Source organism: Lactobacillus sp. (assembly GCF_014803895.1).
The window spans coordinates 1-56587 of the sequence record NZ_JAAVAU010000032.1 but is presented as its reverse complement, the minus strand read 5'-3'; the positions used below and the strand labels follow the sequence as shown (position 1 = coordinate 56587).

The 56587-nt window shown below is 33.0% G+C and carries 65 protein-coding genes, 2 pseudogenes and 1 other annotated feature (1 of these 68 cut by a window edge); of the genes and pseudogenes, 56 read left to right on the top strand and 11 right to left on the bottom strand.

The features are described from left to right. From HDR40_RS09320 to HDR40_RS09960, 6 genes and pseudogenes are all read left to right on the top strand, one after another. Positions 1-301, top strand: the end of a protein-coding gene (locus HDR40_RS09320) for an NAD-dependent epimerase/dehydratase family protein (protein ID WP_290628473.1). It extends 779 nt beyond the left edge of the window; only the last 301 of its 1080 coding nucleotides appear in the window; its start codon lies off the left edge, out of view; the stop codon is at positions 299-301. Between the two features lie 71 nt (positions 302-372). After that, positions 373-1830, top strand: coding sequence for a flippase (locus tag HDR40_RS09315; protein ID WP_290628471.1), 1458 nt, complete (start codon positions 373-375; stop codon positions 1828-1830). 391 nt (positions 1831-2221) lie between these two features. Next, positions 2222-2560, top strand: coding sequence for a hypothetical protein (locus HDR40_RS09310; RefSeq protein WP_290628469.1), 339 nt, complete (start codon positions 2222-2224; stop codon positions 2558-2560). A 93-nt stretch (positions 2561-2653) separates the two neighbouring features. After that, a pseudogene (locus HDR40_RS09965) lies at positions 2654-2746 on the top strand (hypothetical protein); the annotation flags it as partial. Between the two features lie 91 nt (positions 2747-2837). Then, positions 2838-3047: a transposase gene (locus HDR40_RS09305; protein WP_290628513.1), complete on the top strand. Its 210-nt coding sequence runs from the start codon at positions 2838-2840 to the stop codon at positions 3045-3047. 159 nt (positions 3048-3206) lie between these two features. Then, a complete protein-coding gene (locus HDR40_RS09960) occupies positions 3207-3428 on the top strand; it encodes a hypothetical protein (protein WP_365936802.1) in 222 nt (73 codons plus the stop codon). Between the two features lie 746 nt (positions 3429-4174). Here the strand turns inward: HDR40_RS09960 and HDR40_RS09300 are convergent. Beyond that, positions 4175-4420, bottom strand: coding sequence for an SIS domain-containing protein (locus HDR40_RS09300; RefSeq protein ID WP_290628512.1), 246 nt, complete (start codon positions 4418-4420; stop codon positions 4175-4177). Between the two features lie 29 nt (positions 4421-4449). On the opposite strand from HDR40_RS09300, the pseudogene HDR40_RS09295 reads away from it, so the two are divergent. From HDR40_RS09295 to HDR40_RS09230, 14 genes and pseudogenes are all read left to right on the top strand, one after another. Then, positions 4450-5365 (top strand): annotated as a pseudogene (locus HDR40_RS09295) (PTS transporter subunit EIIC); the annotation flags it as partial. 151 nt (positions 5366-5516) lie between these two features. Beyond that, positions 5517-6116: a hypothetical protein gene (locus tag HDR40_RS09290; RefSeq protein WP_290628467.1), complete on the top strand. Its 600-nt coding sequence runs from the start codon at positions 5517-5519 to the stop codon at positions 6114-6116. Between the two features lie 194 nt (positions 6117-6310). Beyond that, entirely contained in the window at positions 6311-7051 is a 741-nt protein-coding gene (locus tag HDR40_RS09285; RefSeq protein WP_290628465.1) for a type II toxin-antitoxin system RelB/DinJ family antitoxin, read from the top strand. A gap of 106 nt (positions 7052-7157) precedes the next feature. After that, the gene (locus HDR40_RS09280; RefSeq protein WP_290628463.1) at positions 7158-7739 is read left to right on the top strand and encodes a hypothetical protein; all 582 of its coding nucleotides are present in this window, start codon (positions 7158-7160) and stop codon (positions 7737-7739) included. Then, on the top strand, positions 7729-7977 hold the full coding sequence (locus HDR40_RS09275; protein ID WP_290628461.1) for a hypothetical protein: 249 nt from the start codon (positions 7729-7731) through the stop codon (positions 7975-7977). The genes HDR40_RS09280 and HDR40_RS09275 overlap by 11 nt, the downstream gene beginning before the upstream one ends. Then, on the top strand, positions 7974-8375 hold the full coding sequence (locus tag HDR40_RS09270; RefSeq protein ID WP_290628459.1) for a protein-export chaperone SecB: 402 nt from the start codon (positions 7974-7976) through the stop codon (positions 8373-8375). The genes HDR40_RS09275 and HDR40_RS09270 overlap by 4 nt, the downstream gene beginning before the upstream one ends. Positions 8376-8474: 99 nt before the next feature. Next, positions 8475-9650, top strand: a complete 1176-nt coding sequence (locus HDR40_RS09265) for a methyltransferase domain-containing protein (RefSeq protein WP_290628457.1) — start codon at positions 8475-8477, stop codon at positions 9648-9650. Between the two features lie 82 nt (positions 9651-9732). Then, complete coding sequence (gene rfbB, locus HDR40_RS09260; protein ID WP_290628455.1) at positions 9733-10770, top strand: dTDP-glucose 4,6-dehydratase; 1038 nt, start codon at positions 9733-9735, stop codon at positions 10768-10770. A gap of 4 nt (positions 10771-10774) precedes the next feature. Next, complete coding sequence (gene rfbA, locus HDR40_RS09255; RefSeq protein ID WP_290628453.1) at positions 10775-11659, top strand: glucose-1-phosphate thymidylyltransferase RfbA; 885 nt, start codon at positions 10775-10777, stop codon at positions 11657-11659. 25 nt (positions 11660-11684) lie between these two features. Beyond that, positions 11685-12293 (top strand): dTDP-4-dehydrorhamnose 3,5-epimerase, encoded by a 609-nt coding sequence (gene rfbC / locus HDR40_RS09250; protein WP_290628452.1) that lies wholly within the window; start codon positions 11685-11687, stop codon positions 12291-12293. A gap of 16 nt (positions 12294-12309) precedes the next feature. Further along, the gene (gene rfbD, locus HDR40_RS09245; RefSeq protein ID WP_290628451.1) at positions 12310-13296 is read left to right on the top strand and encodes a dTDP-4-dehydrorhamnose reductase; all 987 of its coding nucleotides are present in this window, start codon (positions 12310-12312) and stop codon (positions 13294-13296) included. Between the two features lie 342 nt (positions 13297-13638). Further along, positions 13639-14112, top strand: a complete 474-nt coding sequence (locus HDR40_RS09240; protein WP_290628449.1) for an SLAP domain-containing protein — start codon at positions 13639-13641, stop codon at positions 14110-14112. 101 nt (positions 14113-14213) lie between these two features. After that, a complete protein-coding gene (locus tag HDR40_RS09235; protein ID WP_290628447.1) occupies positions 14214-14786 on the top strand; it encodes a hypothetical protein in 573 nt (190 codons plus the stop codon). A 117-nt stretch (positions 14787-14903) separates the two neighbouring features. Next, on the top strand, positions 14904-16355 hold the full coding sequence (locus HDR40_RS09230; protein ID WP_290628446.1) for a flippase: 1452 nt from the start codon (positions 14904-14906) through the stop codon (positions 16353-16355). Positions 16356-16388: 33 nt separating this feature from the next. Here HDR40_RS09230 and HDR40_RS09225 read toward each other — a convergent pair whose 3' ends face one another. Further along, positions 16389-16946 carry a cation-transporting P-type ATPase gene (locus HDR40_RS09225; RefSeq protein WP_290628444.1) on the bottom strand — a complete coding sequence of 186 codons (558 nt, stop codon included), beginning with the start codon at positions 16944-16946 and terminating at the stop codon, positions 16389-16391. Positions 16947-17134: 188 nt separating this feature from the next. On the opposite strand from HDR40_RS09225, the gene HDR40_RS09220 reads away from it, so the two are divergent. Further along, the gene (locus HDR40_RS09220) at positions 17135-17899 is read left to right on the top strand and encodes an exodeoxyribonuclease III (RefSeq protein WP_290628442.1); all 765 of its coding nucleotides are present in this window, start codon (positions 17135-17137) and stop codon (positions 17897-17899) included. A 22-nt stretch (positions 17900-17921) separates the two neighbouring features. On the opposite strand, the gene HDR40_RS09215 is transcribed toward HDR40_RS09220, so the two are convergent. Then, positions 17922-18623, bottom strand: a complete 702-nt coding sequence (locus HDR40_RS09215; RefSeq protein ID WP_290628511.1) for an N-acetylmannosamine-6-phosphate 2-epimerase — start codon at positions 18621-18623, stop codon at positions 17922-17924. Between the two features lie 150 nt (positions 18624-18773). Here HDR40_RS09215 and HDR40_RS09210 point away from each other — a divergent pair, with 150 nt between their 5' ends. The 6 genes from HDR40_RS09210 (at position 18774) to HDR40_RS09185 (ending at position 21965) form a co-directional block, all read left to right on the top strand. Then, positions 18774-18941 carry a hypothetical protein gene (locus HDR40_RS09210; protein ID WP_290628440.1) on the top strand — a complete coding sequence of 56 codons (168 nt, stop codon included), beginning with the start codon at positions 18774-18776 and terminating at the stop codon, positions 18939-18941. A gap of 42 nt (positions 18942-18983) precedes the next feature. Beyond that, positions 18984-19214, top strand: a binding site (T-box leader). Positions 19215-19384: 170 nt separating this feature from the next. Further along, positions 19385-20032, top strand: a complete 648-nt coding sequence (locus tag HDR40_RS09205; protein ID WP_290628438.1) for an amino acid ABC transporter permease — start codon at positions 19385-19387, stop codon at positions 20030-20032. Between the two features lie 12 nt (positions 20033-20044). Beyond that, the gene (locus HDR40_RS09200; protein ID WP_290628435.1) at positions 20045-20674 is read left to right on the top strand and encodes an amino acid ABC transporter ATP-binding protein; all 630 of its coding nucleotides are present in this window, start codon (positions 20045-20047) and stop codon (positions 20672-20674) included. A gap of 2 nt (positions 20675-20676) precedes the next feature. After that, the gene (locus HDR40_RS09195) at positions 20677-21486 is read left to right on the top strand and encodes an amino acid ABC transporter substrate-binding protein (protein WP_290628433.1); all 810 of its coding nucleotides are present in this window, start codon (positions 20677-20679) and stop codon (positions 21484-21486) included. Between the two features lie 42 nt (positions 21487-21528). Then, positions 21529-21741 (top strand): hypothetical protein, encoded by a 213-nt coding sequence (locus tag HDR40_RS09190; protein WP_290628431.1) that lies wholly within the window; start codon positions 21529-21531, stop codon positions 21739-21741. Beyond that, positions 21741-21965, top strand: a complete 225-nt coding sequence (locus HDR40_RS09185; RefSeq protein WP_290628430.1) for a hypothetical protein — start codon at positions 21741-21743, stop codon at positions 21963-21965. Before HDR40_RS09190 ends, HDR40_RS09185 begins: the two co-directional genes overlap by 1 nt. Positions 21966-21994: 29 nt before the next feature. Here HDR40_RS09185 and HDR40_RS09180 read toward each other — a convergent pair whose 3' ends face one another. Then, positions 21995-22675 carry a matrixin family metalloprotease gene (locus HDR40_RS09180; RefSeq protein ID WP_290628429.1) on the bottom strand — a complete coding sequence of 227 codons (681 nt, stop codon included), beginning with the start codon at positions 22673-22675 and terminating at the stop codon, positions 21995-21997. Positions 22676-22844: 169 nt separating this feature from the next. Between HDR40_RS09180 and helD the strand changes: the two genes are divergently transcribed. Further along, positions 22845-25142 (top strand): RNA polymerase recycling motor HelD, encoded by a 2298-nt coding sequence (gene helD, locus HDR40_RS09175; RefSeq protein WP_290628427.1) that lies wholly within the window; start codon positions 22845-22847, stop codon positions 25140-25142. A gap of 35 nt (positions 25143-25177) precedes the next feature. On the opposite strand, the gene HDR40_RS09170 is transcribed toward helD, so the two are convergent. Next, complete coding sequence (locus tag HDR40_RS09170; protein WP_290628425.1) at positions 25178-25738, bottom strand: SGNH/GDSL hydrolase family protein; 561 nt, start codon at positions 25736-25738, stop codon at positions 25178-25180. Between the two features lie 91 nt (positions 25739-25829). On the opposite strand from HDR40_RS09170, the gene coaA reads away from it, so the two are divergent. Both coaA and efp read left to right on the top strand, forming a co-directional pair. Next, complete coding sequence (gene coaA, locus HDR40_RS09165) at positions 25830-26669, top strand: type I pantothenate kinase (RefSeq protein WP_290628423.1); 840 nt, start codon at positions 25830-25832, stop codon at positions 26667-26669. 14 nt (positions 26670-26683) lie between these two features. After that, positions 26684-27253 (top strand): elongation factor P, encoded by a 570-nt coding sequence (efp, locus tag HDR40_RS09160; protein WP_290628421.1) that lies wholly within the window; start codon positions 26684-26686, stop codon positions 27251-27253. 19 nt (positions 27254-27272) lie between these two features. On the opposite strand, the gene mscL is transcribed toward efp, so the two are convergent. Beyond that, complete coding sequence (gene mscL, locus HDR40_RS09155; RefSeq protein ID WP_290628419.1) at positions 27273-27692, bottom strand: large-conductance mechanosensitive channel protein MscL; 420 nt, start codon at positions 27690-27692, stop codon at positions 27273-27275. Between the two features lie 294 nt (positions 27693-27986). On the opposite strand from mscL, the gene pnuC reads away from it, so the two are divergent. The 7 genes from pnuC to HDR40_RS09120 all read left to right on the top strand — a co-directional run bounded on the left by pnuC (position 27987) and on the right by HDR40_RS09120 (position 33562). Then, on the top strand, positions 27987-28757 hold the full coding sequence (gene pnuC, locus HDR40_RS09150) for a nicotinamide riboside transporter PnuC (protein ID WP_290628417.1): 771 nt from the start codon (positions 27987-27989) through the stop codon (positions 28755-28757). 79 nt (positions 28758-28836) lie between these two features. Further along, the gene (locus HDR40_RS09145) at positions 28837-29349 is read left to right on the top strand and encodes a PAS domain-containing protein (protein ID WP_290628415.1); all 513 of its coding nucleotides are present in this window, start codon (positions 28837-28839) and stop codon (positions 29347-29349) included. Between the two features lie 74 nt (positions 29350-29423). After that, positions 29424-30698: a peptidase T gene (pepT, locus tag HDR40_RS09140; protein ID WP_290628413.1), complete on the top strand. Its 1275-nt coding sequence runs from the start codon at positions 29424-29426 to the stop codon at positions 30696-30698. 1 nt (position 30699) lies between these two features. Then, positions 30700-31149, top strand: coding sequence for a DUF3290 domain-containing protein (locus HDR40_RS09135; protein WP_290628411.1), 450 nt, complete (start codon positions 30700-30702; stop codon positions 31147-31149). Positions 31150-31151: 2 nt separating this feature from the next. Further along, positions 31152-31793 carry a DUF421 domain-containing protein gene (locus HDR40_RS09130; RefSeq protein ID WP_290628410.1) on the top strand — a complete coding sequence of 214 codons (642 nt, stop codon included), beginning with the start codon at positions 31152-31154 and terminating at the stop codon, positions 31791-31793. Between the two features lie 4 nt (positions 31794-31797). Next, a complete protein-coding gene (locus HDR40_RS09125; RefSeq protein WP_290628408.1) occupies positions 31798-32598 on the top strand; it encodes a Sir2 family NAD-dependent protein deacetylase in 801 nt (266 codons plus the stop codon). Position 32599: 1 nt separating this feature from the next. Further along, entirely contained in the window at positions 32600-33562 is a 963-nt protein-coding gene (locus HDR40_RS09120; protein WP_290628406.1) for an exonuclease domain-containing protein, read from the top strand. Positions 33563-33604: 42 nt separating this feature from the next. On the opposite strand, the gene HDR40_RS09115 is transcribed toward HDR40_RS09120, so the two are convergent. Beyond that, a complete protein-coding gene (locus HDR40_RS09115; RefSeq protein WP_290628404.1) occupies positions 33605-34429 on the bottom strand; it encodes an aldo/keto reductase in 825 nt (274 codons plus the stop codon). 135 nt (positions 34430-34564) lie between these two features. Between HDR40_RS09115 and HDR40_RS09110 the strand changes: the two genes are divergently transcribed. The 6 genes from HDR40_RS09110 (at position 34565) to HDR40_RS09085 (ending at position 41131) form a co-directional block, all read left to right on the top strand. Continuing rightward, positions 34565-35395 (top strand): DNA/RNA non-specific endonuclease, encoded by an 831-nt coding sequence (locus tag HDR40_RS09110; RefSeq protein ID WP_290628402.1) that lies wholly within the window; start codon positions 34565-34567, stop codon positions 35393-35395. Positions 35396-35718: 323 nt separating this feature from the next. Continuing rightward, positions 35719-36804 carry an ABC transporter ATP-binding protein gene (locus HDR40_RS09105; RefSeq protein WP_290628400.1) on the top strand — a complete coding sequence of 362 codons (1086 nt, stop codon included), beginning with the start codon at positions 35719-35721 and terminating at the stop codon, positions 36802-36804. Continuing rightward, positions 36804-37667: a sugar ABC transporter permease gene (locus tag HDR40_RS09100; protein ID WP_290628398.1), complete on the top strand. Its 864-nt coding sequence runs from the start codon at positions 36804-36806 to the stop codon at positions 37665-37667. Before HDR40_RS09105 ends, HDR40_RS09100 begins: the two co-directional genes overlap by 1 nt. A 1-nt stretch (position 37668) precedes the next feature. Then, positions 37669-38502, top strand: coding sequence for a carbohydrate ABC transporter permease (locus HDR40_RS09095; RefSeq protein ID WP_290628396.1), 834 nt, complete (start codon positions 37669-37671; stop codon positions 38500-38502). Continuing rightward, the gene (locus HDR40_RS09090; RefSeq protein WP_290628394.1) at positions 38486-39778 is read left to right on the top strand and encodes an MBL fold metallo-hydrolase; all 1293 of its coding nucleotides are present in this window, start codon (positions 38486-38488) and stop codon (positions 39776-39778) included. The genes HDR40_RS09095 and HDR40_RS09090 overlap by 17 nt, the downstream gene beginning before the upstream one ends. A 51-nt stretch (positions 39779-39829) precedes the next feature. After that, positions 39830-41131, top strand: a complete 1302-nt coding sequence (locus HDR40_RS09085) for an extracellular solute-binding protein (RefSeq protein ID WP_290628392.1) — start codon at positions 39830-39832, stop codon at positions 41129-41131. Positions 41132-41185: 54 nt separating this feature from the next. On the opposite strand, the gene HDR40_RS09080 is transcribed toward HDR40_RS09085, so the two are convergent. Further along, entirely contained in the window at positions 41186-41557 is a 372-nt protein-coding gene (locus HDR40_RS09080) for a DUF1304 domain-containing protein (RefSeq protein ID WP_290628390.1), read from the bottom strand. A gap of 21 nt (positions 41558-41578) precedes the next feature. Then, positions 41579-42298 carry a hypothetical protein gene (locus HDR40_RS09075; protein ID WP_290628388.1) on the bottom strand — a complete coding sequence of 240 codons (720 nt, stop codon included), beginning with the start codon at positions 42296-42298 and terminating at the stop codon, positions 41579-41581. 129 nt (positions 42299-42427) lie between these two features. Between HDR40_RS09075 and HDR40_RS09070 the strand changes: the two genes are divergently transcribed. Genes HDR40_RS09070 through HDR40_RS09060 form a run of 3 tightly spaced genes read left to right on the top strand, consistent with a single transcriptional unit; the run spans position 42428 to position 43856 of the window. Beyond that, a complete protein-coding gene (locus tag HDR40_RS09070) occupies positions 42428-42883 on the top strand; it encodes a MarR family transcriptional regulator (RefSeq protein WP_290628387.1) in 456 nt (151 codons plus the stop codon). After that, on the top strand, positions 42883-43410 hold the full coding sequence (locus tag HDR40_RS09065; protein WP_290628385.1) for a GNAT family N-acetyltransferase: 528 nt from the start codon (positions 42883-42885) through the stop codon (positions 43408-43410). Before HDR40_RS09070 ends, HDR40_RS09065 begins: the two co-directional genes overlap by 1 nt. 2 nt (positions 43411-43412) lie before the next feature. Then, complete coding sequence (locus tag HDR40_RS09060; RefSeq protein ID WP_290628383.1) at positions 43413-43856, top strand: GNAT family N-acetyltransferase; 444 nt, start codon at positions 43413-43415, stop codon at positions 43854-43856. Between the two features lie 62 nt (positions 43857-43918). Here the strand turns inward: HDR40_RS09060 and HDR40_RS09055 are convergent, their stop codons facing one another. Then, on the bottom strand, positions 43919-44842 hold the full coding sequence (locus HDR40_RS09055; RefSeq protein WP_290628382.1) for a BadF/BadG/BcrA/BcrD ATPase family protein: 924 nt from the start codon (positions 44840-44842) through the stop codon (positions 43919-43921). A 197-nt stretch (positions 44843-45039) separates the two neighbouring features. On the opposite strand from HDR40_RS09055, the gene HDR40_RS09050 reads away from it, so the two are divergent. The 5 genes from HDR40_RS09050 to HDR40_RS09030 all read left to right on the top strand — a co-directional run bounded on the left by HDR40_RS09050 (position 45040) and on the right by HDR40_RS09030 (position 51742). Further along, on the top strand, positions 45040-46014 hold the full coding sequence (locus HDR40_RS09050; protein WP_290628380.1) for a serine hydrolase: 975 nt from the start codon (positions 45040-45042) through the stop codon (positions 46012-46014). 129 nt (positions 46015-46143) lie between these two features. Next, the gene (locus HDR40_RS09045; protein WP_290628510.1) at positions 46144-46740 is read left to right on the top strand and encodes a TetR family transcriptional regulator; all 597 of its coding nucleotides are present in this window, start codon (positions 46144-46146) and stop codon (positions 46738-46740) included. Further along, on the top strand, positions 46737-49895 hold the full coding sequence (locus HDR40_RS09040) for an MMPL family transporter (RefSeq protein ID WP_290628378.1): 3159 nt from the start codon (positions 46737-46739) through the stop codon (positions 49893-49895). The genes HDR40_RS09045 and HDR40_RS09040 overlap by 4 nt, the downstream gene beginning before the upstream one ends. Positions 49896-50024: 129 nt before the next feature. Next, complete coding sequence (locus HDR40_RS09035) at positions 50025-50708, top strand: VTT domain-containing protein (RefSeq protein ID WP_290628376.1); 684 nt, start codon at positions 50025-50027, stop codon at positions 50706-50708. Positions 50709-50731: 23 nt separating this feature from the next. Further along, positions 50732-51742, top strand: coding sequence for a zinc ribbon domain-containing protein (locus tag HDR40_RS09030; RefSeq protein WP_290628374.1), 1011 nt, complete (start codon positions 50732-50734; stop codon positions 51740-51742). 118 nt (positions 51743-51860) lie between these two features. Here the strand turns inward: HDR40_RS09030 and HDR40_RS09025 are convergent, their stop codons facing one another. Next, positions 51861-52667 (bottom strand): alpha/beta hydrolase, encoded by an 807-nt coding sequence (locus tag HDR40_RS09025; protein ID WP_290628372.1) that lies wholly within the window; start codon positions 52665-52667, stop codon positions 51861-51863. A gap of 150 nt (positions 52668-52817) precedes the next feature. On the opposite strand from HDR40_RS09025, the gene HDR40_RS09020 reads away from it, so the two are divergent. The 5 genes from HDR40_RS09020 (at position 52818) to HDR40_RS09000 (ending at position 56454) form a co-directional block, all read left to right on the top strand. Continuing rightward, the gene (locus HDR40_RS09020; protein ID WP_290628370.1) at positions 52818-53417 is read left to right on the top strand and encodes a TVP38/TMEM64 family protein; all 600 of its coding nucleotides are present in this window, start codon (positions 52818-52820) and stop codon (positions 53415-53417) included. Further along, positions 53417-53971, top strand: a complete 555-nt coding sequence (locus tag HDR40_RS09015) for a GNAT family N-acetyltransferase (protein ID WP_290628368.1) — start codon at positions 53417-53419, stop codon at positions 53969-53971. The genes HDR40_RS09020 and HDR40_RS09015 overlap by 1 nt, the downstream gene beginning before the upstream one ends. A gap of 201 nt (positions 53972-54172) precedes the next feature. Then, a complete protein-coding gene (gene serS, locus HDR40_RS09010; RefSeq protein ID WP_290628366.1) occupies positions 54173-55483 on the top strand; it encodes a serine--tRNA ligase in 1311 nt (436 codons plus the stop codon). A gap of 65 nt (positions 55484-55548) precedes the next feature. Then, on the top strand, positions 55549-56106 hold the full coding sequence (gene lepB, locus HDR40_RS09005; RefSeq protein WP_290628364.1) for a signal peptidase I: 558 nt from the start codon (positions 55549-55551) through the stop codon (positions 56104-56106). Between the two features lie 51 nt (positions 56107-56157). Further along, positions 56158-56454, top strand: coding sequence for a hypothetical protein (locus tag HDR40_RS09000; RefSeq protein WP_290628362.1), 297 nt, complete (start codon positions 56158-56160; stop codon positions 56452-56454). Positions 56455-56587: the final 133 nt, after the last annotated feature.

Below are 56587 nucleotides of genomic sequence, written 5' to 3'. Positions count from 1 at the left end.
AGTAGGAGAAGATGGTCTGCCAATCCCACCATATGCTATTTATAATATTGGTGGAGGTACTTCTGAAAACTTGCTTGATTATATTGATACTCTACAAAATGAATTAATTAGAGCTAAAGTTTTACCTAAAGATTATGATTTTGAAAGTCATAAAAAACTAGTGCCTATGCAAGCCGGAGATGTACCCGTAACTTATGCTGATTCTAAACCTTTAGAGAAAGATTATGGTTTTAAACCTTCAATTGGAATTAAAGAAGGATTAAGAAATTTTGCCGAATGGTATAAAGAATACTATAAATAATAAAATCTTTGTTTTTTGAAATATAAAGAAGCTTTTATTAATTTAAACCTTTTTATTTTAGGATGTTGTAGATGAAAAAAAAATCTCTAGGTATTAACGCATTATTAAACGGTCTTAGAAGTGCTCTAAATTTAATATTTCCGTTAATTACATTTCCTTACGTTTCACGTGTACTTTCGGTTGACGGTATGGGAATTTATAACTTTGCTAATACTTATGTAAATTATTTTGTTTTAATTGCTGGACTGGGTATTGCTACTTATGCGGTACGTGAAGGTGCTAAATATCGTGATAATAAAGAAAAGATAGGTACTTTCGCTAGTGAAGTATTCACTATAAATATAGTTTCAACAATAGTAGCATATGTTTTATTGTTGGCAAGTTTGTTAGTCTTTAAAAATTTGCATAATTATGTGTCTACAATTTTAGTATTTTCATTACAAATATTATTTACTACAGTTGGTACTGAGTGGATATATACTATATATGAAGATTATAGTTATATAACTGTTCGTAGTATTATATTCAAAATATTATCAATAATTTTACTTTTTATCTTTGTACGTACCCCTAATGATTATGTATGGTACGCAGGGATTACAGTTTTTGCTGGAGTAGGCTCTAATATTCTTAATTGGATACATGCTAAGTCATTTATTAATATTAGGCTAGTTAAAAAAAATAATTGGCAATACCATTTAAAACCTATCTTAGTCATTTTCGCTTCTACTGTAGCAACTACTATTTATGTATCGTCCGATACTACTATTTTAGGTTTATTAAAAAATGATTATGCTGTAGGAATTTACAGTGTTGCTGTAAAAATTTATGGTATTGCTGCGGGCTTAATAGGTGGTTTGTTAGTAGTTACTGTTCCGAGATTAGCAATGCTTTTCGGAAAAAAGAAATTTAAGGAATATAATAATGTTTTGTCGCAGGTTATTAATATGATTTCTGTTTTAGTTACACCAGCAGCAATTGGACTAATAATGTTGAGTAAAGAAGTTGTTCTCGTTATAGCTGGGAAGAAGTATTTAGATTCTATACTGTCGCTTCAAATTATTACTGTAGCATTTATATTTTCAAATTTTAGTACTATTTTTAATCAGTGTGTGTTAATACCTGCTAAGAGAGAAAACGCTTCGTTACGAAATACTGTTATTACTGGTGTAGTAAACGTCGTGTTGAATTTTTTGTTAATTCCGTTGATGTCTTACGATGGTACCGCATTGAGTACAGTCATTGCAGAATTAATGATAATGTCTTTAAATATTTATTCATCTTGGGATATTGTGAAGCCTATTCTGACTTCTAAAGAAATATTACGAAATCTAATTGATTCTTTAATTGGTTGTTTTGGGATAATAGTTGTTTGTTTACTGCTAAAAGCTGGAATTTCTTCAATGATTTTAAGAACTATCTTGTCTGTGATTCTTTCTGTAGGAATATATGGTGCAATTTTGATATTTCTTAATAATAGTGTTGCAACTGAATTTCTTGGTAAGTTGAAGAGCAGATTAAGAAAATAACTAGTCTAATCAATATAGAGCGTTAAATCCTTTCTTAATTTTTCTAAACTTTTACGCTCATAGTAAAAAAGCCGCGATATAGATTCTGTATCATTTCTTAATTTAATGATATGGGATCTAACTCGAGGCTTTTTCTTTTATGAATTAAGACATCATAAATTAGTAGAAATTTTTAATTTCTTGTATAATAATATTTGGACGTGAAAGCTACTCTTTCCTAATTTATTTTACGTCTGTGCTTTGAGTATTGAAGTTAGTTTTAATTCGTTTTTTCAATACTGATATTTTTATTATCAAGTAAGCCACGCCGTAGGGTGTGGCTTATTTTTACTATATTAAATAAGAGTATAATTATATGGTAATAGTAAGTTAAGTTGGAGCAGTAGCTAATATGTTAAATAATAAAAGAAAAGTAATTTTGATTTTAATACTCACAGTAGTAATTTTTTTGCTGCCCTTGCGTATTCCTTACTCCTCGTTTGCCGATTATTTAAATAATTTATTAAGTGGTAGTGTAGCGATTATTCCAGCTACTTTGATTGTAATTTGGCAAGTAAGAGCTGAGAATAAATCTAAGGATGAGGAAATAGAGAAAAAGCACAATGACGAAATTAAAAATGGTATATATGAATTAACAGCTTGTATAGATTTATTTCCAAGCCTTTTTAATTTGCGATATAGAATTTCAGTTATCACATTGAGCCTACTTAAAGTATCGAGAGTGGACTGAAATGCTTAATAATTTCAAACAGCATGGATTTTAAATAAGTTGAACTTTTCTTATCTGATGGGATGTTAGCATGAAAGGTGGAAAGATGCTTTAGTTAAAACGTATCCTCAAGCTCACTTTCAACGTTGCTGGGTTCATGTTATGCGTAATATAGGTGCGAAAATCATAAAAGATAAGCCCTATTAATGAATTTTATAAGAATTGAGAGGCTGTTTATTATAATATGGTTAAAATAATCAAAGCTGATCTGTTAACTTTTTACGACTAGCCCCAAGCCATTAGAGCATCAATTTATACGATAAATTTAATGGAGTCTTTTAATACTGGTATTAAGCGTAAAGTAAACGCTAAAGCGGAATTTCCAATGGAAGAGTCCTTAGATGCTTTTATTAAAACATTGGTAACAGAATATAATGTTCGTCATTTCACCCAAGCATATAAAGTCTTTAAGCAGGTTGAAGATACCCTAGAATCATACTTTGACTAAAAAAAGATTAAAAATCAATCAACAGAAGAATTTCTATTTACACAAACTATTTGACAGAGTTACAAATTTTATGTACTGTCTAATGTTTATTTATAAATAGTAACTGATAATTTTAAGGTAATTTAATTAAGTTCTTTATAAAAAGATTTAGAAAAGCCTGTGCAATCAAATAGACAAGGGCTAGAGTATATTCCTACTCAGTTTATAAGTAGTCTAATTCAGACTCAATTTGATGGAATAAAATATAGAAGTACTATGGCAACAGATAGTACGGATTTTAATCTGGTGTTGTTTAACGAAAAGTTTATTGAATTTAGTCTTGGAGATTTTGAATATCAAACGGTTACAAGTGTTGATTATAGAACAAGAAACAAAAATTAATATAAACAGCTTAAGTATTTTCTAGTCTTCAGCTGTCATGCACTTGATTTATCACATTGTTCCCATAATATCTAGATTCAATCTTTAGTATCAAAATTTTGACAATTGAATTTAATTTCTTTAAATGAGTTGACCACGAGACGTTGAGTTATATCGTGGGAAAATTGCTTCATGAAAATGATTAATCTGTCTGAATTTGGCGAAGTCTATATCGTCTGCAGTAAGACAGATATGTGAGACAGGGGATTGATTCACTTTTTCTTTTTTGCGGAGCTCAGCGGTACTTCATAAGCGGTAAAAGTCAGTACTAATTGAAGGCTAACGTGTGATGACGAAATTTATATAACTATTGATAATATTAATTATTACATTTATATGATATGAGGAGAAATTAATTATGAATGAACAATTAGTTCAATCCCTGTTAGAAACTAATTCTGGATTAGTTGAACAAAATAAATTATTAATCAACGAAATAGGTAACTATGCCGAAGAATGCACTTGACTTAATGAGCAGATCCTCTACCTGACTAAGCAGCTTTATGGTCAAAATTCTGATAAGAAGTTTTAATTAATTTGTCATTAGCCGTAAGATAACAATCTATTGTGACTAAGCCTACAATTAATAATTCATATTCATAAAGAACATGTTCACGAAAAAATGAACATGTTCTTTTGATACCTAAAAGTATTTATAAATTAATTGAATTCGGCTAATATAAAAAGCGTCAAGAGAAAAGCGCTTACTAGGACATAAAAGTACTCATTAATAATTCAAAATAAATGAGTGTTAGACCAAAAAACAGCTGAGGGTAATGTTTATCAAACGAAGCTGGAGTGCATGTATTGGTGCTAATTGTTAAGGTAGAATTTTTAGCGATTGTAGAATTGCTGTTGCCTACGAAGGAAATAACATCGTGATTATTTTCTTTAGCACCCCTGCATAATTTACTTAATCGTTTGGTTTCACCGGAGTTGCTGATAATGATAATTAAAGTATCTTGATGCTTACGTAGAATTTCTAAATGTGAATTAAAAGTATAATGAATTAAATTACTTGGGTACTAATGGTATGTTTGTTGCCATTATTATTGGTTTACTTTCAGTTGAAGTAACTCGTTTTATTGAAATAAGACATTGGTAATTAAAATTACCAGATTCTATTCCTCCAATGGTCGCAACATTTATTAATTCCCTCATACCGTTGTTGGCTAATATTATTGTATTCTATGGTGCTAATTTAATTGTTGTTGCTTTGACACACAGTGATTTTCTAACTTTTTTTAAAGATTTTAACTCCAGTTACTGCTCTAGCAAATAATTTATGGAGATTTATCTTAAGTGTTACTTTAGGTAACTTGCTCTGGTTAATTGGTATTAGTGGTAGTAATCTAATTTTTCCAATAGTATTCGCTGTAGGTATTGCTGAAAGTGGCGCTAATGCGGCTTTGGTTGCTAAGTGCTTACTACCAACTCATTTGATGAATTTACAAATGTTTACAATCGTTGTTTTAGGTTGTTCGGTTAATACTATCGCATTGATCTCTCTTATTAATGATGCGCAGCAAAGTTGAAAAATTCCGTACTCTAGGCAGGTTAGCTATCATTCCAGGTATTTGTAGTATTAATGAACCGATAATTTTCGGTGTACCAATCTGTTTTAACCCAATCTTAGGTATTCCATTTTCGATTTCTCCGATTGTAAATTTGATTTTAACTTATTTAGCCGAATAATTTTATTTGATTGGAATGGGATATATTGCTGATCCATCGTTTACGCCATATTTTGCTCAAGTATATATGTGTTCGATAGATTGGCGTAATATAATCTTTTGGACTTTGTTGATTATTTTGGTGTATTTATTTACTTGCCATTCTTCAGAGTTGCAGAAAAGAATGAATTAGAAAAAGCTGCTGAATTGGAAGCAGCTAAGTAGGATAATTATTTAAATTGATATCAAGCTGTTAAGTTTGGTATTTTTATTTAATTTCAGGATTTTTTCTTAGTGTATGGTAAAGTGAAAGGAATAGATAAATTAAACTAAAAACTATAATCGTATATTTAATAATTCATTGAAAGGCTATAAGATGAAAATAAAAGTTGTGACATCTGCTGATGTAGAAATTAAAAATTACTCAAATAAAAAAGATACTGATCAATTCCCTCAGTTTTATTCAGACATTGAACTGATGGTAAAAGCTGTGGCTGATTGTGAAAATCAATATGGAGATAAATGCTGGGAATTTTTTACAAAAAGTGATGTTAAAGGTGAAAATGTAAATGGAGTACTAATTACTAAAATTAAATGGCTACGTCAAATAGTTTTGGTATGTGCTGATAATGAAGAAGAATTATCTAAATTTAAAAAGGCTTTTAATCAAGTGGTTGATAAAGAATGGGAGCATGAATATCTGGATGAGAAGATTAAGAATCTCGACATAAAAATTCCTGATAACCATAAGAATTTGAAGAAGTCTACTTTAAGAGATGTTTCTACTTTTGATTTTGGAAATGGTTGGACTCAAATGATAAAGAATCAAGATACAGATAATAATATTTATATTACAGGGAATGAAGGTCCAAGATACTTTGCAATTACAGCTAATAATGTTTTCTGGATGGATCCGGGACTTGATAGTGATCAAAGTGCTGCATTAGTTAAGACATGGGAAAAATATAAAAATTAATTTTTTATGTACATATTGGATGAGAAGATTATTTAGAAGCAAGAGAAGTATCTCTAAACTTGAGCTTTGGATTAAATTCCAAAGCTTTTTTGATATTTCTTTAAATAATCAACCACATTACATGCATATTAATTAAAGATTTAATTAATATGCATGACGATGATATAATAAATTGGAGGAGATGTATAGTATATATGAAAAATATTCAAGTGCGCGTAACCAATAAAATGAAAGAGAAAGCAGACAAACTATTTAATGACTTAGGAACAACTACTAATGAAGCAATTAAGATGTTCCTTCAAGCATCTTTAAATAATAATGGATTTCCTTTTGAAGTTAAAAAGCCAGAACCTGATGATTTACTTCAATCGGTTAAAGAGCATATGTTACCTATTACTGATGAACAATTAAACAATACCTTTATTCATATAGAAAGTAGTAAATCACAATGGGATGATTTTGAGTCCGGAATGTATTTAGAAAATGTTTTGCTTAAAGGTAATCCTTATGAAGATGAAGAAATCTATGAGACCTTGGCCGAGGTAATGTTATGTACAATTAATGGTAAAGAAATAGTTGATGTAGGTGATGCTGCTGATAGTTATTCAGGAGATGTATATTCAGTAGTTAATGGAATGATTAATAGATTAAATATACCATCTAAGAGAAGAATAGCAGTGATGGATGAATATTTTATTTATACTGAAGATGCAACAAGTGAGACGAGAATCAATTTGTTTAAAAAATATATAATCCCATATCTAAAAGATTTAGGAATTCAGTATTTAGGCTTTGTTAATGCGGGAATGTGGCATGCAGAGAGTAGAGATTCGCAGTTAGCGTTGGAAAAAGCAATGGAAAGTTTAAATATAATAAAGGCTCCGGTTTTACCGAAAGAAAAGTGGGATGGTCAACTTAACGTGATAAAATTATAGATTAAGCAAATATCTGTATCTTTATTTGTTTAATGGTCTTTAAAAAGTAATTCTGATAAAATTATTTATAAAAATATAATTTGCCCCTATGTAAAGGTGATATTTCATGTTATATCATGGAACTACTAAAAGTAACGCTGATAGTATAAAAAAAGAAGGCTTTAATATTGAGATACCTAGTATTGTTGAAGTTGAACGCAATCGAAAGTATCAAAATAAGACAATAGGTTCTTTAGGATATGGACTATATACTTTTGAGAATAACTATCAGTTAGCATATGATTTTGCTAAAAAATATGATTCTGTTAATCCTACTGTATTTGAAATTAATGTTGAATTTCCAGATAATTCCTTATTGGATTTAACACAAGATAAAATGAATAATTTGTTTAATAAATTTTGTAGTATTCAAAATAATACTAAGCATGGTGAAATGATTTATAATCAAATTAGAAAGACCAAAAAGGTAAATACTTATGCTGGAATTATGATTGAATTATTTATCTTATTTTTACAAAGAAAGTATAAATTTAAAATCTTGGGAGTAAAGAGATGGGAAGAGACATTTCTTCCAGGAATAAGGTATTCTATAGGTCCGAATGCGATAGAGGTAACTATTAGAGATACTAAACTGGTTTCAAAAAGCAACTTTAAAATTGTAAGAAAGGAGAATTCAGATGAATCTTAATGATATTAATTTTACTGAAAAAGATGTTCAAGATTTTATGGAAGAGTTAGACATAGATGCAATTTTAGAAAATATTAATAACATGCCTGCTGATAATGAATCTGAATTTTCTTATTCTCATAATACTAATTTTTATTTTGCAAAAAATATAGTTAATGACGAATATAAAACATACGATTTAAACGTAAAAGAAAATAATTTTATTTTAAGTGAGTCTGATGGAGAGTTAATAGCATGACAGTTATAAATTTTGTGGGATATTCTGTAAAAGAAATGGTTTTTGAACAAAAAGAATTGTTAAATCAAGATAATATCGAAAAACAAAGAATAAAGCAGAGTTTTCGTACTAAGACTGATATTCAAGGAAATAAAGCTAACGTTCAATTAGAATATCATGTAGCGCCAGAAGCACCCATCAAGTTAGATGTAATAATTGTTGGGCAGTTCATATTTAACTCTGAAGAAGATAAAACAAATACTGGATTTGAAAAATATTTAAAGACTAATGCAGTAGCAATATTATTTCCATATTTACGACAAGTAGTAACCACATTAACCGCAACTAGTAATATTATGCAACCTATTATTTTACCAACAGTTAATATATCTCAGCTTTTATATGGAAAAAATAACTAGTTTTAGATGCGGTAGAAATAGGTTCTAAATTAAAGCTTTGGATTAAATTCCAAGGCTTTTTTATTTACGTTATACTAATTATGAAAGGAGCCTCTAATAATGCCAAAATACTACACAAGTAGCGAATTCGCCGAAAAAGCTCACGTATCAATTAGGACGATTCGCTATTATGATCAAAAGAACTTACTGAAGCCGACTGCATATAGCGTAGGTGGGGCACGGCGTTATACTGACCATGATTTTGCGAAGTTGCAGCAGATTCTCTTATTGAAATATCTTGGTTTTTCTTTAAGTGAAATCAAAGAATTAACTATTGGTTCGGGGGATACTCAATATTTGCTTGATACGCTTCAAATCCAAAAGCGCCTTGCAGAAGAGCGATTGAAAGAGATGGAGAATGTAGTTACAGCAATTGATTCTACTAGTCAAGCTTTAGAAAAAAATCAAGAAGTAGACTGGAGCAAGATGTTAAATCTGATTCATCTGACAGCGATGAATCAATCTTTGAGTACCCAATATAAGAGTGCGACGAATATTTCTGCCCGGATTCGTCTTCATCGTGATTATTCGGTGAATAAGCAAGGTTGGTTCCCATGGCTATTTAGTAAGATTAATTTTAAGCCGGGGATGAAGATTCTTGAATTAGGTGCTGGAAATGGTGCCCTATGGTCGCAGAGTATCGACAAGGTTCCAAATAATGTGACCGTGGTGGTATCTGATATTTCCGAGGGAATACTTGCCGATGCCAAGAAGGAGATTGGTGATCATTCGCAGTTCCAGTATGCGGTTTTTGATGCGCAAAAGATTCCGTTTGCGGATAATACTTTTGATCTAGTGATTGCTAATCATATGCTCTTTTATTGTGACGACATTCCTGAGACTCTACGTGAAATACAGCGTGTGTTGAAGAAAGATGGATTTTTTACTTGCAGTACTTATTCGGCTCGGCATATGCATGAGATTACAGATTTAGTACAAAATTATAATTCTAAGATTGTCCTCTCTTCAACAAATTTATATGAGCGTTTTGGCTTAGAGAATGGGGGAGAGATTTTAAAACCGTATTTCACTAATGTTTCTTGCCATAAGTATCATGATGGGATTGAAATCTCTGAGTCAATGCCAATTATTTCCTATATTTTGTCTTGCCATGGTAATCAGAATTCGATTTTGTTGGATCATTATCAGGATTTTAAACAATATGTGGATCGAAAAGTTGAACCTGGCTTTTACATTACCAAAGATGCGGGCTATTTTATGGGACAAAAAGCTTAAATTTATTATTTTCTCTTGAAGGTGACGTAACGTAATGTTATATACTTCATATGAATACAAGTTTTTTAGTCGGAGGATTCATATGAAAGTTATTGTTACTGGTGGTGCCGGATTTATTGGCTCAAACTTCATTTTCTATATGATGAAGAAGCATCAAGATTATGAAATTATTTGTTTAGATAAATTAACTTATGCGGGTAACTTATCAACTTTGAAGGACGTAATGGACAAGCCTAACTTCAAATTTGTTAAGCTTGATATTTGTGACCGCGAAGGTGTTTACAAGTTATTTGAAGAAGAAAAGCCTGACGTTGTAGTTAACTTTGCTGCTGAAAGTCACGTTGACCGCTCTATTGAAAATCCTGAAATTTTCTTAGAAACTAACATCATTGGTACTTCTGTTTTGATGGATGCTTGCCGTAAGTACGGTATTAAGCGTTTCCACCAAGTATCTACTGATGAAGTTTATGGTGATTTACCACTTGATCGCCCAGATTTATTCTTCCACGAAGACACCCCACTTCATACTTCTAGCCCATACTCATCAAGTAAGGCTAGTGCTGACTTGTTAGTTGGTGCTTATGGTAGAACTTATGGTTTACCTGTAACTATTTCACGTTGCTCTAACAACTATGGTCCTTACCAATTCCCAGAAAAGCTCATTCCTTTGATGATTCAACGAGCTTTGAAGGATGAAAAGTTACCAGTTTATGGTGATGGTAAAAACGTACGTGACTGGCTTTATGTTGAAGACCACTGCAAGGCTATTGATTTAATTCTTGAAAAGGGTAAACCAGGTGAAGTTTACAACATTGGTGGTCACAATGAAATGCACAATATTGACATCGTTAAGTTGATTTGTGACTACTTGGATAAGCCTTACTCATTAATTGAACACGTTACTGACCGCCAAGGTCATGACCGTCGTTACGCTATTGATCCTGAAAAGATCCACAACGAATTAGGTTGGCTTCCAGAAACTATGTTCAAAGATGGTATCAAGAAGACTATTCAATGGTACTTGGACAACAAGGAATGGTGGGAAAACATCATTTCTGGTGATTACCAAAACTACTATGAAGAAATGTACGGTAACAAGAAAGTGTTAAACAAGGGCTAACATAATGAAGGGAATTATTTTAGCGGGCGGTTCAGGTACACGCCTATATCCATTAACTTTGGTAACTAGCAAGCAATTATTGCCTGTTTATGATAAGCCAATGATTTATTATCCATTGTCTACTTTGATGTTAGCTGGTATTAAGGACATCTTGGTGATTTCTACTCCAGCTGATACACCACGTTTTAAGGAATTATTAGGTGATGGTTCACAATTTGGTATCAAGTTGAGCTACATGGTTCAACCTAGTCCAGATGGCTTGGCTCAAGCATTTACTTTAGGTGAAGAATTCATCAATGGTGAACCTTGTGCTATGATTTTGGGCGATAACATTTTCTATGGTAATGGTTTCACTAAGTTACTTGCTCAAGCTAGCCAAGATGCTCAAGATGGTAAGGCTACTGTTTTTGGTTACTATGTCAATGATCCAGAACGTTTTGGGGTAGTTGATTTTGATAAAGATGGCAAAGCTATTTCTATTGAAGAAAAACCTGCAAATCCTAAGAGTAATTATGCCGTTACTGGACTTTACTTCTATCCAGCAGGTGTAAGTGCTAAAGCTGCTCAAGTTAAGCCAAGTGCACGTGGTGAAGTTGAAATTACTAGCTTAAACGATATGTATTTACAAGAAGATAACCTTAGAGTGCAATTATTAGGTCGAGGCTATGCTTGGCTTGATACTGGTACAATGGAAAGCTTGGTTGATGCTGGTAATTTCGTTAAAATGATTGAAGAACGTGAAAGTGTTTCAATTTCTGCTCCAGAAGAAATTGCTTATGTTCATGGATGGATTAGTAAGGATAAGTTACTTGAGGCTGCTGCTAGTTATGGTAAAAGTCCTTATGGTCAACATTTGAAATCTGTTGGTGAAGGTAAGTTGCGTTATTAATTTTTAATAAGAAAGAAGATTAAAAATGGGTCAAATTAAAGTTGAAAAAAATGTTGGTGGCATTGAAGGCTTAGCCGTTATTACCCCAACTGTTCATGGTGATGATCGTGGTTACTTCATGGAAACTTTTAATCAAAGAGACATGATGGATGCCGGTTTTAGCATTAACTTTGTTCAAGACAATCAATCAAGTTCTACTAAGGGTGTACTTCGTGGCCTTCACTTCCAAAAGCACTACCCACAAATCAAGTTAGTTCGTGCTGTTCGCGGTAGCGTATTCGATGTTGCTGTTGACCTTAGAACTGGTTCTAAGACTTATGGTAAGTGGTACGGTGTTGAATTAACTGAAGAAAATAAGAAGCAATTCTTGATTCCTCGTGGTTTTGCACATGGCTACTTGGTATTAAGTGATTTTGCTGAATTTGCTTACAAGGTAGACGACTTCTGGCACCCAAACGATGAAGGTGGTTTGGTTTGGAATGACCCTGAAATTGGTATTGAATGGCCACATGTTAAAGGCGAATACCCAGGTGATGGCTCTGCTGAAGGCTACAGCTTAGAAGACGGTACTAAGTTGAACATTCTTGAACGTGATCAAGAATGGAAAGGCTTAAAGGATACCTTTAAGTTTTAATTAGTGAGGTAGATTAATGAAAGTTTTTGTAACTGGAGTTAATGGTCAACTTGGTCATGACGTCATGAATGAACTTGCTAAACGTGGGTATGAAGGTGTTGGTTCTGATATTGCACCTGAATATGCTGGCGTAGCAGATGGTAGTTATGTAACTACAGCACCTTATGTAAGTTTGGATATTACCGATGCTGATGCAGTTGATAAGGTAATTACTGAAGTAAATCCTGATGTAATTATTCACTGTGCTGCTTGGACTGCTGTTGATATGGCAGAAGACGACGATAAAGTTGAAGCAGTTAAAAATGTGAACGTTGGTGGTACGCAAAATATTGCCAATGTTGCTAAAAAGCTTGATGTACCAATGGTGTATATTTCAACTGACTATGTTTTTGATGGTCAAGGTACTACTCCATGGGAACCTGATTTCAAAGGCTACAAGCCAATGAATGTCTATGGTGAAACTAAGCTTGGCGGTGAAGAAGCTGTTGCTAATACTCTTGATAAGTACTTCATTGTACGTATTGCTTGGGTATTTGGTGTAAATGGTTCTAACTTTATCAAGACTATGCTTAAGGTAGGTTCTAATCACGATGAAGTTAAGGTTGTTGATGACCAAATTGGTACGCCAACTTATACCTTTGACTTAGCACGTTTGCTTGTTGATATGATTGAAAGTGACAAGTATGGTTACTACCACGCAACTAATGCTGAATTACCTACTAGTGAAGGTAACCATGATGTTAATGGTACCAAGACTGGTTATATTTCTTGGTATGATTTCACTAAGGAAATTTATCGTCAAGCCGGTTATGACACTAAGGTAATGCCTGTAACGACTGAAGAATATGGTTTATCTAAGGCAGTTCGTCCATTCAATTCAAGATTGGACAAGAGTAAGCTTGAGAAAAATGGTTTTAAACCACTTCCAACTTGGCCAGATGCTATTAGTCGTTATTTAGAAATTTTGAAGAAGCAAGGTTTCTTTGATGACCTAAATAAGTAATTAAAAAACGAGGATTTATTTGAATCCTCGTTTTTAGTTTGTTATAGGAATAAAAATTAAAAATTGACTTTAGATATTTTAATTGTAAAATAGAGGGATGAAAAGTGGCGGTGGACTCTAAGTGAGGCCGTTGCGGAAAAACACTTCTGTTTGTAATAGAGGTGTTTTTTTGTGAAAAAATTTAAAACCATTGATTTAATACTTATAATCCAGATAGAGTTCTTTTGGCAGGACGTATTATTAGTGATTTATCTAGATTATCAATTTTCATTAATTACATCTGTTGTTTGGTGTCTAATTATAATAGAATAAAGTTAGATGTTGTGGATAGAGGAGAATATTATGAAAAAGTTTGTAAAAATTTTTGCAGCAGCTGGTTTATTTACTGGCTTAGCAGCAACTTTGAATACTAATGTTGTTAGTGCAGCTCCTAAGAGAGTCAAAGTTCAACAAAGCGTTAAGACTTATGACACTGAAGGAAATTTTATTAAAAATACTAAAAATATTAAGAGTGTAAAATATACTGGCTTTAGATTAATTAATGGTCAAAAAGCTTATCGTATAGGTAAAAATGCTTATGTTTTAGCAGGAGATTCTAAGGCTTGGGATAAGGAATATTTGTTCAAGGTAATGCCTAAAAATAATAGTAATGTTGTTGCTATTAAAGGAGATAAAAAATTAACTTTAACTAATAATAAAATCTATAAAGTTATTAAAGTTAAGATTAGTCAAAAAACTGGTAAGCAATTATACCAACTTGGTAATCACTATTGGGTAAAAGCTAGTCAAGTTAGTGTGGTTGGAGATAAATTTTAAAATGAGTGCGCTAAGGCGCACTTTTTTTGTGGAAAATTAATTATTTTGTTATTGTATTTTTTATATGATTCAGCAAAATAATATATAAAGTGGGTGATAAAATGGTGCGAAGCCGTCTTGAAAAATATGATAAAAAAAGAAGGAAAAATAAGCTCTTTACAATCACAATTGTTTTATTAGCGGCAGTTTTAGCAATAGGTGGAATCGTTATTGGGGTGCATCAAACTAGTTTAAGTCAGTCTAATGAAAGTAGCAGTATTAAAAGTGTAAACTCTTTAACAATGAAGGATGTTTCTGCTTTAGTTATCGTATATGCTCATCAGAATTATTCTACTAATAAGGATTGGAAATTTATTTATCAAACCGCCAATTCTCAAAAATTACGCGTTGAAAAATATAAAATTTATCAATTTGATGATTATGAGGCTCGTTCTGTTAAAGATCATCCCCTCTACGTAATGAAGAAACGAGCTATTTTTGCTATTTCGACTACTAAACCAGCCGCTAATTCTAAAATTACAATAGGTGATAGTCACAAACAATTAACTACAAAATCTTTAGCTGATATTTATCAAGCCGTCATCAGTAATAAAGCAGCGAAGAAAGAGTATGTGATGATTTTGGATAATATAGTTGTAGATAAAAATATTTCGGTTTCAGTGGTAGATAGGTAATAAATTATCGTTATAAAAGATATTTCTTGGGGAATATCTTTTTAATTTTTCTTACTGTACAGCTAAGTATGAATAACATAAAATAAAGATTATTGTTTATTTTAGGTGGTGCCGTTATTGAAGCAAAAATCAATGAGCATTAATGCTTTTTTGAATGGGATAAGAAGTATTTTAAATTTACTCTTTCCGTTGATTACTTTTCCATATGTTTCGCGCGTTTTACAAGTTCGTGGGATAGGTATTTATAATTTTTCTCAATCAATTAATAGTTATTTCTTATTAATTGCAGAATTAGGTGTTACGGCATATGCAGTGCGTGAAGGTGCCAAATATCGTGATGATCCTGAAAAGATGAGTAAATTTGGTAGTGAAGTTTTTACTATTAATATTATCTCTACTTTGATTGCTTATGTGCTGTTAGTATTCACCCTAATCTTCTTTTCTAATTTACATGCTTATATCACCTGTATTTTGGTTTTTAGTTTGCAGATGTTCTTTGTAACGATGGGGACAGAGTGGCTCTATACAATATATGAACAATATACTTTTATTACCATTAGAAGTATTATCTTTAATGCTATTTCAATAGTATTGCTTTTTGTTTTTGTTAAAAATAGAAATGACTATTTAAATTATGCTGCCATCACAGTTTTTGCAACAGCTGGTTCTAATATTATTAACTATTTTGCCGCTAAGAAAATTTGTCGAATTCATCTTACGCGTCATATTAATTGGAAGAGACATATTGGACCAATCATGATTATTTTTGCTTCGAATGTGGCCAACTTAATTTATGTTAATTCTGATGTTACCTTATTAGGCTTAATGAAAAATAATTATACTGTTGGTATTTATAGTGTGTCCGCCAAAGTTTATACAATGGTTAAATCATTGATTTCTTCAGTATTAATTGTCACTGTCCCACGTCTTTCGATGCTTTTTGGTAAGAAAAAATTTCAATCTTATCGTATTGTGTTGTCTAAAGTAACTAATACTTTAGTACTGGTTACTTTACCTGCGATGGTTGGTTTATTTATGATGAGTCGGAACGTCGTTTTAATTTTATCAGGCGCACAATATCTCCAAGCACAAAGTTCATTACAAATTTTAAGCTGTGCATATTTATTTTCTATTCTAGCCTGGATTATTACCTATTGTGTATTATTACCAGCTAAAAAAGAAAAATATATGTTAATAAGTATGTCTATTAGTGCTATTTTGAATATTATTTTAAACTTGCTTTTAATTCCACTTTGGTCAGAAAATGCAGCTGCTTTGGCAACGGTAATTGCTGAATTTAGTTTATTGGTAGTTAATTTTTATTACGCTAAAGATATTGTTGGCAAAATTTTTATTTCTAAAGAAGTAGGAAAAAATTTACTTGATGCAATCATTGGTAGTTTTGGAATTTGGGAAACTTGCTTTATTATTAGACACTTTTTCCCACATTTAATAGTTAATACTTTATTCTCAGTAATTTTGTCAGTAATTATTTACGGAGTAATCTTGTTAGTATTAGGCAATGAAGTTGCTTGGTCTTATATAAATCGCTATTTGAAGAAAAATTAAAAAGGAGAGTCAATTGACTCTCCTTGTTTGATTCTAAATTATTGAAATGTTGTAGTCTTCGGCGGGATTACTAACTGATGCCGCTTCTTCGTCTAGACTAGTGGCAGTAACGATACCAGTACCACTACCTTTTTTAACAATAGCAGAGCTATATGCCATATTAATCTGTTCATCGATAGAACTGTTTGCAGGAAGAATGGCATCTGCATCTTTTTTGATTGCATCCCTTTTAATGAAGTTGTCATTTTGAATGACTAAATTCTTCGTTTTCATTAAACGAATTTCAGCTGGAACAATGTCACCTTTATGTAAATGAACTAAATCACCGATGACTAATTGGTCAGCTGGAATTTTTTTAGTCTTACCATCGCGTGTTACCTTAATCATTGCAATCGTATTATTTACACGACGACCAAAAAGGCGGTTAACAAAGTTTTTAGCTTTAGTAGAAACTGCTAATTCATTAGGTCCATTTAAAGCTAAGCGTCGCTGAGCTTCCTGGGTAGTTAGACCGTTACTACTTGTACGTAAATTTTGTAAAATTCCGGCACTATCTTGAGTGTAGGCCGGAGGGCGTTTGTGAGTATCCATTATGGATATACCACTCCTTTCCAAAATATAAAAGTTTATAGTTAACAATAGGATACAGAAGATTGAAACCGTAGTCAATTATTTGTGTTATATGAATAATTAATTCAAATTGTTTAACGATTATCAGTTAGATTTGTATAATAAGAGTATAAATTATAATTTTTATTTTTTAGAAAGAAGTAAAGAAAATGAAGTTTATTTCTTGGAATGTAAATGGTTTTCGTTCATGCTTACGTCATGGTTTTTTAGATAGTTTTAAGGCCATGGATCCTGATATTTTTGGGATGCAAGATGTTAGACTGTCTCCTAATGAGGTAACAATTGATTTACCAGGATACTATCAATACTGGAACTATTCTCAAGAACACAGTTATGATGGTGCTGGCGTTTTTACTAAAGTTAAGCCGATGACAGTTGCTAATGGTATTGGTGTTCCTGAATTTGACCGTGAAGGAAGAACCATTACTTTAGAATTTCCCAACTTCTATTATATCAATACTTATGCACCATTTTCTGGTGAACAGTTACAACGCTTGGACTTTAGAGTAATGTGGGCTCAAGCATTTAGAAACTATGTCACTAAGTTGGCTAACAATAAACCAGTAATTATTGGTGGTGATATGAGTGTAGCTCGCCAAGATATTGACTTAGCTGAACCAGAGAAGAATAAACATCATGCTGGAGTTACTGGAGATGAAAGAAAAGAATTTTCTGAATTGTTGAACGCTGGTTTCATTGATACATTCAGAGAATTACATCCTCAAGAAACTGGAGCTTATACTTACTGGAGCAGTCGTGGGGATGAACGCGCCAAGAATATTGGCTGGAGATTAGACTACTTCTTGGTTTCTAATAGCCTTGAAAATAAAATTGAAAAGTCAGAAATTTTAACTGATGTTATGGGTTCTGATCATGCACCGATTGAACTTGTAGCAGATATTAAACCTGAATAAAAAGAAAAAAGTGACGGTTAGGTCACTTTTTTTGATGCTTAAAAACTTGAGTAAATGTTTCTGCAATTTGGCGGGGGCGGGTAATGGCTCCACCAACTACAATACCGGTGGGATGAAGATTAATGACCTGCTGGAGCTGTGCGGGAGTATGGATTTTACCTTCAGCAATTACATCTATATTGGCATCAACTAATGATTTAATTAGTTCAAAATCGGGAAGATCTGATTTTGAACTTTCTTCAGTGTAGCCTGAAAGAGTTGTTCCTACAAAGTCAGCTCCTGCAGCGTAAGCATTTTTAGCTTCTGCAAAGTTTGAGCAGTCTGCCATTAATAATTGGTCTGGATATTTAGTTTTTATTTCTTTAATAAATTCTGTGACAGTTTTTCCATCGTTACGTGGACGTAGTGTGGCGTCAATAGCAATAACTGCAACACCTGTGGAAACAAGTTCATCAACTTCTTTCATCGTTGGTGTAATATAAGGCTGTTGAGGAGGATAATTGCGTTTGATAATTCCAATTATTGGCAAATCAACAACTTCTTTAATTTGTTCAATGTCACGTACTGTATTAGCTCGAATGCCAACAGCACCAGCTTCTTGAGCTGCTTTAGCCATGAGAGGCATCACGCCACCTTTAGATGTATAAAGTGGTTCACCAGGTAAAGCTTGGCATGAGACAATTAGACCATTGTGGATATGATTAATAAATTCTTGTTTTTTCATCATGTTTTCTCCAAAATATATTTGAAGCTTTCCTTAAGTAATATATTAGGGACTTATTTGAATTAATGCAATCGTTTATGTTTACTCTACGTAATAAATAATTGGATAAAGATATTAAATAATCTAACTATTTTTGTAAGGGGGAAGATAATGAAAAAGCAAAATTCTTTCACAGTAGGGATGTGTACTTTGATTGGTCTAATTGTTGGGTTAATCATAAAGAATATTATGGTATGGACTTTTGTAGGGCTGGCAATAGGTTACATTATTACTTTTTGGATACCGTATTTTCAGCGGCAAAGGAAGAATAAAAAATAATTGACACTTTAGGCTTCATCCTTTAATATTAAAAACAAATAAAAAGAGACTTTGAACAGACCAAGTAACTAGTTATTTTCCATAGAGAGCTCTGGATGGTGGAAACAGAGTGAAATGATTATGTGAACACACATCTGTGAGTTATTTTCTTGAATCAAGTAGGGAAAATCGTGATGAGCACGTTACAGCTCAAAGGTTTAATTAAACTTATTGAGGCAACCTATGTGAGTAGGTTGTGAATTTGAGGTGGAACCGCGATTATTCGCCCTCTTAGACTTTGGTCTAGGAGGGTTTTTCTTTTTTATAAAATGCGGTAATTTAATTAAACTTGTTGAGGCAACTTATGTGAGTAGGTTGTGAATTTGGGGTGGAACCACGATTATTCGTCCTCTTAGGCTGTTGTCTAAGGGGACTTTTTATTTAGTAAGAAAGCAGGTAATGTAATGTCATTAAATTATATTGGAGAAATTCTTCCTTCACTACTGAGTGGACTATTAATGACTTTGAGAATATTTTTTGAAACTATAATTTTTTCTCTTCCCTTGGGAATTATTGTAGGGCTAGGTTTAACTTCTAAGTTAAAGATTATTTCTAAATTTTTATCATTTTATGTTTGGGTGATGCGAGGTACTCCCTTACTCCTACAATTAATTTTTGTGTTTTATGGTTTTCCAATTTTGGGAATTACTTTCCCACGCTTTGAGGCAGCTTTACTGGCTTTTGTGTTGAATTATGCAGCCTATTTTGCAGAAATTTTTCGCGGTGGTATCCAAGCAATTGATCCAGGTCAGTATGAAGCAGCTAAAGTATTGCAATTAACACATTTTCAAACTTTAAGAAAAATCATTATTCCCCAGGTAATAAAAATTGTTTTACCGTCCATTGGTAATGAAGTGATCAACTTATTTAAAGATTCATCATTGGTATATGTAATTGGACTTGGTGACTTGCTTCGTGCAGGAAATGTGGCAATGTCGAGGGATGTAACTTTAGTACCATTAATTTTAGTCGCAATTATTTATTTAGCATTGATTGGAATTTGTACGATTATTTTGAAAAAGATTGAAGAGCATTTTTCTTACTATAGATAGGCGGTACAGCAAATGTTAGAAGCAAAAAATTTAGGTAAAAGTTTTAATGGTAGAAAAATTTTAGATGATATTAATTTTAAGTTACATGATGGAGAAATTTTAACTGTTGTAGGGCCATCAGGTGCTGGTAAGACGACGCTTTTACGAATTGTTGCAGGTTTAGAGACTAAAGATAAAGGTCAATTAATATTAGATGGTAAAGAATATGATCCTACAGTTGAGCAAAAGATCGGGGTAGTTTTCCAGGATTATAACTTATTTCCTAATCTTAGTGTTTTAGAAAATATTACTTTAGCACCGAAGATGGTATTAAAGCAGACTAAAGATGAAGCTGAAAAAAACGCCCGTAAATTATTAGCAGATTTGGATATGATTGGAAGAGAAAATCAGTATCCATTTCAACTTTCTGGTGGTCAAAAGCAGCGTGTTGCAATTGCTCGGGCATTGGCAATGAAGCCAGAAATTTTATGTTATGATGAGCCAACTTCTGCTCTAGATCCAAGTACGCGTAATCAAGTTACTCAAATGATTTTGGATTTAAAAAAGGCTGGATATACTCAATTTATCATTACTCACGACATGGATTTTGCTAAAAAAGTTTCAGATCAGGTACTACGTGTTGAGCCGTTAAGCGAGGCATAATTATGAAGAAATTAAGTGCACTTATATTGTTATTGGCGATTTTCCTTACCAGTAGTGGTTGTCAAAATTTGCAAAAAAAAGCTAATACTCAAGATACTTGGTCCCAAATTGAAAAGAAAAAGACGGTTGTAATTGGACTAGATGATTCATTTGTCCCAATGGGATTTGAGACAAAGTCGGGTAAATTAGTAGGTTATGACATTGATTTGGCTAAAGCAGTTTTTAAATTATATGGTATTAAAGTAGATTTTCAAACAATTGATTGGTCAATGAAGGAAACAGAGTTAAGAAATGGAACAATTGATTTAATTTGGAATGGGTATAGTGAAACTCCTGAACGTGCTAAGAAAGTGGCGTTCTCTAACCCTTATTTAAAAAATCGCCAAGTATTAGTGGTAAAGAAAAGTAGCGGGATTAAGAATTTTGCAGGGATGAAGAATAAAGAATTAGGCTTGCAGACAGGATCAACAGCAGAGACTTGGTATGAAAGTAATCAAAAGATTTTAAAAGCTAAGTCCACGGTTTTATATGATACGATTCCAAATGAATTTTTGGACCTAAATGCGGGTCGGATTCAGGGAATCTTGTTAGATGAAGTTTATGCTAATTACTATATTCCTAAGCAAAAGAACAGCTCTGCTTATCGCATAATTCAAAATAATAAAGTTCCCGCAGATTATTTTGTTGTTGGAATGAGAAAGGGCGATAAAACTTTAAGAAAGAAAATTAATGAGGCTTTTGTTAAGTTAAAGAAAAATGGTGAACTAGCAAGAATTAATAAAAAATGGTTTGGGAAGACTAATGTGGAATAGTAGAATAAGAATTGGAAATTAGTTTAGATGTAGGAAGAAAAGATGGATAAAAGAATAAAAACAACTCTTGTTAGCTTCATTAGTATCTTTATTTTATTTGCGGGAATTGCTGGATACTATGTGATTAATACGGTTAATGATATTGTTAATCATAAACAATGGTGGTATGACTTATTGGTTATTGGGATTGTTTTATGGGAAGTTGCCTATAGTAGTATGCATATTTGGCGAATCAATCAAGGAGAAGATAAATAATGGGTGGCAAAGAAAAAGCTCTTGTCAGTTGGTTAATTGTTGCTGGTATTTGTGCGTTATTAGCGGGGCTATATGTTAACTTAAGTGTTGCACATTACCAAACTAAGGTTAGTTGGACTAAAGATGCAATAATTGCCGCTGGTTGGGCAATTATTGCAATTATTAGTGGTTGGCAGATTTATAGGATTAGTTATAAAAACTATGTCAAAATTAAGCAAAAGTAAAAAGCAATGAGCTAAGCTCATTGCTTGGGTTAAGCAGCATCTTTTTGTGAAGAAGTGCTGCTTTTTTCTTTATATAGTTTTTGGACAGCTTCCACGTCACGGGGCTGGATAGTGTAGTAAGAGCCCTGTGGATACATAACAGAGATACCGTGGTTATGTTCTAAACCAATTGCGTGTCCTAACTCATGTTCTGCAGTATTAACGATTCTCTCATTGTTATAGCCATATTCGGGATTAAGTAAGTAGTATTCATTTAAACGGACAGTTGCTTTCAATAAGTAACCCGTGACAGAATTATATGAAGTACTGGTCAATCCCGCGGCATCGGTGGAACTATCATTCATAGTCTTAATAATAATTTGAGCATTTTTTGAGGAATCTACCATCTTGAATGTGAAGGCTCCTGTATTATTCCAAACATTCATTGCATCAATGGCAGCTTGGCGCAATTTTTCGTCTGTGATAGCCACATAAACGTTAGCCCTAGGTTTAGAAAAACGATGGGAACTTTTATTTTTAGTAGTTGCTTCTTGATCTACTTGGATAATTTTTTTATTTTTGATTAGACTTTGAACTTGCATGGTTAGATAAGGAATGGGATTTTCAGTGCCAAAATACTTTTCTAACCAGGAACCTGATTTTTGATAGGCAATATTTAATCCAAAAGCAATTAGTGCCAGGATGATAATATTGCGAAGGAATCTTTTCACGTCATCATCTCATTTTCTATTTTGATTAAAGTAAATTATAAACCGCTAAGCATGTCTTTAGTTGGATTCTGCTCTATCTATACTAAATCTTATGAATTTTAAAAAACGCTTACAATATGATACAATTGTATGCAATAATTTTTAGTAAAACCGAAGTAAGGTGATAAATTTGGTTAAAGAATCTCAAGAACAATTAGAACAAAAACATTTAGATAAAATTATGGGACTTATTAAAAAGAAAGAAAAAGCTCTTGATAAGTCAATTGATAGTGCTCAAAATGAAGCTCAAAATATAAATGCTCACTTTTTTGATGATGTAAAGTTGGATTATGATGGCTATTCTACTTCAATGGACACTGCTCTTTCTATTCATCAACAGCAACAAATGTTGCAAGAACGACAGAATGCTTGGCAACATGATACTAAGCAACTATCAACTTTACAACGCTTAGAAAAGAAGCCATATTTTGCCCGGGTAGATTTCAAAGAACAGGGTGAAGATAAGCCAGAAACAATTTATATTGGTTTAGGCTCTTTTGCAGATAGTGACGATCATTTTTTGATTTACGATTGGCGAGCACCTATCTCATCTATTTATTATGATGGAAAACTAGGTAAGGTAACATATAATGCTCCTGATGGTGAGCAAACTGTAGATATGACTAAAAAACGTCAATTTTTAATTGAGAACGGCAAGATCATTAATATGTTTGATACGAACGAACAAATTGGTGACCAAATGCTCTTGAATGTCTTAAATGAAAAATCATCGACGCAAATGAAGTCAATTGTGACTACTATTCAACGAGAACAAAATAAGATTATTAGAAATACTGATGCTGATCTATTATTTGTTCAAGGTGCTGCTGGTTCCGGTAAGACAAGTGCTATTATGCAGAGAGTGGCTTATCTGTTATATCGCTATCGTGGTAATTTAAATTCTAGCCAAGTGATTATGTTTAGCCCTAATCAATTATTCAATGATTATGTCAAAAATGTTCTGCCTGAAATGGGTGAACAAAACATGGTACAAATGACTTATTGGCAGTTTGTATCTCGTCGTGTACCAGGAATGAATGTTGAGACACTCTTTGAACAATTTGAAGATGATCGTGAAGATAAAAAAATTATCAGACTAAAGGATTCATTGTCTTTCTTCAATGCTGTAACGCGTTATGCTAAGCACTTGGAAAAGAAGGGGATGCTGTTTAAAAATATTTACTTTAGAAGCAAGGATAAACCATTCTATAGTAAAGAAAAAATTAAGGATATTTACTATAGTTTTAATGAAAATTATCATTTGAGAAATCGAATTGAAGCTACTAAAGAAGCATTACTAAATAGCTTAAATCATCGAGTTGAACCTGAAACTAAGAAGGCTTGGGTAAGCAAAACAATTGAATCACTTGATCAAGAGGAACTTAACAAATTATATGATCATCCTGACCAAGAATTTGAATCAAGTGCTAAAGAAGAGCATTTTTTAGCAAGAAAAATTGTTATCAAACACTTAAAGAGCGTTAGCCGTAAGATTCGCCAAAATCGTTTCTTGAATATTAGAGGACAATATTTGGCATTCTTACGTGCTGTTCCTAAATTGATTGATCTTTCTAAATGGGATATTAGCCAAGAGCAATGGGACGAACATGTAGAACGTGTCAAACAACGTTTTCTTGATCGTAAGATTAAAATGGCAGATATTTCTGCTTATCTGTATCTGTATGACTTAGTAACTGGCCGTCGAACAGATTATGAAATGCGCTATGCTTTTATTGATGAAATCCAGGATTATACACCATTTCAGCTAGCTTATTTGAAGTATAATTTCCCCCGTGCTAAGTTCACAATGTTAGGAGATTTAAATCAAGCTATTTTTACTAAAGATGAGAGTAAGACTTTATTAGGACAAATCTCTAAGTTATTTGATCCTAAAAAGACAGATGTTGTCCAATTAACTAGGTCGTATCGGTCTACAAAGGAGATAACCGAATTTACTAAACAAATTTTGCGCCAAGGTGAAAAGATTGAAGCATTTGATCGCCATGGTCCCATGCCTACTTTTTATAAACGTGATAATCTTGAAAAAGCTTATCGTGCTTTAGAAGATATTTTGGTAGAAAATGATAAGCAAAATTTAACTACAGCAATTATTACTAAAACTTTAGCTGAAGCTCAAGAAGTTGCAAAAGTTCTTAAAGAAAGAAAAATCAAATCCACTTTAATTGGTAGTGCAAATCAGCGTCTTATTCCTGGAACACTGATAATGCCATCATATTTAGCCAAGGGCCTAGAATTTGATGCTGTTGTAGCTTGGGAAGTATCTAATCATAATTATCATTATGAAGATGAAACTCAGCTACTTTATACGATTGCATCCCGTGCAATGTATAAATTAGATTTAATTTATACTGGCGAAAAGAGTAACTTGCTAGACGATCTTAATGAAAAAACATATATGAATAAATAAAAAATCAGCTGGAATACCAGCTGATTTTTTATTTCCTAGGAAATAACTTTTTGAATTAGTGGGGTAAGCTGTTGGGTTAAAAAAATAATTCCTTCATTATTTAAATGAATGCCATCATCTTCTAAAAATTTATTGGGAGTAGAAGTAGATTCCATTACCTTTGCAAGATTTAAAAATGGGAGATAGTTATGCATGGCACATTCTTCAGCAACTAATTGAAATTGAAGGGTGCGTGGCCAGGAGTGGTCTTCGGCAATTTTCCAATTAGTATATGAGGGACCCATTAAAATAACTTTATCTCTACCTATTTTATCAACTAATTTATCTAAATTTGCAGCATAATGCCCTGGAGATAAACCTAATCGAACACTACAATCATTAGTTCCTAGTCCCAAGACAACCGCCTCATAGTTACTCTCTGTTACTCGTAAAGATAAAAAATCTAACCCCTCTTCCGTAGTAGCGCCAGGAATTGACTGATTCAGGATCCTATAATTAGGAAAGTTAGTTTGAAGAGCATCTGTAACTAAGTTAGTAGGATGTCCATTTTGAAATCCAGCTAAAATGGAATCACCATATAAAATTATGTTTTGCATATTATCATCATTTCTTTCTATTAATAATTATGTTAGTCTGAATGGGGGAAAAATACTAGTAAAGCGTTTTTAGGAAAGAAGGCGACCGGATTTGCAAAATCGGTTTGTACACTTAACAGCTAAAAAGTGGGGTGATTTAATACCTCCAAGTAATGAATGGCAATTTATTATTAAGATTCTCAGTATGAAAGAAGAGAATTTAAAACAAGCACAAAAAATGCAAGAAGATTTTTTGAAGCAAACTTGGTTAGCCTCACCGCTTATTATTAGTGTAGCGGGTTCAGTTTCTGTTGGAAAGTCAACTTTTGCAGAAGAATTGAGACATAAGTTGGTTGAATATAATTCTACTAGAAAAATTCAAGTAGTTTCAGCAGATAGCTTTATAATGTCAAATAGTGAATTAAAAGCTAAAAATTTAATGGATGAGAAGGGTTTTCCATCATCTTTTGATTGGGAGAGTATGGCGAACTTTTTGGCGGCCGTGAAAAGTAGTACAAGAAATATACCTTACCGCGTCTATTCTCATGAATTGTCTGATCTTTCTGACAAAATAGAGTATATTGATCAGCCTGATATTTTAATTATTGAGGGAATCAATATGCTTCAAAAAGCCCCGGGTAATAATTTATCGCCTAATGATTTTGTGGATTTTAGTATTTATTTAGATGCTAGTCGAGAAAATTTAGAAAATTGGTACTTGGAACGTTTTCACCAAATGATGAAATTAAATAAAGATAATCCAGGTAATTTTTTCTATCAGTGGGCACATAAGCCACTTACTGAGGCAGATAACTTTGCTCATGAAGTTTGGCGGACAGTAAATTTAAAAAATTTAAACGAGTATATTGCTCCCACTAAAGAAAGAGCTGATATGATTTTAAGAAAAAATTATGATCACTCAGTTAGTGATATTTATTTACGTAAAATTTAAAGGAGGAAAATAGGATGACCCAAGCAATTGAATTAAAAAAAGGTATGATTTTTAGCCAAGATGGCAAGTTAATCGAAGTATTAAAGAGTAACCACCATAAACCTGGTAAAGGGAATACTGTGATGCAAATGGATTTACGTGATGTTATCTCTGGTGCTGTTGTTCATAAGACGATGCGTCCTACAGAAAAGGTAGAATTAGTGGAAGTTTCTTTGATTAAGTCACAGTATTTATACGATGATGAAACTAACTATATCTTCATGGATACTAATACTTATGAACAATATATGATTCCTAAGGAACACTTGGAAGCAGAATCTAAGTACTTAATGCCTAACATTGATGTTGACTTGAAGTTCACCGATGATGGTAAATTGATTGGTATTAACTTGCCATCTACTGTAACAATGAAAGTTGTAGAAACTCAACCTGAAATTAAAGGTGCAACTGCCGCTGGTGGTGGTAAGCCTGCAACAATGGAAACAGGTTTAGTTGTTACTGTGCCTGACTTTATTAAAGAAGGCGAAGAGTTAGTCATTGGTACTGAAAATGGTGACTACAAGGCTCGTGCTGATAAGTTCTAAAAGTAAAAAGAAGACCTTTTTAAAGGTCTTCTTTTTGTGTATGGAAATTATCATTTTCACTTTGAGATTTTTGGTTAGCCAATAAGTCGCGAATTTCACGTAAGTAAACTTCTTCTTGGCTTGGAGCTTCTTCTTCTGGCTCCTCTGTTTTTTTAGGCATTAATTTATTTACCATTTTCATCAATAAGAATACGATGAAGGCAATGATTAAGAAGTTGATAATGGCATTGATGAATTTACCATATTTAAAAGTAGCATCGCCCACTTTTAAAACTAAGTTAGACAAATCAATTCTTCCAATGAAAAGTCCAAGTAAAGGATTAATCAAGTTAGTAACTAAAGAATTGACGATTGCAGTAAAAGCGGCACCAATGATCACACCAACTGCTAAGTCCATAACATCGCCACGAGAAATAAATTCTTTAAACTCTTTCAGCATAGCTTGTTCCTCTTTCATAAAAATATTCTATTAAAATTAAAGTTTGTATAGAGAATTATAAAGAATTATTAAAGAAAAATCAAATTTAAAGCCTAAATTTTTTATTTTTGCTTGCGGCCCCGGTCTAATAGGTACTCAATAATTTGTAGATTTTGTCAATCCCTTGTTTTAAAAAAATTAACCACTATACTAGATATCGATGTGTTTTGATAAAAAATGCGGATAAGGCACAATATCTAGTATGTATCAAATACAGGTATTGTGAACCTATTAGTATAAAAGGAGAGAATAGTAATGCAAGAATCTGCATCACTCAATGGTTCAAAGTCTACCAAAAAAGACAATTATTTCGTTTGGCTGTTTAAACAACTTCATGGATGGCCAATTCAAAATTATATGTTATGGTTTTTTGCTTTTGGTTTCCAATTAGCAATCTTAATTCAAAATAAAATTACTTTTTTAACAGTAATTACTTTTATTGGTACATTATTAGGCACACTCTGTGTCCTTGCAATTAACGCTACTAAGGCAATTAATGGTTGGTTAGGCTTGATCTCGGCAGCTTGTTTTATCTATACAGGTTTAGCAGCTAAAAATTATCTTTCTATTTTTGAACAAATTGCGTATGTTTTAACTTTAGACTTACCAATTATTATCTCTGTAAAATCTTGGAATGACGATACTAAGAATCATTTGCGTAAATTTGGTGTAAAGCAATGGATTATAGCGATTGTAGGAACTTTGATTGTGTATGCAGTTTCTGGTTACTTAATTGGTAAGTTTACTAATGATCCTCGTCCGTGGATTGATGCAATTAGTTTTGCGATTTCATTAACTGCTGGGATTATGTGCTTTATGCGTTATAATAACCAATACTTCTGGTGGTTAGCATCTGGTATTTTTCAACTTATTTTGTGGGGAATTACATTTGCACAAGGTGACGCAACTTTAGCTATGGCAGTTAATTCAATGATTTATGTAATTAATGATATTTTAGCTTTTACTGTTTCTCCATGGTTCAATTTAGGAAGAAAACGTGCAGGCTTAAAGCAAATTAGCGAATAGTTTATTATGAGAAGAAGTTGGAACAAGTAGTTTCAACTTCTTTTTTGGACTTGGTAGAATAATAAGTGAGGTGAAATTTTTGAAAAATAATTGGCTTGAAAGAAACAGTAAAAATATAGATTATATTAGGCTAAATGCAGGTTTAATGACAGTTGATGAGATTAACAGTTTTTTAAATAGTACTAGTGTCCTTTCATTTGTGGATCAAGAGAAAAAATTGCGTTACTATAAGCAACCATTAAACTTAAATTATAGCCCAGATGAAATTGGTCAAGAATTAGGAACATATCTAGAAGATAGTGATGAAGCTAAAAAGATAAACCGTATTTTTGATAAATTAAAAGATGGCGAAAAGGTTATTTATGAAAGTAATAGTGGTAACACTAAAACACATTTTATAATTGATTCATATTATCGAATGGAAGATAAAAGTAAAGATTTTTCAGGGATGGCAATAGAAAGTCAGGATATTTACCCATTAATTAAATTTTACCTTGAAAAAACAGGTCAAAAATTGGTAGATGATCCCAATAATCCTCGAAATATTCTAGAAACTGATGCAGATACGGGGGCATCAGAGGAATGGACTTAGACTGCGGTGGCAGTCTTTTTTTGTTAGTATAACTTTGATAATATTAAATTATAATTAAAATAGGAGAGCTAGCTATGACTAATTATGATAGTAAATATATTCAACAAAAATTTATTGAATATTGTAAAGTAAATACTCGTTCAAACGAAAATAGTAGTACTATCCCAACTACTCCGGGTCAAGTAGAGTTACTTAATCTTATTGCCCAAGAAATAAAAGATTTGGGATTAAAAGATATTTCTTATTCTGATAAGGATAGCTATCTAGTTGGTAAATTGGCTACTAACACTGATAAGAGGGTTACTCCAATTGGTTTTGTAGCACATGTTGATACGGCTGATTTTAATGCGGTAAATGTTCAACCGCAAGTTCATGAAAGTTACGATGGTGAAGATATTGAACTAGGACATGGCTTGACTTTATCTAGCAAAGAATTTCCAAGTTTAAAGAAGCATCTAGGAGAAACATTAATTACTGCAAGTGGTGATACTTTATTAGGGGCTGATGATAAAGCCGGTATTGCAGGATTATTAGGGATGCTCAAATATTTAGTTGAAAATACTAATATTAAACATGGTGATATTTGGGTTGCTTTTGGGCCCGATGAAGAAATTGGTAAAGGAGCTGCACGCTTTGACGTTAGTCGTTTTCCAGTAGAATTTGCCTATACTTTGGATAATGGAGATATTGGCGATATTGCCTATGAGACGTTTAATGCCGCTGCCGCGAAAATTGATTTTCAGGGGACAGTTGTCCATCCAGGAGAAGCTTATGGCTTAATGGTCAATGCAACTCTAATGGCGAGTGAATTTATCAATGCCCTACCTGTGGAAGAAGTTCCAGAAAATAGTAAAGATTTTGATAGTTATTTTATGATTCTTTCTAACAATGGGAATGTTGACCATGCCCAAATTGAATTAATTATTCGTGACTTTGATACTGATAGTTTTTTGGCTAAGAAAAAATTAGTCAACGAAATAGTTACCAATTTAAACCAAAAGTATGGTGCAAATCGCGTAAAGATTAAGATGTACGACCAATATCGTAGTCCTGGTGATTTGATCAAGCAACATCCTTACGTAGTTAATCTAGTCTTACATGCTTATCAGAATTTAGGAATCAAACCCAAGATTATTCCATTTCGTGGTGGGACTGATGGCGATTTTATTTCTGAAAAAGGCATCCCAACTCCTAATTTATTTAATGGGGGTGCTAATTTCCATGGTCCTTATGAGTATGTGACAACTGAAAGCATGACCCAGCTTGCTAAAACATTAGTTGAAATTGCTAAAACTCATCTTGAGATGGACACTCAGCGAGATGAGACTACTTTAAAAAGAAAGTACTAAAATGACTTTTTACACTTTAAACTACATTCAAAATAATCAAACTAAAGATAGAACAACTTTATATATTCTAATGATTATTGCAGCCTTCGCAATGATTATTTTTGCCATTTTATATCTACGCGATCGATTTGCGACGCGTTATCGTGATTTAGGGATTATTGCTTTATTATTTTTAATGCTTTTTGCAGGAACTCAATATGAAAAATATGTGCAAACAAGTGCTCAAAAAGCGCAAGCAGCACAAATTGTACCTTTTATAAAAGCCGTTGCACTTGATCATAGGGTTAAAAATAGTGATGTTTTAGTAAGTAATACTACTTTGCAAGATGGCATGATAGTTAGGATAAATTCTAAAAATACTGACTATCAACTACATTTGAATGATGATAATAATAGCTATACTTTAACGCGTGCTCATGTAATCGATCATAAGGTAGACATAAGGAAGTAGAAATGAATTATACAGAGTTATTTATTAAGTTTGCTTTGGGAATGCTAACATTGATTTTACAAATTAATCTTTTTGGAAAGACAAATTTAGCACCAACAACTGCATTAGATCAGTTACAAAATTATGTTCTTGGTGGTATTGTTGGTGGGATGATTTATAATTCTAGCATTACTGTCTTGCAATTTTTGTTAGTATTGATTGTCTGGACGTTAGTTGTATTTATTTTTAAGTTTGCGCGTGAACATAATCGTTGGATCAGAAATTTAGTTGATGGGAAACCAGTTCAAGTAATTAAAAATGGCGAGGTTTTAGTAGCTAATTGTATGAAGGCGGGAATTTCTGCCAATGAATTAATGTTCAAATTACGTAGTCGCGGTATTTACAGTGTAGAAAAAGTTAAAAACTGTATTTTTGAACAAAATGGTCAACTAACCGTAATTGAAAATGATGAGGCTAATATTCGCTTTCCAATCGTTAGTGACGGACAAATTAACGAGGATGTTTTAGAATTAATTCATAAGTCAGATGCTTGGTTGCGCCAAGAAGCTGACCAGGCTGGTTTTGAAAATATTGAAGATGTGTTTTTGGCTGAATACAATCAAGGCAAGTTAAAGTTTATTGGATACAGTAGAAAGAAAAAATAATATTATGAATAAGATTGAAAATGTAAAAAGATGGTTAGACGAAGCAGATGCGGTGATTGTGACAGCGGGCAATGGTTTTGCACAAATGGAAGGACTTGACATGCTTAGTGATGAAACTTTTGCTCAAGACTATCCTGAAGTAGCTGAAAAATATCATGTTAAGACGATTGCGGATGCTTTAGATAAGAAGTTTGATTCTTGGGATGAGCAGTGGAAGTTCTGGAGTAAGTTAATTGATCGTTATTCTTTAAAATATGAACCAAGTGCTGAAATGAAGGTTCTGTTAAATATTTTAAAGGAGAAGAATTACTTTATTGCAACTAGTACTTATGGTCACTTTTTTGAAAAAGCTGGCTTTAATGAAAAAAGAATTTTTAATGTTTTTGGTGATTGGACTAGAATGCAATGTTCTAGTGGTTTAAATCATGGGCAAATTTCTGATATAGAGGCAGTTAAAAGTTACCTTATTGGTAAGGGTGAAGTGCCTAAATGTGAAGATTGTAATTCTGAAATGGAATTACATATGCCGCTTAATTCTCATTTTTTCCCAGATGAAGATGCTAATACTCGTTTTCGCTGGTTCTTAACTAAGAATGAAGAGAAGAAAGTTGTAGTATTAGAATTGGGGGTTGATTTAACCAGTCCACAATTGCTTGATCCAATGGCTAAGCTAGTTGAACAATTCGGTAGTTGGAAGTATGTGGCAGCTGATTTAAGCCAAGATGAATTACCAGAAACAATTGACAATCGTGCTGTTGGGTTTAATACAAATAGTAAAAAATTATTAGAGGGATTGAAGAGATAAAATGAGTATTTCAATTATTCAGGGAGTTTTAAATATTCCTGGTTTACAACATAAAATTCGTGCTAAGGGAATTGAAAAGCCGGGCTTTCCAGAAAATTATACATTGATTGATGTAGAAACTACTGGACTGTATCCTTGGCGTGACCGTATCACCGAAATGGGTGGGTTAAAGGTTAGACATGGAGAAGTAGTGGCTACCTTTTCTGAATTGGTAAAATTTCCAGATTCTAATTATGTACCCCCATTTATTACTAAATTAAATGGGATTGATGAAGAAAAAATTGAATCTGAAGGGATGCCAGTTAGAGAAGCGATTGAGAAGTATCGCTATTTTATTGGGAGCGACCCAATTGTTGGTTATAACGTTAACTTTGATTTAAATTTCGTTTATGATTTAGCACAGAAGTTCAATCTTCCAATTTTAAGTAATGATTATGTTGATGTATATCGTTTAGCGCGTAGTTTTTATCCAAGTGAAAAACATAATCGATTGCTTGATTGTATGAAACGTTTAGATATTGCGGAGAGTCAAGAACATCGAGGCTTAGATGATTGTTTAGATACTAAAAAGGTTTTTGACAAATTCCATGAGCAATTTAAGCAAGATCATTTTCTTAGAGCTCACGAAATGATTAAAACAATGGATTTAACACAGGAATGGCCAGATATTGTTAAGCAAACTCAAGTATTTAGAAGTCCTTTTAGAAATAAGACAATTGTGATAGCGGGGGATTTGGAACTTGATGAATTTGAATTAACTACTGTAATTAAGAATTTAGGTGGAATTATTCAAGATGAAGTTGGTGGCGATACTGATTATGTTTTAATTGGAGATCATGATCGTTTTAGAACCGATATTGTGGAATTAAATAAGGCTAAGGCTTTAAAGAAAAATGGACAAAAAGTTCGTATTTGGTCGGAAAACTTTTTCTTAAATATGCTTGATAATTGGGCTCGCTCATAATAAAAAGGAATTCGTTGGTTAACGAATTCCTTTTTTTGTTGATTACATTTCCTCATGCTCTTCTGGATCGAAGCGGCGTGCACTTAAAACATCTAAAGCACAAATTGAAGCAATTTCAGTATCAGTTAATTCAAAATCAAAAATATTAATATTATTTTCTTGATGGGTATATGAACTTGCTTTGGGAATTGGCACTACATTCATTTGTGTCTCCCAACGTAAAATGATTTGAGCAGAAGATTTATGATATTTGTCTGCTAAATCTTTAATAACAGGAGCATCAAATACTTCATTTCCACGACGAAGTGGGCTCCAGGCTTGAGTAATGATGCCATGTTTATTATCAAATTCGCGTATATCACGACTTGACCAATATGGGTGAAGTTCTACTTGGTTAACTGCAGGTGTAACGCTAGTTGCGGCAATTACTTTTCTTAAATGAGTTGGTTCAAAGTTGGAGACACCGATTGAACGGACAAGACCAAAACGTTGAGCATCAATTAAGGCTTGCCAAGCATCTACATATGTTCCGTGTTTAGGGTTAGGCCAATGAATCAAGTACATGTCAAAGTAATCTAAGCCAGAAGCAAAGAGTGATTCTTTGATTTGATCAATAGCTTCTTTATAGTCGTGGTGACGACCAGGAAGTTTAGAAGTAACGAAAATATCACTCCGGGCAACGCTAGATTCCCGAATTGCTTCACCGACTGTTCCTTCATTTTCATAGTTAACAGCTGAATCAAGGAGGCGGTAGCCAACATTCAAGGCTGACTTAATTGCTGCTACGCCACTGGCGCCCTTTAATTTATAAGTTCCAAATCCAATTTTAGGGATACGATTACCATCATTTAGATTAAAATATTCCATATGTATATATCCTTTCTTTTCTTTCAACTATTATTGTAACAATCAAATCATAATTTGCAGAAAAATTTATTCTTTTTTCTGACGTATTTTTTAGAAGTAGGTATAATATTTTTTGTATCAAAGCGGAGGAAATTTATGGCAAAGAGAAATAGTCGAAAAAGTAAGAAAAATCAGCAAATAATTAGTTGGATCGTAATTTTTATAGCCGTTATAGTTGCTGTATATAATTGGAGCCGACCATCTAATAGTAATTCTAATTCCACTCAAAATATAGTTAACAAGGCGAATACAGCTGATACATCATATGGTGGATTATCAAAGACAGATTATCAAAAATTAGCTAAATTAGATTTTAAGAGCGGTAGCAAGGCATATGTGTATGTAAATAATGACCATTCTACTTTGATAAAAAACGCATGGAAAGTTAATAAAGTTATCTACTCTAATTTGGATAGTTTAAACCGAACTTCTTCGTCTAATACAGCATTTTTAGAAAAAAGAAATGTTGCGGATCAAAGTTTACGTGTTCGCCAATATATAGACCCAACAGGCTGGCATTCTAATAAGCGTAACGGCGTGCAGATTTATAATCGCGGACATTTGATTGCTTATTCAGTTTCTGCCGGAATTGATCAAGATGGAAATTATAACCCGGGTAATAAATCAGGTGATCAGAACAATCCTAAGAATTTATTTACTCAGAGTGCGTTTACCAATCAGAAAATTCAAACTATTTTTGAATCAAAAGTACGTAAGGCTTTACGTCAAGGGGATAAGGTAATTTATCAAGCTACCCCAATTTTTAGAGGAAATGAATTAATGGCACGTGGAATTAATTTGCAAGCAATTTCTGTAGAAGGGGATTTAGACTTCAATGTATATATCTTTAATGTGCAACCAGATTATGTTTTTAATTACGCTAATGGTAGAGCTAAGGTTGATCATAATATGCGTGTAACTGAGTAAATCATTCTTTGAAATGAAAAAAGTCATTGTTTAGTAAACAATGACTTTTTTATTGTTCGGTTTTCTTTCTCAAATCAATATCTTGTGGTCTACCGTTTAGAAGAGGTAAATCATTGCAAGTATTTAAACACGATTTATTATTGATGTTTTACACTTAATATTAGGCTTTAGCCTCTATTTTGTGAAACATTTATATATTTTTTAATATAGACTTGACAAACTCCGAATTTTTTATAGAAAAAAAGTTTGTGCTTAGAGGCAATTTATCATACAATTTGTGGTGAATAAAATTAAATTAATCTATATATAGTAGTGGGAGATAAATGAGCAACGAGAATTTTATTGAAGTAAAACAGTTAGAAAAAACGTACGAAAACGGCTACCAAGCAATTAAGTCAGTAAGTTTTTCAGTAAAGAAGGGTGACTTAGTTTGTTTGTTGGGTCCAAGTGGTTGTGGTAAAACAACTACCTTGAATATGATTGCCGGATTATTAAATCCTACTGGAGGCGATATTGTAGTTGATGGCAAGTCTATGTTAAACGTTGAACCTAAGGATCGTAATATTGGCTATGTTTTCCAAAACTATGCTTTATATCCACATATGACTGTCTTACAAAATGTCATGTTTCCAATGACTGTGGGAAAAAATAAAAAATCGAAAGATGAAGCTAAAAAAATTGCTCAGCGTTTCATGAAGCTAACTCATATTGAAGATTTGGCTGACCAAAAGCCAGGGAAGTTGTCTGGTGGACAGCAACAACGTGTTTCGATTGCTCGTGCATTAGTACAAGAACCACAAATTTTATTAATGGATGAACCTTTGAGTAATTTGGATGCACGTTTAAGATTGAAGATTCGTGAAGAAATTCGCTCTTTAGTTAAAGAAGTAGGAATTACTACTTTATTCGTTACTCATGATCAGGAAGAAGCTTTATCAATTGGAGATAAGATTATTCTTTTCCATGAAGGAGTCATTCAACAAGATGCGTCTGGTCAAGAACTTTACTTAGATCCAGCTAATCAATTTGTTGCTAACTTTATTGGAAATCCTGTAATTGATAATTTTAAAGTTAGTGTAGAAAACGGATATATTGAAGGGCAAGGATTTAAGTTTCCAGTTAGTGAACTTGATCAAAGTCGCTTACAAGATGGGTTAGCAGATGGAGAGTATATTTTAGCTATCCGCCCAGAAAATCTTTCTATTACAGACAATGGTTTATTGAATGAAGTAGTAGATGATGTTGAATTAATTGGACGTGAGCGTGTAGTTAAGTTTACACATGATGATATGCAAGAACGTGCCTTGATTGACTTAGAACAAACTGTAAGTGCTGGTGATAAGATTAGCCTTAATATGAATTTAAATAGGGCATTCTTATTTAAAAATAATGGGGAGCGTGTTTACTAATGAAAGAGAATCAAAAGAAAGCTTGGCTCTTTCTGGCTCCATCATTAATTTTTGTAACTTTATTCAGTATTTGGCCAATTATTAGAGCCTTTTGGATGAGTTTTCAAGGTGGACCGCTAATTGATATGCACTTTAATGGAATACAGAATTATAAGTATATCTTTGCTGATCCGGAATTTTGGCGCGCATTAAGAAATACAGCAATCTATGCCTTTGTCGCTGTACCAGTTGCATTGATAATTTCCATTGGATTAGCGTGGTTTATCTTTTCTAAAATTAAGCATACAGCTTTTTTTGAGACAATGTTCTTTATGCCATATGTTACTAGTACTATTGCTATAGGTATTGTTTTTAGATACATCTTTAATGGCGAATATGGATTGCTTAATTTTTTATTAAAGGCTGTTCATTTGCCACAACCAGATTGGTTAGATAATCCAAGTTTGAGTATAGTATCATTAATTATTTTTGGTATCTGGTCGTCCCTCGCATTTAATATTGTTATTTTGATGGGAGCTTTAAGAAATATCGATCCAAATTACTATGTTTTAGCTAATATGTATGGAGCTAGTGACAGAGAAAAATTTTGGAGAATTACTTTGCCACAACTTATACCAACTATTGCCTTCTTGTTAACTGTTAATATCATTGGGGCATTCAAGATTTATACACAAGTTTATGCTTTATTCAATGGTCAAGCAGGTATCGGTAATTCAGCAATGACAGCTGTATTCTATATTTATAATAAGTTCCAAATTGTTGGTACTCCAGGTGTAGCGATGGCCGCAACGGTAGTATTATTCATATTTATCTTATTTGTAACTTATTTACAAAGAAAATTAATGAAGAAGGTGAATAGCTAAGATGGAGAAAAAGAGTAAATTTCGTTGGGGTATGATTTTGGTTTATTTCTTTATCGCAATCTTTGCCATAATCACCGTCTTCCCATTTATCTATATGATTTTAGGTGGATTGATGTCATATCAAGAAACTACCACCATCCCACCAACAATTATTCCTAAGAGCTTTAATTGGAGTAATTATCAAAAAGTTTTTGAACAGGCACCATTTGCGAGATACTTTTTGAATACCTTTATTACGGCAACCGTAACGACGGTAGTTACCTTCTTTACTTCAATTTTAGGTGCATTTGCAATGACTAGTTTGAAGTTTAAAGGTAAAGGGTTTGTTCAACTGGTTCTATTATCTTTATTGATGGTTCCTGGTGAAGCCATTATCTTTACCAACTACAATACTATTGCTCAAATGGGCTTACTTAACACTTACCTAGGTTTGGTATTGCCATTCTTAACTTCAATTTTCTATATGTATTATCTTCAAAGTTACTTCACAGCCATTTCTCCCACTATTTATAAGGCAGCTAAGATTGATGGCGCTTCGGATTGGGAATATGTCTGGAAAATTTTAGTACCAATGTCTAAAGGTGGTTTAATTACGGTAGCTCTTTTGAGTTTTATCTCAGGTTGGAATTCATTCTTGTGGCCATTATTGGTAACTAACGAAGACAATATGAGATTGTTGAACAATGGTTTGTCGGCATTTGCCAGTGATGCTGGTGCTCAAACGCAATTACAGTTAGCTGCAGCTACTTTGACAGTTTTACCGGTCTTAATTATTTACTTTATCTTTAGAAAACAAATTATTAACGGGGTAGTTCGAAATGACCTTAAAGCCTAAAACAACAGTGACTTTTTATAATGGATTGACCACAATTGGTGGACCGATGATTGAAGTTGCATATGATAAATCACATGTACTCTTTGATTTAGGTGAAGTATATCGTCCTGAATTAGGATTAAGTTTAGAAGATGAAACTTACGAGGTTTTGATTAAAAATCAATTAATCGGCGATGTACCTAACTTCTATGATCCCAAAGTCACTGGTAAAGAAATTGATCATAATCGGTGGGAACATAGTGCAGCATATATTTCTCATGTTCACTTAGATCACAGTAAAGCTTTAAATTTACTTGCACCAGAAATTCCTTTATATGCTGGTCCCATCACTGCTAATTTGTTACCAGCTTTAAATGAAGATGGCGACTTTCTCTTACCAGCTGCAGGTAAAGCAAAGAATTATACTAGGCCTATTATTGCAGCTAAATTAAATGAACCAATCAAAGTCGGAGATATTACCCTGGAAATAGTGCCAAGTGATCATGATGCTTATGGTGCTACGGGGTTAATTATCCGCACGCCTGATAAGACGATTATCCATACTGGTGATATTCGTTTGCATGGCTATCATCCTGATGGGGTGCGTGAATTTATGGCTAAGGGTAAGGGATGTGACATGTTGATTATTGAAGGTACGGGAGTATCTTTCCCCGAAGAAAACGGAGAGGAATTCCAAGGACCTAAGGATGAAAATGAGTTAACTGCTCAAATCGTCCAATATCAGAAAGATAATCCTCATCGTCAGATTACTTTTAATACTTACTTGACCAATGTTGAGAGAATTCTACGTATAATTTCTGATTCGCCACGAAAGGTAGTTTTACATGCCAAGAGAGCAGAATTATTGAAGAATGCTCTTGATAAAAATGTGGCGTATTATTACTTGCCAGGAGAAGAAAAAATTGCTGATCTTCAGCCTGAGTTAGAAGTAAGTTATGATGATTTACTCGCTGATGATCATCAATTCTTCTGGCAAGCAGTTGGGGATTATGATAGGTTGCAAAAGGGTGGGCTTTATATTCATAGTAATGCTCAACCACTTGGCGATTTTGATCCTGCTTACAAGCCTTTTGTTGAAGGTTTTGAAAAGCATGGTATTGAGTTCGTGGCATTGCGCTGTTCGGGGCATGCGGATGTAAAGGAACTTAAAGAAATTATTGCGGGTTTTGAGCCAAAGATTTTGGCTCCGGTGCACACATTGCATCCAGAATTAGAAGAAAACCCATTTGGAGAACGGGTTTTACCTAAGCGTGGAGAAATTTTCACTCTTAGTTAAAATTAATAATTTATTTGTTGTATTTTATATTTTATTTTATGGGAGGATCTAATGAAGTTCACTAAAAAGTTAGCTGCTATCAGCATTGCTGCTTTAGCTCTTTTAGGTACTACTGCTTGCTCAAACAAGAGTAGTAGTAATAATAGTAGTAGTTCTGCTAAGGTTGCTACTAAAATCACTAAGAAGACCACTGTAGTTTTCTGGCATGGTATGAGTGGAACTCAAGAAAAGACTTTAAAGAGCTTAACTAAGGAATTTGAAAAGAAGAATCCTAAGATTACTATTAAGCTTGAGAACCAAGGGAATTATACAAATTTACAAGCTAAGATTAATTCTACCTTGCAATCCCCAAATAATTTGCCTACTATTACTCAAGCTTATCCGGGTTGGTTGATCAATGCGGCTAACTCTAAGCGATTAGTTGATATGACCCCCTATATTAACAACACCAAGATTGGCTGGGGTTCGGCTGCCAAGAGTGATATTAGAAAAGAATTATTAAATGGAGCTAAGATCAACAATACCCAATATGGTATTCCATTTAATAAGTCTGTAGAAATGCTTACTTACAATAAGGATTTATTAGATAAGTATGGTGTTAAAGTTCCTAAGACAATGGATGAATTAAAGAAAGCAGCCCAAACTATTTACAAGAAGAGTAAAGGCAAGGTTGTTGGTGCTGGATTTGATTCTCTATCTAACTACTATGTTTTAGGCATGAAAGATGAAGGAGAGAACTTTACTAAGAATTTAAACTTTACAAGTTCTAAGTCTAAGAAAGTTATCAACTATTATGCAGATGGCGTTAAGGCTGGTTACTTTAAGACTGCCGGTTCAGATGGGTACCTTTCAACTGACTTCTCTAATCAAAAGATTGCAATGTTTGTTGGTACTAGTGCAGGTGAAAGTTTTGTGAAGTTGGGTGTAGGTAATAAGTTCCAATATGGCGTTGCACCTCGTCCTTCAAAATATAATATGCAACAAGGTACTGATATTTATATGTTTAATAAAGGCACTGCTGAACAAAAAACTGCTGCCTTTATGTATATCAAGTTCTTATTGAGTAAGAAACAACAATTAACATGGGCAAATCAAACTGGTTATATCCCAGTAACTAACTCTGTAATTAATTCATCTGCTTATAAGAATTCTACTAAGAGTAAAGTTCCTGCTCAATTGAGTAAAGCAATGAAGAACTTATACAGTGTTCCAGTAGTAACTAATAGTAATGCTGCTTACACTGAATTAAATCCAATTATGCAAAATATCTTAGCGCAAGCTAAGAAGGGTAAGAGTTGGAATTCACAAATTGAAGCTGGTAAAACAAAACTTCAAAGTACGTGGAACCAATAAAATAAAATTAACTCCAAAAAAGAGTAGTCCTGAGACTACTCTTTTTTAGTAAAATTAAATCAATAAGCAAATTAAAGCAATTAACGCCGGTAACATTTGAACTACAAAGATCTTTTTAGTTGCAGTAAAGCCACCAAAAATTGCGACTATTACAATGAAAAATAATAGTAATTGCCAGACTATTAAAAGATAGTACATTGGAAATATAAACCAAGCCAAGATAATTAAAAGACCCAGCATACCATTATAGATGCCTTGGTTAGCCATTGATATTCGAGCTGCTTTTTGACGAAGGAAGTTAACATCCATATCGAAGGATTTAGCTTGCATTTCAGGTTTACCAAATATTTCTAAAAAACAAATTCCTATATGTTCAATTCCAACTATAAAAGTTAGGACAATTCCGATGAGGTTGAATGTAGACATAAGATATCCCACTTTCTATTTTTATACTCGAGTAATTGTCAAAGTACTCTTAATTAAATCGCCATCAATATACAAAACTTTACTAGTAGTACCATTTTCCGGGCCATTGAAGTTAATTGTTGAAGAAATTTTATGAAGCTTGTCCGTGTCAATTTTCCATTCTAAGGGGATGTATAAAATTAAGTCACTGGATTCTGCTTTAATATTAATTTTTCCAGTTGGTGTAGCCAATAAAGCCTGATCCATGTGTAGATCTAAATTACTTAATTTAGCATTAATTTTAATCTTTTCAAATTCGCCACTAATAGTTCGACTAGTGTCGCTCAAGCGACTATAAATTGTAATTGCATCTGCATCATCATCCCGCTCTTGCAAAGTGCTGAAAGGGACCGGCTCTTCCCCTTTAATTAAACGTTGAATGTAACGAACATATGGATGATAAAGTAGGGAAAGACCAATCCCAATAAGAATTGCAATCCCGAGGATCGTCCAGTTCGAAACGTGAGTCATTCCCATACCGGTTTTGTGTAGCATGATGATGAAGGAAAGAAACAAAGTGGCTAAAAATGTTAAACGCCAACGAATTAGAAAGATAAAAATAACTAAAAAGAAAAATGTTAATCCAAGATGTTGTCCCCAAGGTCCAGGAAGAATGTTGAGGGCATCAATTAAAATCAAAACAGCCAAAACAATAAATATTATCCCTACTGTAGTCGCCAGTTTTTTAAGAAAACTATGCATAAATATACCTCCATATATAAATTATGCTTTATATTTTACTCCCATCAAAAAAATTGACCAGAAATATAAATATAATCGTTGCAAGTACAACAATTGTTAGATAAAATAATTTTGAAAGGAAGATAGAGTATGAGCGAAGATATTTTACATCAAATAGGAACTATTGCCCGGGCACTAGATTCTATTGCCAATATTGAATTTAAAAAAATTAATCTTAACAGAGGTCAATATTTATATTTAGTCCGAATCAAAGAATATCCAGGTTTGTTCTCTGATCAATTGGCTAATTTATTGAATGTTGATCGTACAACAGCTGCTCGTAGTATTCAAAAACTTGAAAAACAAGGATTAGTTCACAAAGAAGCTGATGAAAAAAATAAAAAAATCAAGCGTCTTTTCGTAACCGATAAAGGCTTGAGAATGGCAGAAGTTATTGAAAAAGAGAATGCTTATTCTAATAAAACCTCTTTAGCTGGTCTTTCAGAAAATGAAAAACAACAGTTACATGAATTGTTAGCCAAAGTGGAACGTAATACTTCACGAAGCTGGAATTTTGTTAAAAACGGTGGGAGAAGAGGCTACTAATGGATTATATGATTAAGAAAGTTGATACTGAGGATGTTAAAGAACTTCAAAAAATTTCACGTTTAACATTTAAAGAAACTTTCGGTGCTGATAATAGTACAGAAAACATGACAGAATTTTTAGATAAAACTTATGCTGAAGAAAAATTACTTAATGAAATTAAAAATCCTAACAGCCACTTTTTCTTTTTGTTAGTTGATGATAAAGTTGTGGGTTATCTAAAAGTAAATGAAGCAGATGCTCAGAGCGAAGATGTTGCGGAAAATGCTTTAGAAATAGAGCGAATCTATCTAACTCACGAATATCAGCACCGTGGTCTGGGCTTAGTATTGATCAAATTAGCCGAAAAAATTGCCCGTGAAAATAATAAAGATAATATGTGGCTCGGTGTATGGGAAAATAACTTTAATGCTCAAAATTTCTACAACAAAGATGGTTTTAAACGCGTTAGTCAACATACCTTTGTTGTAGGTAATGATCCGCAGACTGATTATATTTTGGTAAAAACTTTAACTGACGAGGCTTAAATATGAAGTTTGAATTCAAAAAGATTAATGAAATGTCGGGACGCGAAGCTTTCTGTATTTTTCGCTTACGAAGTGAAGTTTTTGTAGCTGAACAAAAAATTACTTTACCTGAATTAGATAATCAAGATCTGAGGTCAATCCATGTATTTTTATTAAATACTGATAAAACAGATGCTTTAGCTACTTGTCGTATTTTTCAAAATGATCAAGGTGTGTGGACTTTAGGACGCGTAGTAATTTCTGAAAAAGCTCGCGGGGAACATTTAGGTCAAAAAATGTTAGAGGCAGTTCATGAGTATTTAAAAAATGAACTTCATGCAGATAGTATTTTTTGTCATGCTCAAGCATATGTTCAAAAATTCTATGAAAAATTGGGTTACGAAACTGAAGGTAACTACTTTTTAGAAGGTGGAGTTAAGCATATTGGTATGAGAAAACAACTGTAGATTTTTGTGTAAAATAAAAGGTTCGACGAAATGTGTCGAACCTTTTTAGATATAAATGAATTTTATTTGTCATCTTCATGATTAGTGAAGTAACGGTAATCCTTACTCTTGTCGAAGATAACACCACGTGCATTTTCGCCGTTTGAAACGCTGAAGATAACGTCTGGGTATTTTTCTTTAACTTCATCTTCCATGAATGAACGCATCATGGCGTTATTAGAAAGTACAGAACCAGTTAAAGCTACACGCATTGGTTTTGGATCTTCATAGCGGTCAAGACACATGATAATATCACGAGCAAGGAAGTGAGCTTGTTGTTGGATAATATTACGAGCTTCTTCATTACCACTATCAGCAAGTTTAGCAATTTCAACTGCATTTGAAGCAACTTCAGGACTAGTCATAGTATAAAATTTAGCAGCTGCGTCATTCATTGAATCTAAATTCCAAATTTTAACGAAAAGATCAACTAATGAGCTCTCTTCACGTCTGTCCCATTTTAATAATGCAGCTTGGAGGGCAGCTTTAGTAATAGCGTAACCACTACCTTCGTCGCCAAGTAATGAACCATAGCCACCTACAGTAATTAATGAACCATCTTGACGACCATTAACAACAGAACCAGTACCAGCAATCACTAAAGCACCGTCAGCACCTTCTAAGCCATTGTAAAGAGCTAAAAGTGAATCAGTAATAGCACGAGTTGGGATGTTGCCAACCATTGAAGAGATGGTAGCAGCTACTTCTGGAGCGTTACCAACAACAGATAATCCTGCAATACCTGCTAAAACTTTCATACAATCGCCGTCGATCTTATCACGTAGTTCATTAACTGCAGCAGCGATATTCTTTAAGCCAAGTTCGTAATCGTTATTAATTTGACCTGGACCGCTTTCTGCACGACCTAATTCTTTACCGTTTTCATCGTAGGCGATAGCAGTGGAGTGAGTACCACCAGCGTCAATACCAATCATGTATTTCATCATAATAGAAAATCAATTCTCCTATTTAAAATTTAAAGTTTTATTTTAACCTAAAAAGATTAATTTGTGAACGCATACATTATATTATAATTTTATATGTATGGTCTAGGGTTAATAAACAAAACCTATTAACCTTTTTAATACTTTATCATTTTTAGCATGATAAAATAAACTTAAAAAAAGTACAAGGGAATAATCTTATGAAAAATAAAATATTTTTTGGGTCAGCTTTAGTTGCTTTTTGCAGTCTGGCATTTTATATGACAAATATTAATCGAATTAAAACTACAAAGATAGAAGTTTATAATGGGAACACTACAAAAGTAACTAAAAAATCGCAAATTGTAAAATCTAGCCAAAAGCAACAGAGTACAGTTTCAAAAAAGAGCGAGGATAAAGTTACTAAATCCGAGACTACTTCAAAGGTTAAAGTTGCTAAAGGGAGTAATAAAAAAATTATTCAGGCAATAGAAAAGAGTATTGGAAATCAAAAAGAGGCCTATCAAGTTAGTTTTATTGATTTAGATAAATCAAATAATTTTGCTAGTGTGACTAATACCAGTCAAACTAGTTTAAAAGCTAAAAATAGTTTGAAGTTTTATATCCTATTAGCGTATGAAAATGCTGTTAAAACTAAGAAGATAGTTGCTAATCATGCTTATAAGATAAAGGCGACTGATCAGTTAAGTACAAAAGATAAAATGTTACAAACTGGTTTGCAATATAGTTATGCTTATATTCGAACTGTAATGGTTAGTCAAGATAGTGATGTAGCAGCTAATATTCTTTTAAATAAGATTGGTTATAAACAAGTTAATGCCGTGGCTAAAAAGTTTGGGGCTACTGATACTGAAATCACTGGTAAGTTTGGTTCTGGGGATGTTGGTAAAACTAGCGCTAGTGACATGACTAAAGTAATAAAAACTTTGTATCAAGGAAAAGTATTAGGAATCATGCATGATACTAAGATTATCGGTTATATGACAGGTTCTAAAAATAAAGGCCTAACTGAGAAGATATCTGGGACATCCTACAGAATTAGTGGTTCCAATGGTAGTGTTGCTTTGGTAGAAGTTAATGGAAAAAATTATGCAGTAGCTTGCTTAAATGAGAAAGATAATTTTGACTATGGAAGTTTAGGAAAGAAAATTAATACAGCTGCCCATCAAAAATAATTTAGACAGGAATCTACAGAAGTAGATTCTTTTTTTGTTGAAGTAGAGAAAAATCTACAGATTGTAGATTGTAATCTACATGGTTTGGTGATATAGTATCTGAGTATAGAAAAATTGGAGGTGAATATCATTACTAAACACAGGACTTTAGATAAAGAAAAAGTCATTGATAAAGCGACTAAAATAATTAATGATGATGGCTTGAGTGCCTTAACAATGCCGCATTTAGCTCAAGAGTTAAATATTCGTTCCCAGTCACTTTATCATTATGTTGCTAATCGCCGTGAGCTACTATCTTTAATTTGTGTTAAGAGATTACAAGTTTTGCATCAGCAATTGGTCCAGAAGATAATTGGACTTTCAGGACGAAATGCTTTATTTGCTTTTGCAGATGAAATTAGAAATTTCCTCTTGAATGATCATGCAATGTCAAGTATTTTTTATAACGTAGATGAAATTGGAAATGATTCTACGGTAAAAAAAGAAGTACATGAGATTGTAAAATTAGGTGAGAAACTTGATGTTGATAATAAAAATGTAGTATCTGTACATGGATTATTAGCAGCTGTGCTAGGTTATGTTTTCTTAGATAGATCACAAATGTTTAGTGATGAAACTAAGGAACAATCAAATGATAATTATCACCAATTACTTCTTAGACTTGTTGCGCCAAAAGTAAAGGTTAATCAGAGGAAAACTATTAAAGAAAGGAAATTAGCTCGATGAAGAATTTCATCAAGAACCATGTTGGATCATTAATTGCATGGTTAGCAATTTTGATAATTGCTGTAGTGGCATTACCGAATGTGAATGCTTTAACGCGTGCTCATTCGGATGTTACACTTCCTAAAAATGTTGAAAGCTCAATTGCCACCAATATTGAAAACCATTGGGGGCATAATCAAGATAACACGTATGTAACTGCTATTGTTTTTAATAAAAAGAATGGCAAGCTTACAAGTGAAGATAAGTCTCAAATTAATAATACGATTCAATACCTTCAAGATAATAAGAAAAACTTGGGTATTAAATCAATGTTAACGCCTAACGATAATGAAGCTGCAAAGGCTCAGCTGGTTTCTAAAGATAAAACTACGGAAATGGTTCAATTAAATATTGATAACAACCATTCCACGGTTGCTGCTACAAATCAAGCACTCATTAAGGCGGTTAAAACTAAGGGATTAAGAACATATGTAACTGGTGCAAAGATTCTACAGGATGATTTCTCAGCAGAAGTTCAACAAGGAATCAAAAAAACTGAAGTAATCACTGTTATTTTTATCTTTATTGTTTTAGTTTTGGTATTCCGTTCACCAATTGTACCTTTAATTTCATTACTAACTGTAGGAGTTTCATTCCTTGTATCTTTCTCATTAGTAACAAACTTAGTACAACATTTTAACTTCCCATTCTCTAACTTTACGCAAGTATTTATGGTTATAGTATTATTCGGAATTGGTACTGACTATAATATTTTGCTTTATGACAAGTTTAAGGAAAACCTGGGTAATAATATGGACCGGTATGAAGCAGCTAAGGATGCTCGTAAAAAAGCCGGGAAGACTATCTTATTTTCAGGTTCATCGATTTTAATTGGTTTTAGTGCTTTAGGATTAGCTAAGTTCTCTATTTATCGCTCAGCTGTAGGTGTAGCTGTAGGTGTAGCTGTTCTATTGTTAGTTCTTTTGACCTTGAATCCATTCTTTATGGCTACTTTAGGTGAAAAGATGTTTTGGCCAGTCAAGCAATTTAATGGAGAATCTAGCTCAAAATTGTGGAATTGGTTATCAAAGAACACCTTAAAGTACCCGCTTATCTTTTTAGCAGTATTAGCGGTAGTAGTTGTTCCATTCATGCTGCAATATTCTAATAACTTAAATTATGATGATGCTGATGAATTAAAAGATTCCGTGCCTGCTAAAGCTGGTTTATTAGTAGTGCAGGATCACTTTACCAAGGGTACTGCAGAATATTCTACTTTATACATTAAAAGTAATAAAAAACTTGATAAGGAAAAATATCTTAAAGAAATTGATTCTCTTACTAAGAAAATCAAGAAAGATAAAGATGTTTCAAGTGTAATGTCAATTACTCAACCAGCTGGTAAAAAGGTTAGTGATCTATATCTCTACAACCAACTTAAGACAGTTAATAGTGGTTTGAGTAGTGCAAGAAAAGGTTTAACTAAATTAGATAAAGGCTCAGCTAAATTAACTAAAGGTCTAGGACAGTTAAGCGATGGGACTGAACAATTAACTAGTGGCTTAAGTTCAATGAATGACCAATTAAGTGAGCAAATGTCCAGCAGTTCAAGTCAAATTGCTCAACTTCAAAGTGGTTTGCCACAAATCAATGATGGTATTCAACAAATTAATAGCGGGCTTCAAAATGCGCAAATGCCAGATACTTCAAGTATTACTAGTGATTTAAATAATGTTGGTACCCAAGCTGAAAATATCGGTAGCAACCTAACTTCTGCTGGTAATAGTTTAAGAAATGTTCAAAGTGCTAGCTCTGGATCAAATGTGAATACCTCACAAATTATGTCTCAATATCAAACTGTTGCAAATCAAGCTCAGTTAACTTCTACTCAACAGGCCGTAATGGGTGCTGCAATGCAACAAACTTTGCAAGGTGTCCAGACTAAGGTTAATAGCCAACAAGCAGCTGCTGGTCGTGAATTACAGCAAGTAGCTAATAATTTACAAGCAGCTGGTGTAGCCGATCGTTCATTGGCTAACTCCATGACTAATGTTGCTTCAAGCATGCAAGGTCTTCAAAGTAGTATGAGCCAACTTTCTACCTTAAGAAGTGCAGTTGGTGAAGTAGCTACGGCTTCAAATGTTGCTTTACCTGGTGCTGCAAGTGCAATTACTCAATTACAAGGTGGATTGACGCAAGTTCAAAGCGCTATTGGTGAAGCTATGCCTGCTGCTGATAAGCTGAATTCAGGAGCAAAAAAACTCTATAAACAATCACCTGAATTAACTAAAGGTATTAAGAAAGTTAATAAAGGTTTAGGTAAAATTGAAGATTACACTAATCCGTTAAGTAAGTCAGCAGCTGCAGATACTTTCTATATTCCAACTAGTGTATTAAAATCCGCAACTTTTAAGCCAGCTATTGATAACTACTTGAGCCAAGATAAAAAGGCTACTAAGATTATGATTATTTTTAAGGGTAATCCAAGTTCGTTGAAGATGGCTAAAAAGGCTAATGAACTTAACGAAATGGCTAAAATGTCACTTCAAGGTACTGACTTAAATGACGCAACTGTAGCCATGGGTGGTCAATCTGAAAAGATTTATGATACCCAAAAGATTGCCAGCGGTGACTTTTTAAGAACTGCTGCAATTATGTTGATTGGTATCGGAATTGCTTTGATGATTATTACTCGTTCAGTATTACAACCTGTGTTTATTTTAGGTACATTGCTAATTGCTTACTTTACTTCATTATCGATTAATGAATTAGTTGTAAAACACATTATGCATAGATCTATGCTTACTTGGAATACACCTTTCTTCAGTTTTATTATGTTGATTGCACTTGGTGTAGATTATAGTATTTTCTTAATGATGCGTTATCGTGAAGAAGGAATTGAGGATCATAGCATGACAGCTAGTGAAAGAATCTTAAAGGCATGTACTGCAATTGGTGTTGTAGTTATTTCCGCTGCTGTTATCTTAGGTGGTACTTTTGCAGCATTAATGCCTTCCGGTGTGCCAACTTTAATTGAAGTAGCGTTGACAGTTATTTTTGGTTTGTTGTTGTTAGTATTCTTAATTCCAATTAATATGTCAGCAGCAATGAAGATTACTTACGAAGGCCTTCACTTTAAGTGGGGCAAAAAGAAAAACGCTTCTAATAATCAATAAAGGCTTATTTTAAAAAGTTTGTAGTTTTTACTACGAACTTTTTTGCTTATTAGAAGAATTTGTTAGAAAATAAGATTGATAGATAATTGATGTAATTTAGTTTATTTAGTAGTTAACGAAAGTATTGATATGGGAAAGAAGTTTAGAAAGACTATTCTGATAATTGTCGGATTATTATTAGCAGGGCTGTTAGTATATTTACTTTATCGAGATTATCGACCGGAAATTGACCTTTTATTACATCCTACTGGCGATACGCAGAAAAAACTATTGTTTTTGATTAGACGACATGAAATTCGGGACAGCGTATTTTTATTGATTTTAATAGCAATTTTAAATGCTATTCCAGGCTTATCAAACTCTTTAGTATGTATTTTAGCAGGGTTATGCTACGGGCCATGGCTAGGCTTGTTAATTAATTGGCTAGGAAATATTTTAGGTAATAGCATAATTATGTTATTGATTAAAAAACTTAATTTTTCACATCATTTTAAAGAGAATAAAATTTTGAATTTTTTGATGCATCAGAATCATCCTTTAGCCGGATTAACCATAGGTTTTATGATACCTTTTATCCCAAGTATTTTGGTCAACTATGCCTGTGCTAGAATGAAGATAAACTGGAAAAAATATCTCCCAATGGTTGTAATTGGAATGTTGCCAACATCGTATTTATATGCCTTTGGTGGGGATGCTATTTTTCATGGCGATACTAAGAAGATTATTGGTGTAGTAATTGGAATTATCATTTTACTAATAATGGCAATTTTTGTAGTAAAACTAGCGGGTAAATCACGTCATAAGACAGCATAATAAAAGAATGTTGAGGAATATATATGAAATGTCCTAACTGTGGTCAAAATATAAATGAAAACGATGAAAAGTGCTCTCATTGTGGTTTTAACTTAAAAAAATTTCATGAAGAATTTTTAACTGATAAACAGGTTCAGGAAACTAATAAAGATGAAAAAGATACCCCTAAAATGACTAGGCGTACAATTCGTGAAGAGGAATTTACTCCTAAAAAACAAAATAGTACGGTAGCAGCAATGATTACCTGGATTCGTGTAAATGCAACTATTGTTTTTTTAGTGGGAATATTATTGCTAATCTTAATGAGTTTTTCCAGGTTATTAGGTTGGTTTAGTTTTTTTGCTTTGATGATTTGGCTATTTGTTGTTTGTGATAAAAATAAAAAGCCTGAACAATATACTGTCGATAAGCGTTTGACTCAGAAAGTAAATAAAGTAAGTTCTGATGTCGTTAATTCTTTTGAACAGGGCGAAAGTAAAATTAAGTCTCATAAGGCCCGTTTAGATAATAAATTAGGTAAAGACTCAAATTCTAAACCTATTAAGATAAAACAAAAACGTACTGCTAGTCAATTTGGGGTTATATTAATGGCTGCATTAAGTTTATTGACAGTTTTTTATGGGCCATTTTCTTCTAGTTCAATGGAAAGTTTCCAAGCATTATCTATTTCTAAAATGCTATTAAATTTAGGTGGTCTTGGTGGAAAATACTCACTTATTGGATATGGCTTGTGGTTAGTTTTTGTACTTTTTCCAATTATAGTGATTGTTGTTACTTTAAGGAATAAAAAATATAATCGTCAATTGACTTTTGGGCTAGCGGTAATTGAAACGATTATTTTATTTATCTGTGCTTTTGAATTAATTTTCTTAAATGCAGGTAAATCGATTGGAATAACAGATAGTAGTGTAGTAAGTGATGCAAAGGCACAACAAATGATAGCAAATGCAATTTCCTTTGGTATTTCAACTTATCTTTTATTTATTTCGAGCATTTTAACTACTTTAATTGCAGGAAAAAATTTAAAAAAATAAGGAGTTGATCTGTATAGGTCAACTCCTTTTTCTTATAAAAAATTATTACTTTGCAAGATTAATAACTAACTATTCTCATAATTTCATTAATTAAAGGAAGCACTTTTACTCATGGTATTTATCTAGTCTTTTTTTCTTGATCTTTTATGGTTTGATAAAGAAAGTCAACAGATTCATCTAAGTATTCATCAGCGTAGTCCATTGCATGGCCTGTTCCTTTAATAACTAGGAGTTCTACTTCATGATCGTGTTTAGCAAGAAATTTTACAAAATTTAAGACGCTTTCTAAAGAAGTTAGTTCATTAGCTGAATTGATCATTTTTAAGCGATTTAAATGGGTAAAATTATAGCTACTTGCGTCCATTTGAGTTAATATGTCGGAGTTTTCGCTGCCTGCATAAGTTAAGACAAAATATTTATAAAATGCATCTTTTATCTGATGTGAATCAGTTAAATTTAATTCATTAGCTGCATCTTTAGCTGGAACAGTTTGAGAATGTTGCTTCATCCAATTTGAAAAGTCTACTGGAGCTGACCAGGTAACTGTGGGAAAACCATATTTTCCGGCTAAGTACAAAGCAAGAGTGCCTCCAGCACTAGCGCCAATTTGCATGATATTTTTTAAATCATCGTCGTCTGTGTATTGGGAATTGAGTAACCATTGAATGAAATTATCGCTATCTTGATGGGCGGTGGGAAAATGATACTTTGGAGCTAGACTATAATTCGGAATTAAGGTCATAAATCCTGCATTAGCTAAGCTAACTCCAATATTTTGGAGTGTATCTTTACTGCCACGAAACCAGCCACCACCATGCCAAAAAATTAAAATTTTGGTTTCAGAGTTAGTGTCGTTTGGAAAATAAATATCAGTTGCTAAATTCTTTTTTTCATCGTATAAAATATCTTTTTTTATTAAAACCATAATAAAACCTCATCGCATCTAATTCTTATATCCTTTTTAATTATAGGATAAATGAGTTTAAATAATAGTTATTGTGCCTTAAAGTTAATATAGAAAGATATTTTGATCAAAGATTTGGTATGATATTGATAAGAAAAGGAGGCATAGCGGATGTCTACGAAAACTAGCCGAAAATTGATTAATATTTTGACAATTGTATCAACTATTCTGATTATTTTACTTACTATTTATTGGTATAGATTGGGCATTTTTGATAGCCAAGCAAAAATGAAAGCTTATTTGGCCGATAAACAGGTTATTGGACGCATTGTATTTGTTTTGATACAAATTGTACAGGTTGTGATTCCTATTATTCCAGGGGGAATTTCTTTGTTAGGTGGTGTTGTCTTTTTTGAGCCACTATGGGGATTTATATACAACTATGTAGGAATTTGTATCGGATCAATAATTATTTTCTTTTTGGCTAGATATTACGGAAAACCATTTATTTTACATCTAGTTTCTGAAGAAACTTATCAAAAATATATGAAATGGACTAAAAATCAAAAAAAATATAATTGGATTTTTGCAATATGTATTATTGCACCAGCTGCGCCAGATGACATTTTATGTATGATTTCTGGATTAACTGAAATGAAATTTTCAACTTATTTACTGATCATTCTTCTTGGTAAACCTTGGACAATTGCAGCTTATAGTTTTGGTTTGATGTATGGTGCTAAATGGGTAATGAAGTTATTGGGTAATTAATGTTAACGGGAAAAAGAATTTATTTAAGAAAAGTAAGGATAGAAGATGCACCTGTTCTTTTTAAATGGGGACAAGACCCAATCTATCATAAAATGGCAGGGTATAGTGACTACTCATCTTTAGAAAAAGCACAGGAGGGTGCAAAGATATATAGTGAACGACAATATAGTTACGCTATAGTTTTAAAGAAAAATGATCAAATGATTGGATTAGTAGAGCTATATAATCGTGGGACTGATGGTGAAGCCGGATTACTTGCCACCAAGTCGTTGGGGTTTATGATGGATAGAAACTATTGGCATCAAGGTTATATGGTAGAAGCTTTGAGTATAGTCCTTAATTATGCTTTTGATAATCTAAATCAAAATCAAATTTGGGCTGGAACATTTGCTAATAATGAAATCTCGCAAAATTTACTAAAAAAACTAGGCTTTCGGTATGTTTATACTGTTGATTATAATGAAGTTTCTGAGCTTTTTAATTATAAAGAAAAGTTTTTTGTATTAACACCACAGGATTGGCATGTTATAATGCAACTAAACACGAAATCCTAAGACAACTTCAGAGAGCCTACGGTTGGTGTGAGTAGGTGAATGTCATTTCCAGATTTCAATTGTGGGTAGGTAATTCTACACGGTTAGCGCCGTTATTGCTGTAGAGAGTGGTTTATACCAAAGCTGGGTGGTACCGCGAACCGTGAGTCGATTCGTCCCATTATGGGATGAGGCGGCTTTTTTTATTTTTAGGAGGAAAAAATGCTCGATATTAAAGTTATTCGTGAAAACCTTGATTGGTCTAAAGAAAAGTTAGCAACTAGAGGAATCAAGCCAGAAGAACTTGATAAATTAGTTGAAATTGATAAGAAGCGTCGTGAAGCTTTGACAAAGAGTGAAACTTTGAAGCAGAAGCGTAATGAAGTTTCTGATCAAATTGCACAAGCTAAACGTAATAAAGAAGATGCTAGTGATGCAATTGCTGCAATGCGTGAAGTAGGTAAAGAAATTAAAGATTTAGATAATGAAGTTAATGAATTGACTGAAAAACAAAATTATATCTTACTTCGTTTACCAAACTTCCCTGCTGATTCTGATCCAATCGGTCCAGATGAAAGCTACAATGAAGAAGTTCGTAAATGGGAAGAACCAACTAAATTTAACTTTAAGCCTAAAGCCCACTGGGATATCGGTACTGATTTAAATATTTTAGATTGGGATACTGCTGCTAAGGTTTCTGCTGCTCGTTTTGTTTATTACAAAGGTGCAGGTGCTATGTTAGAACGTGCTGTTTTTAACTTTTTCTTAGATGAAAATATTAAAGATGGTTATACTGAAATGATTACTCCATACATGGTAAATCGCGATTCTATGCAAGGAACCGGTCAATTCCCTAAGTTTACAGAAGATGTTTATACCATCGTGGATAATGATGATCCAACTAAGCCATTAGATTTAACTTTAATTCCTACTGCTGAGGTTCCTTTGGTTAATTACTTCCGTGGTAAGATTCTTGATAGTGAGCAGCTACCGATTAACATCACTGCTATGTCACCAGCATTTAGAAGTGAAGCAGGTTCTGCTGGTCGTGATACTCGTGGCTTAATTAGAATGCATGAGTTTAGAAAAGTTGAAATGGTTAAGGTTGTTGATGAGGAAAGTTCATGGGAGGAATTGGAAAAATTAACCCATAATGCGGAACATTTATTACAAAAACTTGGCTTGCCTTACCATGTGGTAGCTTTATCAACTGGGGATGCAAGTTTTACTAGTGCTAAGACTTATGATCTTGAAGTTTGGATGCCGGCTCAAGATAAATACCGTGAAATTTCAAGTTGTTCTAATTGTACTGATTTCCAAGCACGTCGTGCACAAATTCGTTATCGTGATGAAGATGGTAAGCTTCACTTAGCACACACTTTGAATGGTTCAGGTCTTGCTGTAGGTAGAACGGTAGCTGCTATTTTAGAAAATTACCAAAATGAAGATGGTAGTGTAACTGTCCCAGAAGTATTGCGCCCATACATGCATGGCATGAAAGTTATTACTAAGCAACCTAAACTTGGTGAATAATTAATTAGTAAAATATAGTTTTTTATACTAAAATCTTCCTATGTAAGTAGGAGGATTTTTTATTTATGGAGAAAAAAGATTCGTTATTAAAAGATATATTGCAAATAGCGACAATTGTTATAGTTATTTGGGCAATATTTGGAATTGTATTTAAATTCTTTTTGAGTAATGATACTGTTTCAGGTCCATCAATGCAGCCGACCTTTGAATCTGGAGATCGTGTTATTTCGGTAAGAAATACTAAGTTGAAGCGTGGTGATATTGTAATTTTGAATGCACCAGATGAACCGGGAGCACTTTATATTAAACGAATTATTGGTGTACCTGGTGATAGTATTAGCTATAAAAATGATCAACTTTATATCAATGGAAAAAAGGTTAACGAGTCCTATTTAACCGAAGGGAAGAAAGAATACAATATAAAGGGACAGCTTTATACAAATAATTTTTCTCTAGAGTCATTGCATTTAGGGAACAAAGTACCAAAAAATTCTTATTTTGTAATGGGTGATCATCGAAATGTTTCTAAAGATAGTCGTTACTTTGGTTATGTAAAGAAAAGTGCAATTGTAGGCAAAGTTATTTGGCGTTATTGGCCATTGAATAAAATGCAAACTTATTAGTACTAATTATCCTTCTTAAAATAAAGAAGGATTTTTTAGTTAGGAGGAAAAATGATTTTTAAAAGAAAAAAATACGAAACTTATGGAGAAGGCGGCTTATATGAAGGAGTAAACGAAGCCACTACTAGTCCTATTAACAGTAATAAAGGTTGTCGAATTCATATTTCACAGAAAAGAGAACAGAAAGCTGTTATAGAAATTATTAACAATGAAAAATTAGTTAAACGTTTATCTGTTAAAGGTGATACATGGATTACAGTAAAGGGGAGTGGAAAGTATTGGCTAAGAGTATTTAATAATCAGGATAAGAGTCTTAAAGTAGGTCTATCTATTAGGAGTTTAGATTAAATACATTTTTTACAAAAAAAGGTTGACTAGAATAAAAAAATCCTGTAAAGTAATGTACGTCGCTTGAGGAGGTAAAGAAAAAGAAAAACTTTTTCTTGCAATACTAAAAAAGTGATGATATAATAAATAAGCT

What these genes read in the sequence shown, in the direction of transcription:
- rfbC (WP_290628452.1), top strand. Translation starts at nt 11,685, where the DNA reads ATGGGTCAAATTAAAGTTGAAAAAAATGTTGGTGGCATTGAAGGCTTA.
- HDR40_RS09210 (WP_290628440.1), top strand. Translation starts at nt 18,774, where the DNA reads ATGAAAAAGCAAAATTCTTTCACAGTAGGGATGTGTACTTTGATTGGT.
- HDR40_RS09020 (WP_290628370.1), top strand. Translation starts at nt 52,818, where the DNA reads ATGTCTACGAAAACTAGCCGAAAATTGATTAATATTTTGACAATTGTA.
- HDR40_RS09040 (WP_290628378.1), top strand. Translation starts at nt 46,737, where the DNA reads ATGAAGAATTTCATCAAGAACCATGTTGGATCATTAATTGCATGGTTA.
- HDR40_RS09130 (WP_290628410.1), top strand. Translation starts at nt 31,152, where the DNA reads ATGAATTATACAGAGTTATTTATTAAGTTTGCTTTGGGAATGCTAACA.
- HDR40_RS09105 (WP_290628400.1), top strand. Translation starts at nt 35,719, where the DNA reads ATGAGCAACGAGAATTTTATTGAAGTAAAACAGTTAGAAAAAACGTAC.
- HDR40_RS09035 (WP_290628376.1), top strand. Translation starts at nt 50,025, where the DNA reads ATGGGAAAGAAGTTTAGAAAGACTATTCTGATAATTGTCGGATTATTA.
- HDR40_RS09220 (WP_290628442.1), top strand. Translation starts at nt 17,135, where the DNA reads ATGAAGTTTATTTCTTGGAATGTAAATGGTTTTCGTTCATGCTTACGT.
- HDR40_RS09075 (WP_290628388.1), bottom strand. Translation starts at nt 42,298, where the DNA reads ATGCATAGTTTTCTTAAAAAACTGGCGACTACAGTAGGGATAATATTT.
- HDR40_RS09115 (WP_290628404.1), bottom strand. Translation starts at nt 34,429, where the DNA reads ATGGAATATTTTAATCTAAATGATGGTAATCGTATCCCTAAAATTGGA.
- HDR40_RS09015 (WP_290628368.1), top strand. Translation starts at nt 53,417, where the DNA reads ATGTTAACGGGAAAAAGAATTTATTTAAGAAAAGTAAGGATAGAAGAT.
- pepT (WP_290628413.1), top strand. Translation starts at nt 29,424, where the DNA reads ATGACTAATTATGATAGTAAATATATTCAACAAAAATTTATTGAATAT.
- HDR40_RS09025 (WP_290628372.1), bottom strand. Translation starts at nt 52,667, where the DNA reads ATGGTTTTAATAAAAAAAGATATTTTATACGATGAAAAAAAGAATTTA.
- HDR40_RS09170 (WP_290628425.1), bottom strand. Translation starts at nt 25,738, where the DNA reads ATGCAAAACATAATTTTATATGGTGATTCCATTTTAGCTGGATTTCAA.
- HDR40_RS09200 (WP_290628435.1), top strand. Translation starts at nt 20,045, where the DNA reads ATGTTAGAAGCAAAAAATTTAGGTAAAAGTTTTAATGGTAGAAAAATT.
- HDR40_RS09310 (WP_290628469.1), top strand. Translation starts at nt 2,222, where the DNA reads ATGTTAAATAATAAAAGAAAAGTAATTTTGATTTTAATACTCACAGTA.
- HDR40_RS09270 (WP_290628459.1), top strand. Translation starts at nt 7,974, where the DNA reads ATGACAGTTATAAATTTTGTGGGATATTCTGTAAAAGAAATGGTTTTT.
- HDR40_RS09185 (WP_290628430.1), top strand. Translation starts at nt 21,741, where the DNA reads ATGGGTGGCAAAGAAAAAGCTCTTGTCAGTTGGTTAATTGTTGCTGGT.
- HDR40_RS09215 (WP_290628511.1), bottom strand. Translation starts at nt 18,623, where the DNA reads ATGAAAAAACAAGAATTTATTAATCATATCCACAATGGTCTAATTGTC.
- HDR40_RS09065 (WP_290628385.1), top strand. Translation starts at nt 42,883, where the DNA reads ATGGATTATATGATTAAGAAAGTTGATACTGAGGATGTTAAAGAACTT.
- HDR40_RS09265 (WP_290628457.1), top strand. Translation starts at nt 8,475, where the DNA reads ATGCCAAAATACTACACAAGTAGCGAATTCGCCGAAAAAGCTCACGTA.
- rfbB (WP_290628455.1), top strand. Translation starts at nt 9,733, where the DNA reads ATGAAAGTTATTGTTACTGGTGGTGCCGGATTTATTGGCTCAAACTTC.
- efp (WP_290628421.1), top strand. Translation starts at nt 26,684, where the DNA reads ATGACCCAAGCAATTGAATTAAAAAAAGGTATGATTTTTAGCCAAGAT.
- HDR40_RS09120 (WP_290628406.1), top strand. Translation starts at nt 32,600, where the DNA reads ATGAGTATTTCAATTATTCAGGGAGTTTTAAATATTCCTGGTTTACAA.
- HDR40_RS09275 (WP_290628461.1), top strand. Translation starts at nt 7,729, where the DNA reads ATGAATCTTAATGATATTAATTTTACTGAAAAAGATGTTCAAGATTTT.
- HDR40_RS09225 (WP_290628444.1), bottom strand. Translation starts at nt 16,946, where the DNA reads ATGGATACTCACAAACGCCCTCCGGCCTACACTCAAGATAGTGCCGGA.
- HDR40_RS09070 (WP_290628387.1), top strand. Translation starts at nt 42,428, where the DNA reads ATGAGCGAAGATATTTTACATCAAATAGGAACTATTGCCCGGGCACTA.
- HDR40_RS09190 (WP_290628431.1), top strand. Translation starts at nt 21,529, where the DNA reads ATGGATAAAAGAATAAAAACAACTCTTGTTAGCTTCATTAGTATCTTT.
- mscL (WP_290628419.1), bottom strand. Translation starts at nt 27,692, where the DNA reads ATGCTGAAAGAGTTTAAAGAATTTATTTCTCGTGGCGATGTTATGGAC.
- serS (WP_290628366.1), top strand. Translation starts at nt 54,173, where the DNA reads ATGCTCGATATTAAAGTTATTCGTGAAAACCTTGATTGGTCTAAAGAA.
- HDR40_RS09060 (WP_290628383.1), top strand. Translation starts at nt 43,413, where the DNA reads ATGAAGTTTGAATTCAAAAAGATTAATGAAATGTCGGGACGCGAAGCT.
- rfbD (WP_290628451.1), top strand. Translation starts at nt 12,310, where the DNA reads ATGAAAGTTTTTGTAACTGGAGTTAATGGTCAACTTGGTCATGACGTC.
- HDR40_RS09055 (WP_290628382.1), bottom strand. Translation starts at nt 44,842, where the DNA reads ATGATGAAATACATGATTGGTATTGACGCTGGTGGTACTCACTCCACT.
- HDR40_RS09285 (WP_290628465.1), top strand. Translation starts at nt 6,311, where the DNA reads ATGAAAAATATTCAAGTGCGCGTAACCAATAAAATGAAAGAGAAAGCA.
- HDR40_RS09030 (WP_290628374.1), top strand. Translation starts at nt 50,732, where the DNA reads ATGAAATGTCCTAACTGTGGTCAAAATATAAATGAAAACGATGAAAAG.
- HDR40_RS09125 (WP_290628408.1), top strand. Translation starts at nt 31,798, where the DNA reads ATGAATAAGATTGAAAATGTAAAAAGATGGTTAGACGAAGCAGATGCG.
- HDR40_RS09315 (WP_290628471.1), top strand. Translation starts at nt 373, where the DNA reads ATGAAAAAAAAATCTCTAGGTATTAACGCATTATTAAACGGTCTTAGA.
- rfbA (WP_290628453.1), top strand. Translation starts at nt 10,775, where the DNA reads ATGAAGGGAATTATTTTAGCGGGCGGTTCAGGTACACGCCTATATCCA.
- HDR40_RS09195 (WP_290628433.1), top strand. Translation starts at nt 20,677, where the DNA reads ATGAAGAAATTAAGTGCACTTATATTGTTATTGGCGATTTTCCTTACC.
- HDR40_RS09280 (WP_290628463.1), top strand. Translation starts at nt 7,158, where the DNA reads ATGTTATATCATGGAACTACTAAAAGTAACGCTGATAGTATAAAAAAA.
- lepB (WP_290628364.1), top strand. Translation starts at nt 55,549, where the DNA reads ATGGAGAAAAAAGATTCGTTATTAAAAGATATATTGCAAATAGCGACA.
- HDR40_RS09090 (WP_290628394.1), top strand. Translation starts at nt 38,486, where the DNA reads ATGACCTTAAAGCCTAAAACAACAGTGACTTTTTATAATGGATTGACC.
- HDR40_RS09095 (WP_290628396.1), top strand. Translation starts at nt 37,669, where the DNA reads ATGGAGAAAAAGAGTAAATTTCGTTGGGGTATGATTTTGGTTTATTTC.
- HDR40_RS09000 (WP_290628362.1), top strand. Translation starts at nt 56,158, where the DNA reads ATGATTTTTAAAAGAAAAAAATACGAAACTTATGGAGAAGGCGGCTTA.
- HDR40_RS09235 (WP_290628447.1), top strand. Translation starts at nt 14,214, where the DNA reads ATGGTGCGAAGCCGTCTTGAAAAATATGATAAAAAAAGAAGGAAAAAT.
- HDR40_RS09085 (WP_290628392.1), top strand. Translation starts at nt 39,830, where the DNA reads ATGAAGTTCACTAAAAAGTTAGCTGCTATCAGCATTGCTGCTTTAGCT.
- HDR40_RS09290 (WP_290628467.1), top strand. Translation starts at nt 5,517, where the DNA reads ATGAAAATAAAAGTTGTGACATCTGCTGATGTAGAAATTAAAAATTAC.
- HDR40_RS09135 (WP_290628411.1), top strand. Translation starts at nt 30,700, where the DNA reads ATGACTTTTTACACTTTAAACTACATTCAAAATAATCAAACTAAAGAT.
- HDR40_RS09100 (WP_290628398.1), top strand. Translation starts at nt 36,804, where the DNA reads ATGAAAGAGAATCAAAAGAAAGCTTGGCTCTTTCTGGCTCCATCATTA.
- HDR40_RS09240 (WP_290628449.1), top strand. Translation starts at nt 13,639, where the DNA reads ATGAAAAAGTTTGTAAAAATTTTTGCAGCAGCTGGTTTATTTACTGGC.
- HDR40_RS09080 (WP_290628390.1), bottom strand. Translation starts at nt 41,557, where the DNA reads ATGTCTACATTCAACCTCATCGGAATTGTCCTAACTTTTATAGTTGGA.
- HDR40_RS09110 (WP_290628402.1), top strand. Translation starts at nt 34,565, where the DNA reads ATGGCAAAGAGAAATAGTCGAAAAAGTAAGAAAAATCAGCAAATAATT.
- HDR40_RS09205 (WP_290628438.1), top strand. Translation starts at nt 19,385, where the DNA reads ATGTCATTAAATTATATTGGAGAAATTCTTCCTTCACTACTGAGTGGA.
- pnuC (WP_290628417.1), top strand. Translation starts at nt 27,987, where the DNA reads ATGCAAGAATCTGCATCACTCAATGGTTCAAAGTCTACCAAAAAAGAC.
- HDR40_RS09050 (WP_290628380.1), top strand. Translation starts at nt 45,040, where the DNA reads ATGAAAAATAAAATATTTTTTGGGTCAGCTTTAGTTGCTTTTTGCAGT.